General features: G+C 63.4%; 58 protein-coding genes and 1 tRNA gene (1 of these 59 cut by a window edge). 23 read left to right on the forward strand and 36 right to left on the reverse strand.

The window, feature by feature from the left end:
* The first annotated feature begins 425 nt into the window (after nucleotides 1–425).
* From DXT59_RS00860 to DXT59_RS00875, 4 genes are all read left to right on the forward strand, one after another.
* Entirely contained in the window at nucleotides 426–1,631 is a 1,206-nt protein-coding gene (locus DXT59_RS00860) for a DUF2863 family protein (RefSeq protein WP_116134984.1), read from the forward strand.
* 189 nt (nucleotides 1,632–1,820) lie between these two features.
* A complete protein-coding gene (locus DXT59_RS00865; RefSeq protein ID WP_116134986.1) occupies nucleotides 1,821–2,678 on the forward strand; it encodes a helix-turn-helix transcriptional regulator in 858 nt (285 codons plus the stop codon).
* Nucleotides 2,679–2,778: 100 nt separating this feature from the next.
* Nucleotides 2,779–3,453 carry an energy-coupling factor ABC transporter permease gene (locus tag DXT59_RS00870; RefSeq protein WP_116135111.1) on the forward strand — a complete coding sequence of 225 codons (675 nt, stop codon included), beginning with the start codon at nucleotides 2,779–2,781 and terminating at the stop codon, nucleotides 3,451–3,453.
* Nucleotides 3,454–3,648: 195 nt separating this feature from the next.
* The gene (locus DXT59_RS00875; RefSeq protein WP_116134988.1) at nucleotides 3,649–4,245 is read left to right on the forward strand and encodes a BspC domain-containing protein; all 597 of its coding nucleotides are present in this window, start codon (nucleotides 3,649–3,651) and stop codon (nucleotides 4,243–4,245) included.
* 57 nt (nucleotides 4,246–4,302) lie between these two features.
* Here DXT59_RS00875 and DXT59_RS00880 read toward each other — a convergent pair whose 3' ends face one another.
* Nucleotides 4,303–5,460 (reverse strand): M14 family metallopeptidase, encoded by a 1,158-nt coding sequence (locus DXT59_RS00880; protein ID WP_116134990.1) that lies wholly within the window; start codon nucleotides 5,458–5,460, stop codon nucleotides 4,303–4,305.
* A gap of 42 nt (nucleotides 5,461–5,502) precedes the next feature.
* On the reverse strand, nucleotides 5,503–6,285 hold the full coding sequence (yaaA, locus tag DXT59_RS00885; RefSeq protein ID WP_116134992.1) for a peroxide stress protein YaaA: 783 nt from the start codon (nucleotides 6,283–6,285) through the stop codon (nucleotides 5,503–5,505).
* Between the two features lie 70 nt (nucleotides 6,286–6,355).
* Between yaaA and DXT59_RS00890 the strand changes: the two genes are divergently transcribed.
* From DXT59_RS00890 to DXT59_RS00920, 7 genes are all read left to right on the forward strand, one after another.
* Nucleotides 6,356–6,829 (forward strand): putative toxin-antitoxin system toxin component, PIN family, encoded by a 474-nt coding sequence (locus tag DXT59_RS00890; protein ID WP_116134994.1) that lies wholly within the window; start codon nucleotides 6,356–6,358, stop codon nucleotides 6,827–6,829.
* 35 nt (nucleotides 6,830–6,864) lie between these two features.
* Complete coding sequence (locus DXT59_RS00895; RefSeq protein ID WP_116134996.1) at nucleotides 6,865–8,040, forward strand: pyridoxal phosphate-dependent aminotransferase; 1,176 nt, start codon at nucleotides 6,865–6,867, stop codon at nucleotides 8,038–8,040.
* A gap of 157 nt (nucleotides 8,041–8,197) precedes the next feature.
* Nucleotides 8,198–8,986: an oxepin-CoA hydrolase, alternative type gene (locus tag DXT59_RS00900; protein WP_116134998.1), complete on the forward strand. Its 789-nt coding sequence runs from the start codon at nucleotides 8,198–8,200 to the stop codon at nucleotides 8,984–8,986.
* A 9-nt stretch (nucleotides 8,987–8,995) separates the two neighbouring features.
* Nucleotides 8,996–9,712, forward strand: a complete 717-nt coding sequence (locus DXT59_RS00905; protein WP_116135000.1) for a histidine phosphatase family protein — start codon at nucleotides 8,996–8,998, stop codon at nucleotides 9,710–9,712.
* 78 nt (nucleotides 9,713–9,790) lie between these two features.
* Nucleotides 9,791–10,903, forward strand: coding sequence for a phosphotransferase (locus DXT59_RS00910; protein ID WP_116135002.1), 1,113 nt, complete (start codon nucleotides 9,791–9,793; stop codon nucleotides 10,901–10,903).
* A 30-nt stretch (nucleotides 10,904–10,933) separates the two neighbouring features.
* Nucleotides 10,934–12,160: an acyl-CoA dehydrogenase family protein gene (locus tag DXT59_RS00915; RefSeq protein ID WP_116135004.1), complete on the forward strand. Its 1,227-nt coding sequence runs from the start codon at nucleotides 10,934–10,936 to the stop codon at nucleotides 12,158–12,160.
* 126 nt (nucleotides 12,161–12,286) lie between these two features.
* Nucleotides 12,287–12,979, forward strand: coding sequence for a glutathione binding-like protein (locus DXT59_RS00920; protein ID WP_116135006.1), 693 nt, complete (start codon nucleotides 12,287–12,289; stop codon nucleotides 12,977–12,979).
* A gap of 24 nt (nucleotides 12,980–13,003) precedes the next feature.
* On the opposite strand, the gene DXT59_RS00925 is transcribed toward DXT59_RS00920, so the two are convergent.
* The 28 genes from DXT59_RS00925 to DXT59_RS01060 form a co-directional block, all read right to left on the reverse strand.
* Entirely contained in the window at nucleotides 13,004–13,825 is an 822-nt protein-coding gene (locus DXT59_RS00925) for an RHS repeat-associated core domain-containing protein (RefSeq protein ID WP_240324355.1), read from the reverse strand.
* A gap of 90 nt (nucleotides 13,826–13,915) precedes the next feature.
* Complete coding sequence (locus DXT59_RS00930; RefSeq protein WP_116135010.1) at nucleotides 13,916–14,383, reverse strand: MaoC family dehydratase; 468 nt, start codon at nucleotides 14,381–14,383, stop codon at nucleotides 13,916–13,918.
* Nucleotides 14,380–14,850 carry a MaoC family dehydratase gene (locus DXT59_RS00935; protein WP_116135012.1) on the reverse strand — a complete coding sequence of 157 codons (471 nt, stop codon included), beginning with the start codon at nucleotides 14,848–14,850 and terminating at the stop codon, nucleotides 14,380–14,382. Before DXT59_RS00935 ends, DXT59_RS00930 begins: the two co-directional genes overlap by 4 nt.
* An 11-nt stretch (nucleotides 14,851–14,861) precedes the next feature.
* Nucleotides 14,862–15,353 carry a DUF1178 family protein gene (locus DXT59_RS00940; protein ID WP_116135014.1) on the reverse strand — a complete coding sequence of 164 codons (492 nt, stop codon included), beginning with the start codon at nucleotides 15,351–15,353 and terminating at the stop codon, nucleotides 14,862–14,864.
* An 86-nt stretch (nucleotides 15,354–15,439) separates the two neighbouring features.
* Nucleotides 15,440–16,084: an NUDIX domain-containing protein gene (locus DXT59_RS00945; protein ID WP_116135015.1), complete on the reverse strand. Its 645-nt coding sequence runs from the start codon at nucleotides 16,082–16,084 to the stop codon at nucleotides 15,440–15,442.
* Nucleotides 16,085–16,126: 42 nt separating this feature from the next.
* Nucleotides 16,127–16,423 (reverse strand): DUF2818 family protein, encoded by a 297-nt coding sequence (locus DXT59_RS00950; protein ID WP_116135017.1) that lies wholly within the window; start codon nucleotides 16,421–16,423, stop codon nucleotides 16,127–16,129.
* Nucleotides 16,424–16,427: 4 nt separating this feature from the next.
* Nucleotides 16,428–17,906, reverse strand: a complete 1,479-nt coding sequence (gene nuoN / locus DXT59_RS00955) for an NADH-quinone oxidoreductase subunit NuoN (protein WP_116135019.1) — start codon at nucleotides 17,904–17,906, stop codon at nucleotides 16,428–16,430.
* Nucleotides 17,907–17,931: 25 nt separating this feature from the next.
* Nucleotides 17,932–19,422 carry an NADH-quinone oxidoreductase subunit M gene (locus DXT59_RS00960; RefSeq protein ID WP_116135021.1) on the reverse strand — a complete coding sequence of 497 codons (1,491 nt, stop codon included), beginning with the start codon at nucleotides 19,420–19,422 and terminating at the stop codon, nucleotides 17,932–17,934.
* A 15-nt stretch (nucleotides 19,423–19,437) separates the two neighbouring features.
* Nucleotides 19,438–21,504, reverse strand: a complete 2,067-nt coding sequence (gene nuoL, locus DXT59_RS00965; protein WP_116135023.1) for an NADH-quinone oxidoreductase subunit L — start codon at nucleotides 21,502–21,504, stop codon at nucleotides 19,438–19,440.
* Between the two features lie 17 nt (nucleotides 21,505–21,521).
* Nucleotides 21,522–21,827 carry an NADH-quinone oxidoreductase subunit NuoK gene (gene nuoK / locus DXT59_RS00970; protein ID WP_102646422.1) on the reverse strand — a complete coding sequence of 102 codons (306 nt, stop codon included), beginning with the start codon at nucleotides 21,825–21,827 and terminating at the stop codon, nucleotides 21,522–21,524.
* A 17-nt stretch (nucleotides 21,828–21,844) separates the two neighbouring features.
* Complete coding sequence (locus DXT59_RS00975; RefSeq protein WP_116135025.1) at nucleotides 21,845–22,528, reverse strand: NADH-quinone oxidoreductase subunit J; 684 nt, start codon at nucleotides 22,526–22,528, stop codon at nucleotides 21,845–21,847.
* 127 nt (nucleotides 22,529–22,655) lie between these two features.
* Nucleotides 22,656–23,144 (reverse strand): NADH-quinone oxidoreductase subunit NuoI, encoded by a 489-nt coding sequence (gene nuoI / locus DXT59_RS00980; protein WP_116135027.1) that lies wholly within the window; start codon nucleotides 23,142–23,144, stop codon nucleotides 22,656–22,658.
* A gap of 12 nt (nucleotides 23,145–23,156) precedes the next feature.
* Complete coding sequence (gene nuoH / locus DXT59_RS00985; RefSeq protein ID WP_116135029.1) at nucleotides 23,157–24,221, reverse strand: NADH-quinone oxidoreductase subunit NuoH; 1,065 nt, start codon at nucleotides 24,219–24,221, stop codon at nucleotides 23,157–23,159.
* Entirely contained in the window at nucleotides 24,222–26,552 is a 2,331-nt protein-coding gene (nuoG, locus tag DXT59_RS00990; RefSeq protein WP_116135031.1) for an NADH-quinone oxidoreductase subunit NuoG, read from the reverse strand. It lies immediately after the preceding gene.
* Between the two features lie 111 nt (nucleotides 26,553–26,663).
* Nucleotides 26,664–27,992, reverse strand: a complete 1,329-nt coding sequence (gene nuoF, locus DXT59_RS00995) for an NADH-quinone oxidoreductase subunit NuoF (RefSeq protein WP_116135032.1) — start codon at nucleotides 27,990–27,992, stop codon at nucleotides 26,664–26,666.
* Complete coding sequence (nuoE, locus tag DXT59_RS01000; protein ID WP_102646302.1) at nucleotides 27,989–28,474, reverse strand: NADH-quinone oxidoreductase subunit NuoE; 486 nt, start codon at nucleotides 28,472–28,474, stop codon at nucleotides 27,989–27,991. The genes nuoF and nuoE overlap by 4 nt, the downstream gene beginning before the upstream one ends.
* Before the next feature lie 122 nt (nucleotides 28,475–28,596).
* A complete protein-coding gene (locus DXT59_RS01005) occupies nucleotides 28,597–29,850 on the reverse strand; it encodes an NADH-quinone oxidoreductase subunit D (protein ID WP_116135034.1) in 1,254 nt (417 codons plus the stop codon).
* A gap of 9 nt (nucleotides 29,851–29,859) precedes the next feature.
* Nucleotides 29,860–30,462 (reverse strand): NADH-quinone oxidoreductase subunit C, encoded by a 603-nt coding sequence (locus tag DXT59_RS01010; protein ID WP_116135036.1) that lies wholly within the window; start codon nucleotides 30,460–30,462, stop codon nucleotides 29,860–29,862.
* A 19-nt stretch (nucleotides 30,463–30,481) separates the two neighbouring features.
* Nucleotides 30,482–30,961 carry a NuoB/complex I 20 kDa subunit family protein gene (locus DXT59_RS01015; RefSeq protein ID WP_006052903.1) on the reverse strand — a complete coding sequence of 160 codons (480 nt, stop codon included), beginning with the start codon at nucleotides 30,959–30,961 and terminating at the stop codon, nucleotides 30,482–30,484.
* A gap of 67 nt (nucleotides 30,962–31,028) precedes the next feature.
* Nucleotides 31,029–31,388 carry an NADH-quinone oxidoreductase subunit A gene (locus DXT59_RS01020; RefSeq protein WP_116135038.1) on the reverse strand — a complete coding sequence of 120 codons (360 nt, stop codon included), beginning with the start codon at nucleotides 31,386–31,388 and terminating at the stop codon, nucleotides 31,029–31,031.
* 175 nt (nucleotides 31,389–31,563) lie between these two features.
* Nucleotides 31,564–31,648, reverse strand: a tRNA-Leu gene (locus DXT59_RS01025).
* Between the two features lie 115 nt (nucleotides 31,649–31,763).
* Complete coding sequence (gene secG / locus DXT59_RS01030; RefSeq protein ID WP_116135040.1) at nucleotides 31,764–32,132, reverse strand: preprotein translocase subunit SecG; 369 nt, start codon at nucleotides 32,130–32,132, stop codon at nucleotides 31,764–31,766.
* A gap of 80 nt (nucleotides 32,133–32,212) precedes the next feature.
* Nucleotides 32,213–32,992, reverse strand: coding sequence for a triose-phosphate isomerase (tpiA, locus tag DXT59_RS01035; RefSeq protein ID WP_116135042.1), 780 nt, complete (start codon nucleotides 32,990–32,992; stop codon nucleotides 32,213–32,215).
* Nucleotides 32,993–33,130: 138 nt separating this feature from the next.
* The gene (locus tag DXT59_RS01040) at nucleotides 33,131–33,343 is read right to left on the reverse strand and encodes a DUF1059 domain-containing protein (protein WP_116135045.1); all 213 of its coding nucleotides are present in this window, start codon (nucleotides 33,341–33,343) and stop codon (nucleotides 33,131–33,133) included.
* Between the two features lie 198 nt (nucleotides 33,344–33,541).
* Nucleotides 33,542–34,561: an NAD(P)H-quinone oxidoreductase gene (locus DXT59_RS01045; protein ID WP_116135047.1), complete on the reverse strand. Its 1,020-nt coding sequence runs from the start codon at nucleotides 34,559–34,561 to the stop codon at nucleotides 33,542–33,544.
* A 117-nt stretch (nucleotides 34,562–34,678) separates the two neighbouring features.
* Complete coding sequence (pnp, locus tag DXT59_RS01050) at nucleotides 34,679–36,829, reverse strand: polyribonucleotide nucleotidyltransferase (protein ID WP_116135049.1); 2,151 nt, start codon at nucleotides 36,827–36,829, stop codon at nucleotides 34,679–34,681.
* 518 nt (nucleotides 36,830–37,347) lie between these two features.
* Nucleotides 37,348–37,617 carry a 30S ribosomal protein S15 gene (rpsO, locus tag DXT59_RS01055; protein WP_102646310.1) on the reverse strand — a complete coding sequence of 90 codons (270 nt, stop codon included), beginning with the start codon at nucleotides 37,615–37,617 and terminating at the stop codon, nucleotides 37,348–37,350.
* Between the two features lie 106 nt (nucleotides 37,618–37,723).
* Nucleotides 37,724–39,049, reverse strand: a complete 1,326-nt coding sequence (locus DXT59_RS01060; RefSeq protein ID WP_116135113.1) for a branched-chain amino acid ABC transporter substrate-binding protein — start codon at nucleotides 39,047–39,049, stop codon at nucleotides 37,724–37,726.
* Between the two features lie 157 nt (nucleotides 39,050–39,206).
* Here DXT59_RS01060 and DXT59_RS01065 point away from each other — a divergent pair, with 157 nt between their 5' ends.
* Nucleotides 39,207–39,710, forward strand: a complete 504-nt coding sequence (locus tag DXT59_RS01065; protein ID WP_116135051.1) for a hypothetical protein — start codon at nucleotides 39,207–39,209, stop codon at nucleotides 39,708–39,710.
* A gap of 98 nt (nucleotides 39,711–39,808) precedes the next feature.
* On the opposite strand, the gene DXT59_RS01070 is transcribed toward DXT59_RS01065, so the two are convergent.
* The 6 genes from DXT59_RS01070 to DXT59_RS01095 form a co-directional block, all read right to left on the reverse strand.
* A complete protein-coding gene (locus tag DXT59_RS01070; RefSeq protein ID WP_116135053.1) occupies nucleotides 39,809–41,353 on the reverse strand; it encodes a 2-isopropylmalate synthase in 1,545 nt (514 codons plus the stop codon).
* A gap of 324 nt (nucleotides 41,354–41,677) precedes the next feature.
* Nucleotides 41,678–42,565, reverse strand: coding sequence for a CDP-diacylglycerol--serine O-phosphatidyltransferase (gene pssA, locus DXT59_RS01075; RefSeq protein ID WP_116135055.1), 888 nt, complete (start codon nucleotides 42,563–42,565; stop codon nucleotides 41,678–41,680).
* Between the two features lie 20 nt (nucleotides 42,566–42,585).
* Nucleotides 42,586–43,224 carry a phosphatidylserine decarboxylase gene (locus DXT59_RS01080; protein ID WP_116135057.1) on the reverse strand — a complete coding sequence of 213 codons (639 nt, stop codon included), beginning with the start codon at nucleotides 43,222–43,224 and terminating at the stop codon, nucleotides 42,586–42,588.
* 130 nt (nucleotides 43,225–43,354) lie between these two features.
* Nucleotides 43,355–44,371, reverse strand: coding sequence for a ketol-acid reductoisomerase (gene ilvC / locus DXT59_RS01085; RefSeq protein WP_116135059.1), 1,017 nt, complete (start codon nucleotides 44,369–44,371; stop codon nucleotides 43,355–43,357).
* Nucleotides 44,372–44,451: 80 nt separating this feature from the next.
* Nucleotides 44,452–44,943 carry an acetolactate synthase small subunit gene (ilvN, locus tag DXT59_RS01090; protein ID WP_102646316.1) on the reverse strand — a complete coding sequence of 164 codons (492 nt, stop codon included), beginning with the start codon at nucleotides 44,941–44,943 and terminating at the stop codon, nucleotides 44,452–44,454.
* A gap of 126 nt (nucleotides 44,944–45,069) precedes the next feature.
* On the reverse strand, nucleotides 45,070–46,833 hold the full coding sequence (locus tag DXT59_RS01095; RefSeq protein WP_116135061.1) for an acetolactate synthase 3 catalytic subunit: 1,764 nt from the start codon (nucleotides 46,831–46,833) through the stop codon (nucleotides 45,070–45,072).
* A gap of 365 nt (nucleotides 46,834–47,198) precedes the next feature.
* Here DXT59_RS01095 and DXT59_RS01100 point away from each other — a divergent pair, with 365 nt between their 5' ends.
* The 11 genes from DXT59_RS01100 to DXT59_RS01150 all read left to right on the forward strand — a co-directional run.
* A complete protein-coding gene (locus DXT59_RS01100) occupies nucleotides 47,199–47,762 on the forward strand; it encodes an RNA polymerase sigma factor (RefSeq protein ID WP_116135063.1) in 564 nt (187 codons plus the stop codon).
* Entirely contained in the window at nucleotides 47,759–48,196 is a 438-nt protein-coding gene (locus DXT59_RS01105) for a DUF3619 family protein (protein ID WP_116135065.1), read from the forward strand. Before DXT59_RS01100 ends, DXT59_RS01105 begins: the two co-directional genes overlap by 4 nt.
* A gap of 20 nt (nucleotides 48,197–48,216) precedes the next feature.
* Nucleotides 48,217–48,975, forward strand: a complete 759-nt coding sequence (locus DXT59_RS01110) for a DUF3106 domain-containing protein (RefSeq protein WP_116135067.1) — start codon at nucleotides 48,217–48,219, stop codon at nucleotides 48,973–48,975.
* A gap of 5 nt (nucleotides 48,976–48,980) precedes the next feature.
* Nucleotides 48,981–49,514 carry an RDD family protein gene (locus tag DXT59_RS01115; protein ID WP_116135069.1) on the forward strand — a complete coding sequence of 178 codons (534 nt, stop codon included), beginning with the start codon at nucleotides 48,981–48,983 and terminating at the stop codon, nucleotides 49,512–49,514.
* Between the two features lie 113 nt (nucleotides 49,515–49,627).
* Nucleotides 49,628–50,566 carry a UDP-2,3-diacylglucosamine diphosphatase gene (locus DXT59_RS01120; protein WP_116135071.1) on the forward strand — a complete coding sequence of 313 codons (939 nt, stop codon included), beginning with the start codon at nucleotides 49,628–49,630 and terminating at the stop codon, nucleotides 50,564–50,566.
* A gap of 26 nt (nucleotides 50,567–50,592) precedes the next feature.
* Entirely contained in the window at nucleotides 50,593–51,624 is a 1,032-nt protein-coding gene (locus tag DXT59_RS01125) for a glycosyltransferase family 4 protein (protein WP_116135073.1), read from the forward strand.
* Nucleotides 51,621–52,118: a diacylglycerol kinase gene (locus DXT59_RS01130; protein ID WP_338065117.1), complete on the forward strand. Its 498-nt coding sequence runs from the start codon at nucleotides 51,621–51,623 to the stop codon at nucleotides 52,116–52,118. Before DXT59_RS01125 ends, DXT59_RS01130 begins: the two co-directional genes overlap by 4 nt.
* Before the next feature lie 148 nt (nucleotides 52,119–52,266).
* A complete protein-coding gene (locus DXT59_RS01135; RefSeq protein WP_116135075.1) occupies nucleotides 52,267–52,989 on the forward strand; it encodes a TetR/AcrR family transcriptional regulator in 723 nt (240 codons plus the stop codon).
* Nucleotides 52,986–53,570: an LOG family protein gene (locus tag DXT59_RS01140; protein WP_116135077.1), complete on the forward strand. Its 585-nt coding sequence runs from the start codon at nucleotides 52,986–52,988 to the stop codon at nucleotides 53,568–53,570. Before DXT59_RS01135 ends, DXT59_RS01140 begins: the two co-directional genes overlap by 4 nt.
* Before the next feature lie 60 nt (nucleotides 53,571–53,630).
* A complete protein-coding gene (locus DXT59_RS01145) occupies nucleotides 53,631–54,386 on the forward strand; it encodes an SDR family oxidoreductase (protein WP_116135079.1) in 756 nt (251 codons plus the stop codon).
* A 264-nt stretch (nucleotides 54,387–54,650) separates the two neighbouring features.
* On the forward strand, nucleotides 54,651–55,924 hold the 5' portion of the coding sequence (locus DXT59_RS01150; RefSeq protein ID WP_116135082.1) for an ArnT family glycosyltransferase. 688 nt of this gene lie beyond the right edge of the window; 1,274 of the gene's 1,962 nt are visible here — the first part of the coding sequence; it begins with the start codon at nucleotides 54,651–54,653; its stop codon lies off the right edge, out of view.

The following is a 55,924-nucleotide window of genomic DNA, read 5'->3' on the forward strand; positions in this document are numbered from 1 at the left end:
CGTTGCTGCGTCAGCAGCAGAGAAACGAGATTATGCAGAACCTTTTGCATCTCGTCAACAGTTTTTTTAGCGTCGCTTGCATCTGCTGGCTATCCAATCCGTTGACGATGACCTCGCGGAAAACCGCTTGCCACAAGGCCTCGCTTCTCTTCGTTCAGTCGCACTGACTGCACGAAAGGGCGCAATTCTAGGCCCCTTCCGCGCAGCGTGCAAGCGGTATTTTGAGCGTGCTTTGCGACGGCAAACGGAAGCAATGAAGGAAGCTGAGCGTGCTTTGCGACGGCAAACGGAAGCAATGAAGGAAGCAATGAACGCATCGGCGCACCGCCGGGCGGGCGCCCCTCGTACGCCACGCTCAGCTCGGCTTACTGTGTGACGGAAGCGACTAGAATGGAGGGCTCATTGAATCCGACTAAGTCAGCCCTATGCGCTCGCGAATCGCTAAACGCCTCCCCCCCGATGCCGACAAGCTCGTCGGCTTGTCCCTCGCGCTGTTCGCGTCCGGCAGCCGAATCGAAGACCGCTTCTGGGAAGCCAAGCTCGACACGCTGCTCGCGAAAATCGTCCGCAACGGCAATCAAACGACGCTCGACGCGGCGCTCGACCACCTGCAGCAGAACCACCCGGACGCCTATGGCGCGCTGGCCGATATGGCCGAGACGCACAGCGAGTCTTTCGTCATCGAACACGAGGGCACGCCCTATGAAGCGCTATTGATCGCGGCGCCCGTATTGGCTTGGACTCGCTACATGATCCCCTCGGGCCCGCTCAAGGGTGACGCCGTCGACGCCCTGCGCGCGCATCTGCAAGCGCACGTGCTCGCCGACAGCACCCGCGTCGCGCTGGCGCCGTTTCTCTACAGCATCGATCAATTGCCCCGGCATCACGTCGAGACATATCGCCTCGCCCAGCAGCTCATCCAAGCGGCGCTAAACGGCACGGCGGCCAAGATGAACTTCGGCGACCTGCCCGAGACCTCGCCCATCCTGGCCGATCCGCGTTTCTTGCTCGCCGTCGTGGCAGCCCCGGTCGGCGCGCCGCTGTTCCGCTGGCAAGAGGAGGAGAACGGCGTGCGCATCGAGCGCGGCCAATGCTTGGAGCAATGGGCGACGCAAGGCGGCGCCAATCTTTCCGGCGTGCTGCCGGGCTGCGAATTCGAGTGTCTGTTGCCCGATGCGTATTACTCCGCCTGTCGCGACGCCGACGAGCGCGTGCGGCCGCACACGGTCCGCACCGCCATTCGCTATCTGTTCGACACCATCGGCGCAACGCCGCAAGATTTGCGCGCCGTGGTCGCCGGCTTCGGAGAGCGGCGCATCGACGAATACCGCGTAGGCTTCACGCGCCGCGGCAGCAATGACGTCATCTACGGCGTCGTCTGGCCGTTATATGGCCGCGAAAACGGAGAATTGGCGATCGACGAAGAGGCCGAGGACACCGGCGGTCCGCTCGAAGAAATCATCGCGTTGCTCAAGGAAGCAGGCGTGACCGACATACGCCGTCACGCCGGCCGCTTCGAGCCCGAGTACTGCGACGATTGCGGCGTTCCGCTCTACGCGGACCCGCTCGGCGAAATCGTCCACGCCGAAATGCCCGAAGACGCGGAACCCGCGCAGCCGCACTTTCACTGATCCATCCTCAGCCCTCCTCCCCGCACCTTCCCGCGCGCTTCGATCGCGTGGAAGGTGCGTCCTATGCCGTTCGGATAGCCGCCTTACTGTAAGGAATTTGTCATGATTGCGCGACGGCGCATCGTGGCCGCCGGTCCTCGTCCGGCGCTTTCCGCTGCGCTTTCCGTACCGACTACAAGGAGGCAAAACATGCGGTTCGCAGTTCTCAGTTCGGAAGCCGAACGGCGCGACGGGCTCAAGGCGCTATTGCGGCAAATCGATCGGCAAGCACGGTTTTGCGAAGCTCGCGATTGGCTGCACGCGGGCCGCGCGATGCGTCGGGTGCCAACCGAGTTGCTCGTCGTCGATTGGCAAGATGCCATGCGTGCGAGCGCCGTTCGCACGCTGCTGGTCGAATATCCAAGGCTGCGGGTGGCCGCCTTCGTCGACGACATCGCGCCCGCGCGCGTACGCACGCTCGTGGACGCCGGCGTGCATGGCGTCATCGCCCGCTCCACGAATCCCGCCCTCATCGTCCGTTTGCTCGAACTCGTCCTGGCGGGGGGCCTTTACGCGCCGTTTCTCACGGAAGCCGATGCCCAGAACCGCGCACCGCTGCGAGGCACGCTGCCCGCGCCGTTGACCGCGCGCGAGTCGAACCCCGAGCTATCGCGGCGCAAGCGCTTCGTGCCGGCGCTTTCGCCTCGGCAAGAACAAATCATGCGCTGCGTCCATATGGGGAGCACCAACAAAATGATCGCGCGCACGCTGGGGATCAGCGAAGGCACGGTCAAAATCCATCTGGCCAGCATCTTTCAGCAATTGGGCGCGCCGAACCGGGCAGCGGCCGTGGCCATCTACAACGGCTGGCTGACCCCGCAACTCGAAGTGCTGCGCAGCGAGGCGCACAGCGCCCCGAAGCCGGTGCTCGGGCGCGGCGGCGCGGTGCCGCTCAGGCGCGCCGGCTCATTCCAATATCCGCTCTCCCGGCGCGATCTCCCGCTCGAGTTACCGCTCGCCGCCGAGCCCGACGTCCCGTTCGGCGGCCCCGTCCCGGGCGCGAGCTAAGTAACGCGGTGCGCCGCTTGCTAGGTAGTGATCGGGGGGAAAGCGAACCGCCTCACACACGCTCTCCCCGTTTCGCAGCCCAACGAGTAATATGGACGCCATGGGCTTCCTCTATACGCCGCTTCCGCTATGGGTCGCTGTCGGTGGCTGGGCCGCAGCCGCAGTCGTGCTCGCGCTCGCCCTGGCAACGCGTCCGTTCAAGCGTCTGCAAGATGGAACGCTCCAGCACGTATGGCTCGCCGTCATCGTGGCCATCTCGGTACTGTGGGCATCGAATGCCTGGCTCGACGACGGCCCGGTCATGCATCTGCTCGGCGCCACGCTGCTCGTCACGCTGTTCGACTGGGCACTGGCACTCGTAGCAATGGCGGCCGTGTCCGGTGTCGCCGCGATCATTTTCGACGCTGCTTGGCAAGGCGTCGCGCTGACCTTTCTCATCTACGGGGCCATGCCCGTCGGGGTCTCGGCACTGTTCCAGCGCGCTTGCACCGCCTGGCTGCCGCGCAACCTCTTGGCTTTCATTTGCGCGCAGGGCTTTATCTCGCCGGCCATCGCCGTCACGGTCGCGAGCGTCGCCGCGGCGGCCGCTCACATTGCGCTCGCGCATGGCTCGCCCGCCGTCGTTCCGATCGGCTACGCGTTCAGCGTATTTCTACTGGCCACCGGCGAAGCGTGGTTCACCGGCATGTCGACCGCGCTCATCGCGGTCTACCGCCCCACCTGGGTCACGACCAACGACGTCCGCCGCTATCGGCTCGGCGGTCCGCGCACTTGACCGAACCGAAGAATCGTTCGACATCCGACGCCCGCGCGGATGCGCTTCGCTCAAGTGGCCGAGCGCGACGAGTGCGCCGATCGGCCGCAGGCTTCATCCTCTCGCGACGGATTGTCAAAATTTATTCATCTCGACATTGAACTCCGTCTCCGAGTGGGGCATCTTACGTGCCTGTGTCTCAATACTGCCTACCGGATGGATAGCTCCAAGTTTTCACGCCGCCTGCGGCAGCTCGCTGGACAATTGGCAACTTCGGCCGTGCTGGCCCTGCCGATGATCGCGATTGCCCCGGCCCGCGCCGATTCCATCGATCAGCGAAACGAGTTGATCGCCCATTTCGTGAACGATATGCACGCCGATCCGCTCGTCGCCGATTGCGCCGCCCATGGCAGTTTCGTCGCGAGTACCTCGACCGTCATCGACCACGTCGATTTCCCGCCCGAGGCGTTCGATTCGGCCCACGCGGAAATCAAGCCGTGGAATCAACCGTTCGACCAAGGCAAGCAGCGCATCACGGTCGATAACATCGTGACCGTGGAAGGGCACGGCATTGCGCGCGAGACGTCGCACGAATCTTATCCGCTGACCTTTCGCTGCGGCTACGTCGGCACGCAGATGCTGGCATTCACGTGGAACGACCCCGTCCCGCCGCTGAAGGCCCACAACGAAGGCACATCGAGGAAGAAGGGCAAGCGCCGTCATGGCGGCCATGCGACGGGCCACACGAGCAGCAACGCGGTCAAACATTCGACGAAAAAGAAATCTTCAGCCAAGCCGGCCGGCAAGCACTGAGCGCGCGCCACACGGGACTCGAATAGCGACGCCGCAACGCGGCGCCGCTACCGGACGTCAACCGAACGTTTCGATCTGACGCAGCACCGCGGCCAGCATCGCCGCGCCCAGCGCCGCGCTGCGTTCGCCGTTCCAACCCACGCGCTCGTCGGGCAAGTTGGCGTTGTCCTTGAACGGCATTTCGAGCGTCAGCGACAAACAGCCGAACGTATGCCCGATGTATTTCGAGGCGAGCTTCAGTGCGTCTTCCTTGTACTTGGACGCTTCGTAGCCATGCTCGTCCTGGAAGTCCGGGCTCGCTTGCTTGAACGACTCGATGAATGCCTGCTGTTCGCGCAATTGGCGCTCGGTGAAGTTCGGCAGCATCTCGCTGCCGGCGACGAATACGTAGGGCAGTGCTTCGTCGCCGTGAATATCGAAGAACATGTCGCAGCCGTTCGCGTGAATCGCCTCGCGCACCGCGAACACCTCCGGGCTGCGCTCGGGATCGGGCTCGAGCCACTCGCGGTTGAGGTTCGCCCCCGCGGCGTTCGTACGCAGATTGCCGCGCACGCCGCCGTCCGGATTCATGTTCGGGACGATGTAGAACACAGCGTGTTCGTATAACTTTCGCGCGACGGGATCGCCCGACCAATCGCCCCACCCGGCCAGCCGTTTGACGAGCCCTTCGACGAACCACTCGGCCATCGTCTCGCCGGGATGCTGCCGCGCGACGATCCATACTTTCTTCTTCGCTCGGGCCACGTCGGCCTCCGGTGTGCCGAGTACGAGCAGCGACATCGGCCGGCCCTCCACCGTACGGCCGAGCTCGACGAGCGTGGCCTGCGGCATCTGCTGAACGGCGCCGAGAAACTCCGTGTGGCGCTCCTCGCTATACGGCTCGAAGTACGCGTAGTGAATCGCATCGAAGTCGGGCGTGTGTTCGATCGTCATCACCTTGCCGTCGTAAGACGTCGGCACGCGAAACCAATTGACGCGATCGTAGCTCGCCATCGCGCGGTAGCCGTGCCACCCCTGCGCGAATGCGCATTGCGCCGCATTTTCGAACGTCATCACGCAACGCTGGCCGCGCGCGCCCGCGAGCCGGAAATAGAACCATTGCGCGAAATCGGCGTGGCTGTCCGGGCGGATCCGCAGACGAATGTCGTCGGCGCGTTCGCAGGACACCACGTCGATGGCGCCCGCGTCGAAGTTGCTCGTGATCGATAAGGTCATGATGAAAGGTTCGGTCGTTGGGTGAACGAAGAGATGCACACGTCAGGTGCCGACGCGCCGGCGAAACACGAACGTCGCCTCGTTCGAGGCCGCCGGATCGAATGCGTAACCTTCGGCCGCGAAGTCCTTCAGCTTCTCGGGCGCATCGATGCGATTCTCGACGGCGAATCGGGCCATCAGGCCGCGCGCGCGTTTCGCATGAAAGCTGATGATCTTGTAGCGGCCGCCCTTCCAGTCTTCGAACACGGGCGTCACGATGCGCGCATCGAGCGCCGCCGGCCGGACCGATTTGAAATACTCGGTCGAAGCGCAATTCACGAGCACCCGCTCCGTGCTTTTGTTGCGCTTGAACTGCAGGTTGAGCGCCTCGGTGATGCGCTCGCCCCAGAACGCGTAGAGATCCTTGCCTCGTGCGTTCGGCAAGCGCGTACCCATCTCCAAGCGATAGGGCTGCAAAAGGTCGAGCGGACGCAGCAGACCGTACAAGCCCGACAAGACGCGTACGTGCCGCTGCGCATAGTCGAGATCGGAGGCGCTCAGCGTCTTCGCATCGAAACCTTCATAGACGTCGCCGTTGAACGCAAGCACCGCCTGCTTCGCGTTGCCCGTATGAAATTGCGGCGACCAATCGGCGTAGCGCTGAAAGTTCAGATGGGCCAGCGCGTCGGAAATATCCATCAGCGAGGCGATCCGCTGCGGCGAATACCGCCGCAATTCATCGATCAACTCGGCGGCATCGTCGACGAAGTCGGGAATCGTGTGCTCGGAGACGTGCGGGGGTGTCTCGTAGTCGAGCGACTTGGCCGGAGACAAAACAATTATCATAAGGGCTCGCCGAAAGGCTCCGCCGGCACGCCGTGCCGAACGGTGGAAACGAAAAGCCCGATTGTAGCGAATGCCCTATTCCGATGCCGAAGGCGTCAACGCCGTGCCGCGCGTGGTGCTCGACTCCAATGTCTGGATCGATATCCTCGTGTTCGACGACCCGGCCACGCGCCCCATTCTCGCCGCTCTCGAACGCGGCGATCTCGCCGCGACCATCGATGCCCGCTGCTTCGCCGAGCTGGCCCACGTGCTCGACTATCCGCAGTTCGTCGCGCGCGCCGTCGATAAGGCCGCCGCGTTGGCCGCCGTCAGGCGCCTTGCCGCCCTCATGCCCGAGCAAGCCGTGCCCGCGGAGAGCGCACCGTTGCCGAAATGTAGGGACCGCGACGATCAGAAATTTCTCGAGCTCGCGCATGCGGCGAAGGCCGACTGGCTCGTCTCGAAGGACCGCGCCCTGTTGAAGCTCAATAAGCGCACGAGCCGCGACTTCGGGTTTCGAATCGCCGAACCCGCGAAGTTCGTCCTCGACTCTGTTTCGCCTTGACCGCCTTGATATCGTCCTCGTCTGAAGAACGCGCCATGAACGCACCGCACGAATCCACGCATCCGCCCTTCGCCCTCGCTTCACGTCTGCCGAACGTCGGTACGACGATTTTCACGGTCATGAGCGCGCTCGCCGCGCAGCGGGGCGCCGTCAATCTCGGCCAGGGTTTTCCCGATTTCGATTGCGACGAGCGGATCGTGCAAGCCGTCACGCGCGCGATGCAAGACGGCCACAATCAATATCCACCAATGGCCGGTGTGCTGCCCCTGCGCGAGGCGATCGCGCGCAAGATCGAAGCGATCCATGGGCGCGCCTACGACCCGCAAACCGAAATCACCGTCACCGCCGGCGCCACGCAGGCGTTACTGACGGCGATCCTCGCCACGGTTCACCCGGGCGACGAAGTGGTCGTACTCGAACCGACCTATGACAGCTATGTCCCATCGATCGAACTGGCGGGCGGCAAACCGGTCTTCGTCGCACTCGAAGCCCCCGATTACGCGATCGACTTCGACAAGCTCGCACGCGCGATCACGCCCCGCACGCGTCTTGTGCTCATCAACACGCCGCATAATCCGACGGGCAGGGTTTGGCATGGCGACGACATGCGCCGGCTCGAGGAGATCGTGCGCGGCACCAATATCCTGATCCTGTCCGATGAGGTCTATGAGCACATGGTCTTCGACGGCGCGCAGCACGAGAGCGTCGCCCGCTATCCCGAACTCGCCCGGCGCAGCTTCGTCGTGTCGAGCTTCGGCAAGACGTTCCATGTCACGGGCTGGAAGGTCGGCTATGTCGCCGCACCGGCCGCGTTGACGGCCGAGTTTCGCAAAGTCCACCAGTTCAACGTCTTCACGGTGAACACGCCGATGCAGGTGGGTCTCGCCGCCTATCTCGCCGATCCGGCACCCTATGTCGAGTTGCCGGCGTTTTACCAGCGCAAGCGCGACTTCTTCCGCGCGGGGCTGGCGGGCACGCGCTTCAAGCTCCTGCCATGCGAGGGGACGTACTTCCAATGCGTCGACTATTCCGCGATCAGCGATTTGCCCGAGGCGGAGTTTTCGAAGTGGCTGACGACGGAAATCGGCGTGGCCGCGATTCCGGTGTCGGCGTTTTATCACGAGCCGCACGAATCGGGCGTCGTTCGATTTTGCTTCGCGAAACGCGAAGCCACGCTTGCAACCGCGCTAGAGCGGCTCGCCCGCCTCTGACCGGCAGCCATGCGCACGAATGGTAGGGGACACAAATAAAACGACCGTGCTATTCTAAATACACTCGCAGCAGTCGGAGTTCGACGAGGAACTCGCGCTTGGCATCGCGCGGCGGCACGACGAGCGCCGAACCACCCGAAACAACGAAGGAGACTTCATGAGCGCAGAGCTGCTCGCCTCGCGACCGCCGGAAAGCGAGTCGACCCTTGTCTTGACCCTGTCCAATCCGGGCGCGCGCAACGCCTTGCACCCGGATATGTATGCGGCCGGTATTCAGGCGCTCGAGACCGCGGAGCGCGACCCGTCGATCCGTGCGATCGTCCTCACGGGAGCGGACGAGTTCTTTTGCGCCGGGGGAAATCTGAACCGGCTGTTGGAGAATCGCGCCAAGGATCCCTCGGTGCAAGCGCAGAGCATCGATTTGCTCGCTCAGTGGGTGCTCGCGCTGCGTACGTCGCGCAAACCCGTCATCGCCGCGGTCGCCGGTGCGGCGGCCGGCGCCGGCTTTTCGCTCGCGCTCGCATGCGATCTCATCATCGCGGCCGACGATGCGAAGTTCGTCATGTCATACGCGCGCGTCGGTTTGACGCCGGACGGCGGCGGCTCGTGGTTCCTCGCGCAAGCGCTGCCCCGCGCGCTCGCGACGGAAATATTGCTCGAGGCCACACCCGTATCGGCCGAGCGGCTTCATGCGCTCGGCGTCGTCAATCGTCTCGTCAAAACGGCGCAGCTTCGCGACGCGGCCATCGCCTGGGCCGATGAACTGGGCCGCGGCTCACCCAATGCCCAAGCCTGCGTCAAAGCGCTCGTCGGCTCCGCGCGCGCGAACTCGCTCGCCGATCACTTGACGCAAGAGCGCGACGCGTTCGTCGCATCGCTGCATCACGCGGACGCGCTCGAAGGGATCACCGCGTTCCTCGAAAAACGCCCGGCGCGCTACCGCTGAGTACGCCACATGACCGAGTTCAACATGCCTGCGCGCCGGCGCATCTTCCTAATGCGCCACGGCGACGTCACTTACTTCGACGCGACGGGCCGCGCGATCGATCCGGAAACGGTCCCGCTCAACGCGCACGGTCTCGCTCAAGCGAGAGCCGCGGGAGAGGCATTCGCCGCCGACGGCGCCCGGTTCGACCGCGTCATCGTCAGCGGCCTGCCGCGTACCGTGCAAACGGCGCAGCAGGTGCTCGCAGCCACCGGGCAACACATCGAACTCGAGACTTGGCCGGAATGGCAGGAAATCCGCGCGGGACGCTTGGCCGATCTTCCGCCCGGCCAAGTCGAGGCCGCCTTTCTGAGCGCATTCGACGGCGTGGTGCCCGAAAGCACGCGTTTTCTGGGCGGGGAAACGATCGGCGAATTGCTCGATCGCGTCTTGCCGCCGCTTGCGCGTTTGCGTGCGGACGACGGCTGGGATACCGCGTTGCTCGTGTTGCACGGGGGAGTCAACCGCGCCCTGCTCTCGCATGCCATTACCGCAGGCGGGCGAGCCTTCTTCGGCCATCTTGCGCAAGCAACGGGCTGCATCAATGCGCTCGACGTCGGTGCGCGCCCGAGCGATTGGGTCGTACGGGCGATCAATTACGCGCCGCCCACGCCGCTCTTTCGCGACGTCCGGCACACGACGATGGAATCGCTCTACGCGCAGTACCTGCGCTACCGGCGCGAGTGAGGCGAACCTTGTCCTGAGGTTTCGGCGCTGCACCTTCGCAATTCGTTATCGAACCCAACGTCAAGCGGGAGCCATGAGATGGCAACGAACGAGTCGGCAGGACAAACCAGCAACGAGCAGGACTACTCGGCCTTCGTCGGCACGCGCGCCGTATCGGCGAGTCACAGCTTCGACGCCGCCGCCCTCGAGACATGGCTGCGCGAGCATATCGACGGCTTCGCCGGCCCCCTGAGCGTCGAGCAATTCGCCGGCGGCCAATCGAATCCCACCTACAAGCTCATCACTCCCTCGCGCGGCTACGTCATGCGCGCGAAGCCGGGGCCCGCGGCCAAGCTGCTGCCGTCCGCTCACGCGATCGATCGAGAATACCGCGTGATGGACGCGCTGTCGGAAACCGGTGTACCCGTCGCCAAGATGCTCGCGCTGTGCGAGGACGAGGCCGTCATCGGCCGCGCGTTTTACGTCATGGAGTACGTCGAGGGCCGCGTGCTGTGGGACCCCTCGCTTCCCGGAATGACGCCGGCCGCTCGCGCCGCGATCTACGATGAAATGAATCGCGTCATCGCCACGTTGCATCGCGTCGATCCGAATGCGATCGGGCTCGGCGACTATGGCAAGAGCGGCAACTACCTCGCCCGCCAAATCGCACGCTGGAGCAAGCAGTACGAAGCGTCCGAGACCGAGCCGATCGACGCCATGCGGCGGTTGATCGACTGGCTGCCGGCGCATGTGCCACCCGTCACCGGCGAGCACGTGGGTATCGTGCACGGTGACTATCGGCTCGACAATCTCATCTTTCATCCGAGCGAGCCGCGCGTGCTGGCGGTCCTCGATTGGGAACTGTCGACGCTCGGCGACCCTATCGTCGATTTCGCCTATCACTGCATGGCCTGGCACGTCGACCCGGTGCAATTTCGCGGCATCGCGGGTCTCGGTTGGGACACGCTCGGCATCCCCGACGAACGTAGCTATGTCGAGCGTTACCGCGAACGGACGGGGTTTTCGATTCCGGGCGATTGGAATTTCTATCTAGCGTTCAACATGTTCCGCATCGCCGCGATCTTGCAAGGGATCATGAAGCGCGTCACGGTCGGCACGGCATCGAGCGCGCAAGCGATCGATGCCGGCCGCCGCGCGCGCCCCATGGCCGAACTCGCTTGGTCGTACGCCTGCAGAGTGCGTGCGGCCTAACGCACGCTGCCGCATCCACGGAGAAGAGCAATGAATTTCGACTACACCCCGAAGGTTCAAGCTTTGCGCGCAAAACTCCACGCGTTCTTCGACGCGCATATCTATCCGAACGAGCGCGTTTTTCTCGATGAAGTCGCCCGCAATCGCGCGGCCGGCAATGCTTGGGTACCTACCGAGATCGTGGAGACGCTAAAGCTGCGCGCGCGGGAAGCGGGCTTGTGGAATCTCTTTCTCCCCGATTCGACGCGCGGCGCCGGACTCACCAATCTCGAATATGCGCCGCTCGCGGAGATCATGGGACGCGTGCCCTGGGCGCCAGAAGTGTTCAACTGCAATGCGCCCGACACCGGCAACATGGAAACGATCGAGCGCTACGGCTCCGAGGAGCAAAAGCGCACGTGGCTCGAGCCGCTGCTCGAAGGACGGATCCGTTCGGCGTTTCTGATGACGGAACCGGAAGTCGCGTCGTCCGATGCGACGAATATCGAAACCCGCATCGAGCGCGACGGCGACAGCTACGTCATCAACGGCCGCAAATGGTGGTCGTCCGGCGCGGGCGATCCGCGCTGCAAGGTGTATATCGTCATGGGCAAAACCGATCCGCAAGCGCCCAAGCATGCTCAACAATCGATGATTCTCGTGCCGGCCGGCGCGCCGGGCATCACGGTCCATCGTCCTCTGCACGTGTTCGGATACGACGACGCACCGCATGGGCATATGGAGATCACGCTCGAAAACGTGCGTGTGCCCGCTTCGAATATCTTGCTCGGCGAGGGACGCGGCTTCGAAATCGCACAGGGCCGCTTGGGCCCGGGCCGGATTCATCATTGCATGCGCTTGATCGGGCTAGCCGAGCGCGCGCTCGAACTCATGTGCAAGCGCACGTCTGAACGCGTCGCCTTCGGCAAACCGATCGCCGCGCAAACGGTCACCCAGGAGCGGATCGCGCAGGCGCGCTGCATGATCGAGCAGGCGCGGCTGCTCACGTTGAAGACCGCCTACATGATGGACACGGTCGGCAATAAAGGCGCGCGCGGCGAAATCGCGATGATCAAGGTCGTCGCGCCGAACATGGCCTGTGAAGTCATCGATTGGGCCATTCAGGCGCATGGCGGCGGCGGCATGTGCGACGACTTTCCGCTCGCGTATGCCTACACCTGCGCGCGCACGCTGCGCTTCGCCGACGGTCCCGACGAGGTGCATCGCAACGCGATCGCCAAACTCGAATTGGCACGCCATGCGGCCACGGCGCAGTGAATCGATCCGATGTCCCCACCGCGTTCAGGGCCTTGCGGAGCCCGCCGGCGATGCGCGCCGATCCATGCTAATTTCCGCGTGCATCGGGGCTGCTCGTCGCGGCGCCGGCGGGAATAAGGATGAGACATGATCGACGTCTATAGCTGGGCCACACCGAACGGCCATAAGGTTCACATCATGCTCGAGGAAACCGGCCTCGAGTATCGCGTCCATGCGGTCGATATCGGCGCGGGCGATCAGTTCAAACCGGAGTTTCTCGCGATCAGCCCGAACAACAAGATTCCGGCGATCGTCGATTCGGATGGCCCGGGCGGCCATCCGCTGTCGCTGTTCGAATCGGGCGCGATTCTGATCTATCTGGCCGAAAAGACCGGTCAATTTCTGCCGGCCGAGCCTGCTGCCCGCTATGCGACGTTGCAATGGGTGATGTTCCAGATGGGCGGGCTCGGGCCGATGCTCGGTCAAACGCACCATTTCCGCATCTACGCGCCGCAGCAGATCGAATATGCGGTGAACCGCTACACCAACGAGGCCAAGCGCCTGTACGGCGTCATGGACAAGCAACTCGCGAAGTCGGCGTATTTGGCCGGAGACGACTACACGATTGCCGATATCGCGGCGTTTCCTTGGACGCGCTCGTGGCAAAACCAAGGCGTCGATTTGGCCGACTATCCGAACGTGAAGCGCTGGCATGAGGCCATCGCGGCTCGGCCCGCGGTGCAACGCGGCGTCGAGGTGTTGGCGTCGGCACGGCGCGCGCTCACCGACGACAAGGCGCGGGACATTCTATTCGGCGCGACGCAGTACGCGAAACGCTGAATCGCGCGCGTCGCCCGTAGCGGATTAGGCCTTGAGAAGCCGATAGAGCCGTTTATTTTCCCTCAGCTTCATCTTGAGCTCATTTTTCAGGGGCGCTTCGCCATCGAGCGCCCTTTCTCGCTTGATCCGTTGTTCGATATCGTCCAACCGAAGGCGGTATTCACTCATCCGGTCTGCGCGCAGTGCGGTCTCCTCGGCACGTTGGACCTTTAACCGGCGCCAGTTACGCCTGTCAACGGCGAGCGCAACGAGCAATTCGAAGAGACTCGGTATTCGGGCTTCGTGCCGGGATTCTCCATATAAGCGGAGCAGTTCCTCGCCCATATCTCGATACAACATGGCGAGGTCGCCTTTGATCTGCCCGGAAATCGGCGCGACGACGGACTCATGATAGCTAGGCAATAACGAAGGGTGGTGCCAATCGAAGGGCTCATATGCGGGAGGAGGTTCCGAGGCCTCCGTCGTTTGCCGATACGCCGGCGGCCCCGGCTCCAACCGGCGAGTCGCGACAATCTCAGTGCTTGCGCCCACCGCGTGTTCGCCGGCGATCGGCACATCGAGCCCCGGCCGGCGTACCGACACGCCCACGTGCGAGGTGCCAATATCGAGCCAGTGTGTCAGCGAACTCCAACTGACATGTCCAGTCGGATCGCTATGATTGACCGGATCGTCCGCACAATAGGCGTACGGGTTAGGGCCGCCGGCGTCGAAGGGGCTGTCCTCGTCGGGCGCATTGAATCGCATCAGTCCCGGTAAATACCATCGATATCCGTTGCCTAACGGGTAGCCGGCGGTGATTGCGTCGGCGTAAGCCCCAGTGAAACGGACGGAAATCGGCTCGCTCATCTTCGATGTCTCGTCGAAAGAAGCATTGAGCGTACAGGCGGCCGCGACCATCCGTACTGGTAGATCTCATAGCACGAGATCGAGAACCGATCAGAAATAATGCCGCGTGACGAATTGCGCAACGCACGCAGGCTTGCTGCCACCCTCGATTTCGACGGTGACATCCCACGTAATCTGAAGCGCGCCGTCGGCGACATCGTCTACCTCGGCAATCGCGAAGGACGCTCTGACGCGTGCGCCGACGGGTACCGGTGCGGGAAATCGAACGCGATTGAGGCCGTAATTCACGCCCATCCGCTGTTCGATGTGTACGGTTTGCGCAAGCAGCGACGCCACGAGCGACAACGTCAAAAACCCATGCGCCACAGGGCCGCCGAACGGCGACTCGCGACGGGCGCGCGCCGGATCGACGTGAATCCATTGATGATCGCCGGTGGCGTCGGCAAATCGATCGACGCGCGGCTGATCGATTTCCACCCAGTCGCTGACGAACGGCTCTCCGCCGATGCGCGCCCGCAACGCGGCCGCACCGGCAATCGTCACCGGGGCCGCCGTCACGCCGCCGCTCCATCCGGCTGCTGCGGATGCCGCAATCCGAACAACACGTTCGCGCGCACGGTAATGACGGTATCGCCCGCTTGGTCGAGACCCTCCCACAGCGTCGTCACGATGCCGCGGTCGGGCAAGCTCTTCGACACGCGTTTGGCGAGCACCGAGTTGTACATACGCAGGCTGTCGCCGGGCCGTATGGGCTTCAGCCAACGGATTTCCTCGACGCCGGGCGAGCCAAGTGACGTGGATCCATCCAATACGTTGCGCACGAGCATGCCCATCATGACCGAACACGTGTGCCAGCCGCTCGCGATCAAGCCGCCGAACGGCGACGCCTGCGCGGCCGCTTCGTCGATATGGAACGGCTGCGGATCGAAGCGCCCGGCGAACTCGAGGATTTCCTCGACGGTGAAGGTGTGAGTACCCACTTCGGTACGCGACCCGACTTCCAAATCCTCGTAGCTGATACCCATGCGGCGCTTTCCTATTGGAGCGATTCTTTCGGCACGCAGGCGCTCGGCAGCGCCATGACGTCGATGCCCTCGTCGGCCAGCGCGCGGGCGTCCTCGGGCGTCGTGACGCCACGGATGCTGCGCGCGGGCGCCTCGTTGTAATGGATGCGGCGGGCTTCCTCGGCAAAGCGCTCGCCGACGTTCTCCGCCTTGCCCACGACCTCGCGCAACATCCGCAGTGCCATCGCCTCGAACTCGCGCACCCGCTCGGCAGCCGCCGTACGATCGGCCGCCGCGCCGCCGTTGCTCTCGCGCGTCGCCGGCGGTTGCGCGTCGTCTTGCCGCGCGCGACCCGCGCCGGACAAGTTCAAGCGCGGCGCGGACGGCATACGGCTCACCTCGGTCGCGGCGCAAATCGGACATTCGATCAATTTGCGCGACAACTGGGATTCGTAGTCATCGTCGGAGGCGAACCAGCCTTCGAAGCGATGACCGTGCGGACATTGGAGATCGAGAACCTTCATGTTGAATGAAAACGGATAGGCTGCTTGGGCCGCGACTAGTGTAGCGCAAACGGGGTGAACGCTCGTTCACCCTTATTTGGGGAAGTCTACTCGCTCGGCGCGAGCGCGGAGCCCGGCATGATCGGGAATGGCGGCTCGGTCCGGTCAGGCTGCCACGCGCCCGATAAAACCTTTTCGAGCCAAAAGTGACCGATGATCGTTTTGACATCGCTGACTTCCCCGCTGCGGATCCACTCGCCCAGTTGCGCGGCGTCGGCCGTGAACACCTCGAGGAATTCTCCCTCGTCCAATTCCGGCTCGCCCTGCGTCAAACCGCGCGCGAGGAAGATGTCGATGAATTCGGTCGAATACGAAATGATCGGATGAATGCGCGTGAGGAACGTGTATTCTCGCGCCGAGTAGCCCGTCTCCTCGCGCAGTTCGCGCTCGGCGCACGCAAGCGCGCCTTCGTTCGGATCGAGCTTGCCGGCCGGAAACTCGATCATCACCTTGCAGATCGGATAGCGGTACTGCCGCTCGAGCAAGACGCGGCCATCGTCGAACAACGGAATGACCATGACGGCGCCCGAATGCACGACGTATTCGCGCGTCGTCTCCTTGCCGTCGGGCAAGCGCACGATGTCGCGTTTGACGGTAAGGAAATTGCCGGCGTAGGCGGTATCGCCGTCGATGCGCGTTTCTATGAGCGACGCGTCGGGATGCGAATGATGGGAATCGGACGGATGGGCCATCGGCAACACTCCTGCAAGGAGCCGCCGACGGCCGCCGAGCCGTCAGCGACGTTTGACGAGATATTGAAACGTAAAGCCGGGAAATGCGAACACGACGAACATGCTGAACGTGATCGCGTAAAACTGCCAGCCTTGATCGAAGCGGTTGCCGGCGCGCGCCTCCAGCGCGAAGCCGATCATGCCGATGACGAAATACAGCACGATCAACTCGGCGATGCGAAGCCACGCGCTTTTTTTCGTCGCGCGCAACGGCACCACGGCGAACAATCGCTGATTGAAAAACGGCAAGTTGGCGCCCACGAGCGCCAACAGAACGATGAACCAGCCCGCCGCGGACATAGGGTTACAGCGCGACCGGCAGCGTGTGCGTAATGGCGTTCAGACACAGCGTCATGAGCGGACCCGGCACGATGCCGAGCACCAGCACGGCCACGCCGTTCAGCACGAGCAGCCACCGGCCCGATGCATCGCTTTCGAGCGGCGACGCATCTTGCGGCGCGTCGAAGTACATCAGCTTGACGATACGCAAGTAGTAGAACGCGCCGAACAACGACGTAATCACGGCCAGCACGGCAAGCCAGGTCAAGCCCGCATTCATCGTCGATTGCAGCACGGCGAGCTTCGCATAAAACCCGACCGTCGGCGGAATGCCCGCCAGCGAGAACATCATCGCCATCATGACGAACGCGAACACGGGGCTACGCTTGTTCAAGCCCTTGAAGTCGTCGAGCGTATCGGCTTCGAAGTCGCGGCGCGCAAGCAGCATCACGATGCCGAACGAGCCCAGCGTCGTCAGCAGATAGACGATGCTGTAGAACATCGCCGAGCTGTACGCGCCGGCCATGCCGTCGGCCTTGCCGTCGACCACGCCCGACAGCAGGCCGAGTAGCACGAAGCCCATATTCGAAATGGCCGAATACGCGAGCATCCGCTTGACGTTGCGCTGGACGATACCGGTGATATTGCCCACGATCAGCGACAGCGCGGCCAAAATCGTCAGCATCTGTTGCCAGTCGCCGGCGAGCGGCAGCACGCCCATCACGAGCAGACGCAAACCCCACGCGAACGCCGCCACCTTCGGGCCGCCGCCGACGAGCAGGGTCATGGCCGTCGGCGCGCCGTGATAGACGTCGGGCACCCACATGTGGAACGGCACGGCGCCCATCTTGAACGCGACGCCGGCCACGACGAAGATCACGCCGAACAGCAGCACGAACTTGTTGACGTGGCCCGAGGCGATCACCTTGAGCACTTCGGTCAAATCGAGCGAACCCGTCGCGCCGTAGAGCATCGACATGCCGTAGAGCAGGAAGCCCGAGGCGAGCGCGCCCAGCACGTAGTACTTCATCGCCGCTTCGTTCGACTGCGACGCATCGCGGCGCAGCGCGATCGCCGCATACAGCGAGAGCGACATCAACTCGAGACCGAGATACAGCGTGAGGAAGTTGCTGCCCGAGATCATGACGAGCTGGCCGAGCAGCGCGAACATGCCGAGCAGGAAGAAATCCCCGCGGAACAGATTGCGGTCTTCGAGGTACTTGCGCGAATAGATCATCGTCACCGCGTAGCCGATCGAGACCACCGCCTTCATCGCACTCGCGAAACCGTCGACGACGTACATGTGCGAGTAGAAGTAATGCGGCTGCGGATCGAACACGAGCGTGGCGAACCAGATACCCGACACGAGCGAGCCGAGCACCGCGATCAGGTACGTCAGGCGTTTACCGGACTCGCCGGCGAACGTTTCGTTCAGCCACGCGAGGACGGCGGCCGCCATCAGCAGCCCATCGGGCAACAGGAGAGACATAGGGGCGTTTTGCATGATCTTTTCGTTCCTCCGCTCGGCGTTACTGTGACACCGGCAGCTTCGACTGCGCGACGTGGGAGAGGAGGTTTTCCACGGAGACGTGCATCACATCGGTGAAGGGCTTCGGATACACGCCCATGAACAGCGTCAGCGCGGCCAACACGCCGAGAATCAGATATTCGCGGCAGTTGATGTCCGTCAGTTCCTTCACGTGGTCGTTCTTCACGGCGCCGAAATACACGCGCTTGTACATCCACAGCGTATAGGCGGCACCGAGAATCAGCGTAAAAGCAGCGCCGAACGCGATCCAGAAGTTGAACTGGACGGCAGCCAAAATCACCATGAACTCGCCGACGAAACCCGAGGTACCCGGCAGGCCGCAATTGGCCATCGAGAACAGCATCGCGAGCGCGGCGAACTTCGGCATGACGTTCACGACACCGCCGTAATCGGCGATCTGACGCGAGTGCATACGGTCGTAGAGCACGCCGATGCACAGGAACATCGCGCCCGAGACGAAGCCGTGCGAGATCATCTGCACGATCGCGCCTTCGACGCCGAGCTGATTGAAGATGAAAAAGCCAAGCGTGACGAAGCCCATGTGCGCGATCGACGAATACGCGACGAGCTTCTTCATGTCTGCTTGCACCATCGCCACGAGGCCGATGTAAATCACGGCGATGAGCGACAGCGTGATGATGACCGGTGCCAGCGTATGGCTCGCGTCGGGGGCGATCGGCAGCGAGAAGCGCAGGAAACCGTAGGCGCCGAGCTTCAGCATGATCGCGGCCAGGACGACCGAGCCGCCCGTCGGCGCTTCCACGTGGGCGTCAGGCAACCACGTGTGCACGGGCCACATCGGCACCTTCACGGCAAACGCCAGGAAGAACGCGATGAACAGCAGCACCTGCGGCGTCATTGCGATCTGCGCGCCTTGCCAGGTGGCCAGATCGAACGTGCCCGTTTGCACGTACAGGTAAATCAGCGCGACCAGCATCAACAGCGAGCCGGCCAGCGTGTAGAGGAAGAACTTGAACGCGGCGTAGATCCGGTTCGGGCCGCCCCACACGCCGATGATCAGGTACATCGGGATCAGCGTCGCTTCGAAGAAGACGTAGAACAGCATGCCGTCCGCGGCGCTGAACACGCCGACCATGATCCCCGAGAGAATCAGGAAGGCGGCCATGTACTGCGACACGTTCTCGGTGATCACTTCCCATCCGGCGATCACGACGATCACCGTGATCAAGGCGGTCAGCACGACGAACCACATCGAGATGCCGTCCACGCCCAGGTGATAGGTGATGTGGAAGCGTTCGATCCAGTTCGCCTGTTCGACGAACTGCAGGGCGGCGCTCGCCGAATCGAAGCCGCTAATGAGCGGCAGCGTGACGATGAGGCCGAGGATCGAGCCGATCAGCGCCAGCCAGCGCGCGGGCCCGGGGTTCTTGTCGGAACCGATGGCGAGAACGGCGAGACCGAAAACGATCGGCAGCCAGATCGCGGTACTTAGAATCGGAAAAGAGTGCATTAAGTGTCCCCCGCCTTATTTGCCGCCGAGCGTTACAAACAGGGTAAGGAGCCCCAGCATGCCGATAATCATGGCGAACGCGTAGTGGTAGATGTAACCGGATTGCAGGAAGCGGATCACGCTCGCGAACCAGCCGACGAAACGTGCGCTGCCGTTGACGACACCGTCGATGACCACGACATCGCCCTCTTTCCACAGGCCGCGGCCGATGGCCACCGCACCGCGCGCGAAGACGACTTCGTTGATCTTGTCCATGTAGTACTTGTTCTCGAGCAGCGTGTAGATCGGGCCGAACGCGCGACGAATCACGGCCGGCAGATCGGGACGCTTCAGATAGAGGAACCACGCCGTCACGACGCCCGCGATCGCAAGCCACAGCGGCAGCGACGCGACCGAGTGCAGGCCCATCTGCAGCCAGCCGTGGAATTCCTTGCTCATTTCCTCGACGGCGCCATGGTTCTCGCCGATGAAGATGACCTTGTCGAATGCAACGCCGTGCGCGAAGAAATCGCCGTAGATCATCGGGCCGATCGCGATCGCACCGATGATGACCGACGGGATCGCCAGCAAGACGAGCGGCACCCACACCACCCACGGCGTTTCGTGCGGTTCATGCGCGTGGCCATGGTCGTCGTGACCGTGACCATGGTCGTCGTGACCATTGCCGCCGTGCGCCGCCGATTCCGCGCCGTGACCGTTACCGAAATCCTGCGGATGACGGAAACGCTCTTCGCCGTGGAACACCATGAAGTACATACGGAACGAATAGAGCGCGGTGACGAACACGCTGGCGACGACCGCGAAGTAGGCGAAGCCCGAGCCCGGCAGATGCGAGAGGCCGACCGCGTCGATGATCGAATCCTTCGAATAGAAGCCGGCGAAGAACGGCGTGCCGATCAGCGCGAGCGAACCGACGAGCGAGGTGATCCACGTGATCGGCATGTACTTGCGCAGGCCGCCCATGTTGCGCATGTCTTGGTCGTGGTGCATGCCGATGATGACCGAGCCGGCGCCGAGGAACAGCAGCGCCTTGAAGAACGCGTGCGTCATCAGGTGGAACACCGAGATCGAGTATGCGGACGCGCCCAGCGCGACGGTCATGTACCCGAGCTGCGACAGCGTGGAATACGCGACGACGCGCTTGATGTCGTTTTGGACGATGCCGAGGAAGCCCATGAACAGCGCCGTGATCGCGCCGATCACCATGATGAATGAGAGCGCCGTATCGGACAGTTCGAACAGCGGCGACATACGCGACACCATGAAAATACCGGCCGTCACCATCGTCGCCGCGTGAATCAGCGCCGAGATCGGGGTCGGGCCTTCCATCGAGTCGGGCAGCCAAACGTGCAGCGGGAACTGAGCCGACTTACCCATGGCGCCGATGAACAGGCAGATACAGGCCACGGTCAGCAGACCCCATTGCGTGCCGGGGAACGTCAGCGCGGCCAGGGCCTCGCGCTTGGCGAACACCTCGCCGTAGTTCATCGAGCCGGCGTACGCGAGGATCAGGCCGATACCGAGCAGGAAGCCGAAATCGCCGACGCGGTTCACGAGGAACGCCTTCATGTTCGCGTAGATGGCGCTCTCACGCGTGAAGTAGAAGCCGATCAACAGGTACGACACGAGGCCCACCGCTTCCCAGCCGAAGAAGAGCTGCAGGAAGTTGTTGCTCATGACGAGCATCAGCATCGAGAACGTGAACAGCGAGATGTACGAGAAGAAGCGCTCGTAGCCGTCGTCCTCGGCCATGTAGCCGATCGTGTAGATGTGCACCATCAGCGAGACGAACGTGACGACGCACATCATCATCGCGGTGAGCGAATCGACGAGGAAGCCGATCTCGAACTTGAGCGAGCCGACCTTCATCCATTCGTACACGGTCGCGTTGTAGCTGCCGCCGTGCATGACGTCGGCGAATACCATCGCCGAGAGGATGAACGAAATCAGCACGCCGAGGATCGTGACCCGGTGGCTGCCTTTGCGCCCTACCACCTTCCCGCCAAGACCAGCAATCAGCGAGCCGGCCAGCGGTGCGAGCGGAACCGCCAGCAGCAGGTTTTCATTGAGTGTCGTGGACATAACCGCAGTGCCTGAATTTAACCTTTGAGCTGATCGAGATCCTCGACGTTGATCGTGTCGAGGGTACGGAACAGAGTCACGAGAATCGCGAGACCGATCGCCGCTTCCGCGGCGGCCACCGTCAGCACGAAGAACACGAAGATCTGCCCGTGGACGTCGCCAAGGTAGTGCGAGAACGCGACGAAATTCGTGTTCACCGCGAGCAAGATCAACTCGATCGCCATCAAGATGATGATGACGTTGCGACGATTCAGGAAAATGCCGACGACGCCGATCGCAAACAAGATCGCGCCGAGCACGAGGTAATGAGCCAGGGTCAACATGTTTTTCTCCTCGACGCTCAACGGTTGCTGCCGACCGCGCCCGCGCCGGCATTCGCGTTCGGCTCGCCGGGCGCGCCTTCCGCGGTGGCCGGCAGCGTCGAACGTTCGGCCGGCATCTTCACCAAGCGCACGCGATCTTGCGCACGCACCTTCACTTGCTGGGATACGTTCTGGCGCTTGCTGTCCTTGCCCTTGCGCGCCGTCAACGCGATCGCCGCGATGATCGCCACGAGCAGCACGAGGCCCGCCACTTCGAACGCGAACACGTAGTCGGTGTAGATGACCTTCCCGATCAGGTAGGTGTTCGGCATCGACGAGGCAGCCGCGGCGGCGTCGCGCACCGGCGTCGTGGTCGCGCCGTAGCCGTGCCACAGGATCAGCGCCGTCTCGACGACGATGATCGCGCCGACGACGGTCGCCACCGGCACGAAGCGCTTGAAGTCGCGGCGCAGCACGTCGAGGTTGATGTCGAGCATCATCACGACGAACAGGAACAGCACCATGACCGCGCCGACATAGAGCAGCACGAGCAAGATCGCGAGGAATTCGGCTTCGAGCAGCATCCAGATCGCCGCCGCGTTGAAAAACGCGAGCACGAGAAACAGCGCCGACCCCACCGGGTTGCGCGACGTGATCACCTTCAGGCCCGACACCGTCAGGAGCAGCGCGAAGATGTAAAACAGTACGGTCGTGAATTCCATGATTACCGGCTCATCGTTAGCTCATCGTTCAGGCGTGGTGGCAGTCGGCGCACGCCGCGCCATGCCGCGGCGGCCTAAACCGCCGCGTCACCCCAACTACGCGTAGAGCAAATGCGTCAATGCTGTTTCAACGGTACGGCGCGTCGGCCGCCTTGGACGCGGCGATCTGCGTTTCGTAGCGATCGCCCACCGCGAGCAGCATGTCTTTCGTGAAGTACAGGTCGCCGCGCTTTTCGCCGTGGTACTCGAGGATGCTCGTCTCGACGATCGAATCGACGGGGCAGCTTTCCTCGCAGAATCCGCAGAAAATACACTTGGTCAGATCGATGTCGTAGCGCGTCGTGCGGCGCGTATTGTCGGCGCGCACTTCCGATTCGATCGTGATGGCCAACGCCGGGCACACCGCTTCGCACAGCTTGCAGGCGATGCAGCGCTCTTCGCCGTTTTCATAGCGGCGCAGCGCGTGCAGACCGCGGAAACGCGGCGAGAGCGGCGTCTTTTCCTCGGGGAACTGCACCGTGAACTTGCGCCGGAACGTGTACTTACCCGTCAGCGCGAGCCCCTTGAGCAGCTCGGTCAGGAAAAACGTCTTGAAGAAATTTTGGATAGCAGTCATTTCGCTCGCCCTTTATTTCCAGATGTTCAGCGGCGACATGATCCAGAAGCCGACCACGACCACCCAGACGATGCACACGGGCAGGAACACCTTCCAACCCAAACGCATGATCTGGTCATAGCGATAGCGCGGGAACGTCGCGCGGGCCCAGATGAACACCGACAACAGCAGGAACACCTTCAGCACGAGCCAGAAGATGCCCGGGATGAACGACAGGAAGCCGAACGGCGCGCTCCAGCCGCCGAGGAACAGCGTCGCGGCCAGCGCCGAGATCACGATCATGTTGATGTACTCGGCGAGGAAGAACAGCGCGAACGCCATCCCCGAGTAATCGATCATGTGGCCCGCCACGATTTCCGACTCCCCTTCCACCACGTCGAACGGGTGACGGTTCGTTTCGGCGATGCCCGAGATGAAGTAGACGACGAACACCGGCAGAAGCGGCAGCCAGTTCCACGAGAGGAACGTAATGCCGTGATCGGCGAAGAAGCCGCGCATTTGCGAGCCGACGATCGCCGACAGGTTCAAGCTGCCCGAGGTCATCAGCACGACGACGAGCGCGAAGCCCATCGACACTTCGTACGAGACCATCTGCGCCGCGGCGCGCATCGCGCCGAGGAACGCGTACTTCGAGTTCGATGCCCAGCCCGCGAGAATCACGCCGTACACGCCGATCGACGAAATCGCGATCACGTACAGCAGGCCGGCGTTGATGTCGCCGAGCACCGCCTTCGCTTGGAACGGAATCACGGCCCAGACCGCGAATGCGGGCACGACCGTCATGATCGGCGCGATCAGGTAGAGCCAGCGGTTCGCCGCGGTCGGCTGAATCACTTCCTTGAGCAGCAGCTTCAGCACGTCGGCGATCGGCTGCAGCAAGCCGGCGGGACCCACGCGGTTAGGCCCGAGACGCACGTGCATCCAGCCGATGAGCTTACGCTCCCACAAAATCAGGTACGCCACGCACAGCAAGATGGCGACGGAGACGACGACGATGCGCACGAGCGCCCACACCGTGGGCCACGCCGCGCCGAGCGCCTGGGCGCCGCCTGCGTTGATCGTATCGAACAAGCTCATTTACGCCTTCTCCACCACGAGTTCACCGAACAAGCCGCCGAGCGCCGCGCCGAGCTGCGTGCCCGCCGATACGCGCACCGCCGTGTCCGCCAGCGCCGCATCGCGCGTCGCGCCGGCTTGCACCGTGCGCTCGCCTTGACGCACGCGCACCGTGTCGCCTTCCTTCAAACCGAGCTTGTCGAACAGCGCCGCCGGCAAGCCGATCGCGTTCGCCGCGCGCGCGGCCATCGTCAGATGCAGCGACGGCGCGCGGCGCACGAGGGCGTCGGCGTGATAAATCGCCACGTCGGCGATCCGCTCGAGCGCGCCGCTCGCTTGCGCTTGTGCGGCGCGAACAACCGCCGCGTTCGTGCGGTTGTTCAGGCGCGCAGCCTCGACTCCGGCGGGCAGCGCCGCGCGGCGCACGTCTTCCACCGTCTCGAAGTCGAAACCCGCCGCGCCGAGCAGATTGCCCAGCACGCGCAGCACCTTCCAGCCCGGGCGCGTTTCGCCGAGCGGACGCACGATACCGTTGAACGCTTGCAGCGTGCCTTCGGCATTCACGAACGCACCGGCCGTTTCCGTGTACGGCGCGATCGGCAGCAGCACGTCCGCATAGTCGAGGCCCGTCTTGAACGGCGAGAGCACGACAACCGTCTCGGCGGCAGCCAGCGCGGCCTTCGCCTGCGCCGGATTGGCCGTATCGAATTCGGCTTCGAGGTTCAGCAGCACGTAACCCTTGCGCGGCTGCTCGAATGCGGCGCGCGCATCGAGACCCTGCGCGCCGGGCAGCGCGCCGACGAGATGCGCGCCTACCGTGTTCGCGGCTTCCGTCAGGAAACCGAGCGTGGCGCCCGTTTGCTCGGCGATCCACTGCGCGAGCGCGTGGATACGCGAGAACTCCGGATGTTGAACGGCGCTGTTGCCGATCAACACGGCACGGCGCTCGCCGTTCGCAAGCGCGGCGGCGACTTCTTGCGTAGCCGCCGAGGCTTGCGCGCCCGCCACGCCTTCAGGCAGGGCCACACCGCGTGCTTGGGCAACCGCGGCGGCGATGCCGGCCAGCGCGTCGACCCATGCCGAGGGCGCCGCCACGATCGTCTTCGCGGTCGGGATAAGCGAGTTGTCGCCCGTCGCGTGCAACAGATGGAGCTTCGCGCCGCTGCGTGCCGCTTGGCGCAGACGCGAGGCCATCAGCGGATGATCGCGGCGCAGGAACGAGCCGATCACGAAGGCCGCATCGATCGTCGAGAGATCGGCGAGCGGCATGCCCAGCCACGGCGCACCTTCGCTCGCGGCCGAGAAATCGGAGTGGCGCAGACGGAAGTCGACGTTCGGCGTTCCCACCGCTTGCGCGAGTTGCTTGAGCAGGAACAGCTCCTCGACGGTGCTGTGCGCGCTGCCGAGCATCGCGATCGCGTTCGCGCCGTGATCGGCGGTGACGCCCTTCAAGCTCTTCGCGACGTATTCGAGCGCCGTTTGCCAGTCGGTTTCGATCCACTGGCCGCCTTGCTTGATCATCGGCTGCGTCAAGCGCTCTTCGCTATTCAGGCCTTCGTAAGAGAAGCGGTCCTTATCGGAGATCCAGCACTCGTTGATCGCTTCGTTCTCGAGCGGCAACACGCGCATGACGCGGTTGTTCTTGCTTTGCACGACGAGGTTCGCGCCGACGGAATCGTGCGGGCTCACCGACTTGCGGCGCGACAGCTCCCAGGTACGGGCGCTGTAGCGGAACGGCTTGCTCGTGAGCGCGCCGACCGGGCACAGATCGATCATGTTGCCCGACAGTTCCGAATCGACCGTCTTGCCGACGAACGTCGTAATTTCCGAGTGCTCGCCGCGGCCGAGCATACCCAGTTCCATCACCCCGGCCACTTCCTGACCGAACCGGACGCAGCGCGTGCAGTGGATGCAGCGCGTCATCTCTTCCATCGAGATCAGCGGGCCGACGTTCTTATGGAACACCACGCGCTTTTCTTCCGTGTAGCGCGAGGCCGACTTGCCGTAGCCCACGGCCAAGTCCTGCAACTGGCATTCGCCGCCCTGATCGCAAATCGGGCAGTCGAGCGGGTGATTGATGAGCAGGAATTCCATCACCGATTGCTGCGCCTTGACGGCCTTATCGGACGTCGTGCGCACGACCATGCCGGCCGACACCGGCGTCGCGCACGCGGGCACGGCCTTCGGCATCTTCTCGACTTCGACGAGACACATGCGGCAGTTCGCCGCGATCGAAAGCTTCTTGTGATAGCAGAAGTGAGGAATGTACGTGTCGACCTTATGCGCAGCCTGGATCACCATGCTGCCTTCAGGCACCTCGACCTTCTTCCCGTCTATTTCAAGTTCAACCATGATGGTGAATGGTCCTTAACCTATTACCGCTCAACTTTTGCTCGCTGAACCGCCCGCCGAAACGGATTCGGCGGGCGGTCTGCATGAAGCGATGGAGTCGCGTGACGCTGCTTAAGCGAGTGCCGCGTCCGCAGCGGCCGGAGCACCCGCGTGGCCACCGACGAGGCAACGCTTGTGCTCCACGTGATATTCGAATTCGTCCCAGTAGTGCTTGAGCATGCCGCGCACCGGCATCGCCGCCGCATCGCCGAGCGCGCAAATCGTGCGGCCCATGATGTTTTCGGCCACCGAGTTCAACAGGTCCAAGTCTTCCTTGCGGCCCTGGCCGTGCTCGATACGATTGACGACGCGATAGAGCCAGCCCGTGCCTTCGCGGCACGGCGTGCACTGGCCGCACGACTCTTCATAGTAGAAGTACGACAGGCGCAACAGCGAGCGCACCATGCAGCGCGTTTCGTCCATGACGATGACGGCGCCCGACCCGAGCATCGAACCGACCTTCGCGATCGAGTCGTAGTCGAGGTCCGTTTGCATCATGACGTCGCCGGGCACGACCGGCGCCGACGAACCGCCCGGAATGACGGCCTTCAACTTCTTACCGCCGCGCATCCCGCCCGCCAGTTCCATCAACGTCGCGAACGGCGTGCCGAGCGGCACTTCATAATTGCCCGGACGCTCCACGTCGCCCGACACGGAGAAGATCTTCGTGCCGCCGTTGTTCGGCTTGCCGAGTTCGAGATATTGCTGCGGCCCGATTTCGAGCAGGAACGGCACGGCCGCGAACGTCTCGGTGTTGTTGATCGTCGTCGGCTTGCCATATACGCCGAAGCTCGCCGGGAACGGCGGCTTGAAGCGCGGCTGACCCTTCTTGCCTTCGAGCGACTCGAGCAGCGCCGTCTCTTCGCCGCAGATGTACGCGCCGTAACCATGGTGCGCATGCAACTGGAACGAGAACCCGGAGCCGAGGATGTTATCGCCGAGGAAACCGGCGCGGCGAGCCTCTTCGAGCGCCTCTTCGAAGCGCTTGTAGACTTCCCAGATTTCGCCGTGGATGTAGTTGTAGCCGACGGTGATGCCCATCGCATACGCGCCGATCGCCATCCCCTCGATGAGGGCATGCGGGTTCCAGCGCAGGATGTCGCGATCCTTGAACGTGCCCGGCTCGCCTTCGTCCGAATTGCAGACGAGATACTTTTGCCCCGGGAACTGACGCGGCATGAAGCTCCACTTCAAGCCCGTCGGGAAGCCCGCGCCGCCGCGGCCGCGCAGACCCGACGCCTTGACGTCCGCAATCACTTGCTCGGGCGCGATCTTCTCTTCGAGGATGCGGCGCAGTTGCTTGTAGCCGCCGCGCGCGACGTAATCTTCGAGATGCCAGTTCTCGCCCGTAAGGCCGGCGAGAATCAGGGGTTTGATGTGACGGTCGTGCAAAGACGTCATTTCGAAAGCTCCTCGAGCAAAGCATCGATCTTCTCGGGGCTCATGAAGCTGCACATGCGATGGTTGTTCACGAGCAGCACGGGGGCGTCGCCGCACGAACCAAAGCACTCGCCTTCCTTGAGCGTGAACTTACCGTCGGGGGTCGTTTCGCCGAAATCGATGCCGAGCTTCTTTTTCAGGTACTCGGCCGTGGCCTCGGCGCCGCCGTGCGGGCCGAGCTGACACGGCAAATTCGTGCACAGCGTGATCTTGTGCTTACCGACGGGCGACGTCTCGTACATCGTGTAGAACGTCGCCACTTCCTGGACTGCGACAGCCGGCATGCCGAGGTAGTCGGCCACGAACTGCATCAGTTCGGGCGACAGCCAGCCGTGCTCTTCCTGAGCGGTGGCCAACGCCGACATCACGGCGGACTGTTTCTGATCGGCGGGATACTTCGCCACCGCGCGATCGATTTCTTTCAGGCCTTCAGCTGAGATCATTTTGAGAACACGAACTCTTTCAATTCCTACCGAACGAAAACCTGCCGCCTTATTCGTCGCGGCAGACCCGGCGCGCCGCGAGCCGCGTATCGGCAACTCGCATGCGGCGCGCCGTGCGGCGCTTACCGGTCGATTTCGCCGAACACGATGTCCTGCGTACCGATGATGGTGACGGCGTCCGCGATCATGTGGCCGCGCGCCATTTCGTCGAGCGCGGCCAAATGCGCATACCCGGGCGCGCGGATCTTGAGGCGATACGGCTTGTTCGCACCGTCCGACACCAGATAGATGCCGAATTCGCCCTTCGGATGCTCGACCGCGGCGTACGCCTCGCCTTCCGGCACGTGAAACCCTTCCGTGAAGAGCTTGAAGTGGTGAATCAGCTCTTCCATGTTCGACTTCATGCCCACGCGCGAGGGCGGCGCGACCTTGTGGTTATCGGTCATCACCGGCCCCGGATTCTTGCGCAGCCATTCGATACATTGCTTGGCGATGCGCGTCGACTGGCGCATTTCTTCCACGCGCACGAGGTAACGGTCGTAGCAATCGCCGTTGACGCCGACGGGGATATCGAAGTCGAGCTGATCGTACACCTCGTACGGCTGCTTCTTGCGCAAATCCCACTCCACGCCCGAGCCGCGCAGCATCGGACCCGTCAACCCCATCTGGAACGCACGTTCCGGGCTCACGACGCCGATGCCGACCAGGCGCTGCTTCCAGATCCGGTTGTCGGTGAGCAGGGTTTCGTACTCGTCGACGCAACCAGGGAAGCGCGTAAAGAAATCGTCGATGAAATCGAGCAGCGAGCCTTGCCGCGCTTCGTTCATCTTCTCGAGCGCCTTCGCGTTGCGGATCTTCGATGCCTTGTATTGCGGCATCGCGTCCGGCAGGTCGCGGTAGACGCCGCCGGGACGGTAGTAGGCCGCGTGCATGCGCGCGCCCGAGACCGCCTCGTAGACGTCCATCAAATCCTCGCGCTCGCGGAAGGCATAGAGGAACACGGCCATTGCGCCGACGTCGAGCGCGTGCGCGCCGATCCACATCAAGTGGTTCAAGCAGCGCGTGATCTCGTCGAACAGCACGCGGATGTACTTCGCGCGGATCGGCACGTCGATGCCGAGCAGTTTCTCGATCGCGAGCACGTAGCCATGCTCGTTCACCATCATCGACACGTAGTCGAGACGGTCCATGTACGGCACGGACTGAATATAGGTCTTGTTCTCCGCGAGCTTTTCGGTCGCGCGATGCAGCAGGCCGATATGCGGATCAGCGCGCTGGATCACTTCGCCGTCGAGCTCGAGCACGAGGCGCAGCACGCCGTGCGCCGCCGGGTGCTGCGGGCCGAAGTTGAGGGTGTAGTTTTTAATCTCTGCCATGGCGCCCTCTTAGTGTTTCAGACCGCCGTAGCGATCCTCGCGAATCACGCGTGGCGTGATTTCGCGCGGCTCGATCGTCACCGGCTGGTAGACGACGCGCTTTTCTTCCGGGTCGTAACGCATTTCGACGTAACCCGATACCGGGAAGTCCTTGCGGAACGGATGGCCGATGAAACCGTAGTCGGTCAGGATGCGGCGTAGATCCGGGTGGCCTTCGAAGACGATGCCGTACAAGTCGAACGCTTCGCGCTCGTACCAGTTGACCGAATTCCAGATCTCGACGAGGGACGGCACGATCGGCATGTCGTCGTCGGGTGCGAACACGCGCACGCGCAGGCGCCAATTGTTCGACACCGACAGCAGATGCGAGACGGCCGCGAAACGCGGGCCGTCATAGGCGCCGTCGCCATAGGATTGATAGTCGACGCCGGCCAGATCGATCAACTGCTCGAAGCCGAGCGTGCGATCGTCGCGCAGTCGCCGGGCCACTTCGAGGTAATCGTCCGCCTTGACGACGATCGTCAGCTCGCCGATCGACTCGGTGATGCTGGTCAGACGGCCGCCAAAGGCCGCCTCGAGGTTCGCTTTGAGGGTCTCGAGTTTGCTTGCCATAAAGTGGGGAAGCTTGCGCTTATTGACGGGCGATGGTGTTGGTGCGGCGAATCTTCGCCTGTAGCTGGATCACGCCGTAGACCAGCGCTTCCGCCGTCGGTGGGCAGCCCGGCACATAGACGTCGACCGGTACGATGCGATCGCAGCCGCGCACGACCGAATAGGAATAGTGGTAGTAACCGCCGCCGTTGGCGCACGAACCCATGGAGATGACCCAACGCGGTTCGGCCATTTGGTCGTAGACCTTACGCAGCGCGGGCGCCATCTTGTTGCATAGCGTGCCGGCCACGATCATGACGTCGGACTGACGCGGACTGGGACGGAACACGACCCCGAACCGGTCCAAGTCGTAACGGGCCGCGCCCGCATGCATCATCTCGACCGCACAGCAGGCGAGGCCGAACGTCATCGGCCAAAGCGAACCCGTGCGCGTCCAGTTGATCAGTTTGTCGGCCGTGGTGGTGACAAACCCTTCCTTCAAGACCCCTTCGATACTCATTTGCTTTGCACTCCAGACGGGACGGTAGGCTTTATACACCGCCCGCAAGAAACCGGCGATTAACCCATCACTCCCAATCGAGCCCGCCCTTGCGCCAGATGTAGGCGAAACCGAGCAGGAGTTCGACCAGGAAAATCATCATCGCCATGAAGCCGAGCCAGCCGATGTCGCGCAGGGCGACGCCCCACGGAAACAGGAACGCGGTCTCGAGATCGAAAATGATGAACAGGATGGCGACGAGGTAGTAGCGCACGTCGAACTTCATGCGCGCGTCTTCGAAGGCTTCGAAGCCGCACTCGTACGGCGAATTCTTTTGATTGTCGGGACGACTGGGGGCGAGGATCTTGCCGATGCTGACAAGTGCAATGCCTAAACCGGCGCCCACAAGAAGGAAGAGCAATACGGGGAAGTAGGCTGCGAGGTTCAAGACTATCCTCTTTCGGTTGGTTCTGAGTACCGCAGGGATCGGTCCCATCCCTACAGAAAATCACTTCGTTGTACTACTTGCCTTTCACACACTACACCGCATGGAAGACGTAAGCATGACTCCAGAAGTGACAATGCCAGCCGAAGCGAAGCAAGCGGCTGGCATTGGATAACTTTGGTGCCGACGGCGAGACTCGAACTCGCACAGCTTTCGCCACTACCCCCTCAAGATAGCGTGTCTACCAATTTCACCACGTCGGCACTGTCTGCAATCCGGGACACAACTTGCTGGAACCCGCGAATCGCTTCAAGACTTAAATTCTATCGCGCTTCCAACAATTGTTCAACGCACAAATGCAACATTATGCGAAATTTATTATTTCGGAACGGCGCTGCTCGACGGCGCGGGAGCGGCCACGGGCGCCGAGGCGAGCGCTGCCGACGCAGGCGCGCTCGGTGCCGCCGGAGCCGTTACCGTGCCCAGCACACCCGCCGTGGGACGGGACTTGTACGAGCCGATGTAGGTCAGCGCGAGGGTCGTGATGAAGAACACCGTCGCCAAAATCGCCGTGGTACGCGACAAGAAATTGGCGGAACCGGTGGCGCCGAAGAGGCTACCCGAGGCGCCGCTACCGAATGCCGCGCCCATATCCGCGCCCTTGCCATGCTGCAACAGCACAAGGCCGATGATGCCCAGGGCCGACAGCAGTTGCACCACGATGATCAACGTTTTCAAAAACAGCATCTGACTCACCTAATTTGAGGTTTGAGCATCCCGGCTCGATGGAACGCGCCCGGGCTGCCCTTTCGCGTTTGCGCTCCGCGTCAGCCAGCGTGGCTCGCCGCTTTCGCTTGCTCGCAAATCGCGAGGAAATCTTCACTCTTCAACGACGCGCCGCCGATCAGGCCGCCGTCGATATCCGCTTGACCGAACAACGCCAGCGCATTGTCGGGCTTCACGCTGCCGCCATACAACAAGGCCACGCGCGCGAGCGACGCATCTTTTTGCGCCAGCCGCGCCCGCAAAAACGCATGCACTTCCTGCGCCTGGTCCGCCGTCGCGCTGCGCCCCGTGCCGATCGCCCACACGGGTTCATAGGCGATGACGATACGCCGCGCTTCGTCGACCGACAGCAGATTCAGGACCGCATCGAGCTGCGCGCCGACGACCGCCTCGGTCGCGCCCGCTTCGCGCTCTTCCAGCGTTTCGCCGATACAAACGATCGGCGTGAGGCCGGCCTCGAGCGCGCGGCGAGCCTTCGCGGCCACCAATTCCGAGCTTTCCGCATGGTACGCGCGACGCTCCGAGTGACCGACGATCGCGAGCGTCGCGCCGAACTCGCCCGCCATCTCCGCGGCGACTTCACCCGTATAGGCGCCGTGGGTGTAGGTCGAAATATCCTGCACGCCCCAAGCGAGCGGTTTGCCCGACAGCAGCGCTTGCGCTTGGGCGAGATAAGGGGTGGGCACGCACACGCCGATTCGGATCGCATCGCCGATCGCGGCCGCGCCGACGGCAACGGACTGCAAAAGGGCCGCGTTTTCCGCGAGCCGCCCGTGCATCTTCCAGTTGCCGATTACCCACTTCACTCGCTGTTCCGACATGTGTCTCGCCCGTGTGTTGTCTCTGCCGTGGCTTATGCAGCATGCGCCCCGGCCCTCGTGCCATCGAAGGCGCACGCAAAACACGCAATTTTACTGTGCTTGAAGGGACCCGGTCAAACCGTACGGCGCACGGCCCGCTTACTTGGCGCGGAGCGGTTCGAGCGGCGGCGTACCGTCGTGAAACAGGGCGGAAAGCTGCGAACGCAGTTCGGGCGAATCGACGTGATGATGAACGGCAACGGCATGCTGGACCGCAGCCTCGATCAACTCGCGCTCGCTGTCCGCTGCCAGTGCCACGGTGCAGTTCATTTCGCTCGGAAATTCTCTGCAATCGATGTATTTGCGCGTCATGGCGGCCTCCTTCTGGATCGGTTTCCGATTGGGTAAACGCGATGACTCGCATGATCGAAAGCCTCATGAAAGATCGCGCCGTATCCAGTAATAGTCCGCGCGCGACCTAGGCCAAAGCTCCATTTCGAGATAATCGAGCGCGATCCTTATACGGCACGCGCGCTCAGCGTTGGCACTATCCGTGCATGAAGATGCCGCTCATGCCGGCTCGGCTTGCCAATCCAAGACGATCTTGCCGATATGCTCGCCGCTCTCCATCAACGCATGGGCCTGCGCCGCCTCCTGCGCCGGCAACACTCGATAGACGATCGGCTTGATGCGCCCCGCTTCGATGAGCGGCCAAACGCGCTCCTTGAGCCGCGCCGCGATTCGCGCCTTGAATCCGATCGAGCGCGGACGCAGCGTCGAGCCCGTGATCGTCAGGCGCCGCCGCAACACTTCGGCCAAGCTGACCTCCGCCTTCGCGCCGCCGAGCAGGGCGATGATCACGAGGCGGCCGCCGTCGGCGAGCGCGGAAAGTTCGCGCGGCACGTATCCGCCGGCCACCATGTCGAGGATCACGTCGACGCCGCGATCGTTCGTCAGCGATTTGACGACTTCGACGAAGTCCTCGGACTTATAGTTGATCGCGCGTTCGGCGCCCAGCGCCTCGCATGCCTTGCATTTCTCTGCCGTCCCAGCCGTCGCGAAAACGCGAAACCCGAGCGCGTGAGCGATCTGAATCGCCGTGACGCCGATCCCGCTCGAGCCGCCTTGCACGAGCAGCGTCTCGTTCTCGCCACCCTCGCCCGCGCCGAGCCCCGCCCGGTCGAACACGTTGCTCCAGACCGTGAAGAACGTTTCGGGCAGCGACGCGGCCTCGATATCGGTCAGCCCGCTCGGCACCGGCAAACATTGAGCGAGCGGCACGCTCGCATATTGCGCATAGCCGCCGCCGGCTAGCAGCGCGCATACGCGGTCCCCGATCTTCAGTCCGAACGGGTTGTGCTTTTCCTCGAGGTTGCCGCCGACGATTTCACCGGCGATCTCGAGCCCGGGCAGATCGGATACGCCCGGAGGGGGCGCATAGGCGCCCTTACGTTGGAATACGTCGGGCCGATTCACGCCCGATGCCGCTACCTTGACGAGTACCTCGCCGGGACCGGGAACCGGGTCGGGCCGCTCGCCGAGCACCAGTACTTCCGGCCCGCCGAACTCGGTAATTTCGATCGCTTTCACATCACCTCCGAGGCAGTCGCACAGGGAACGGGCACTATTCTGATGAAAAAACGGCCGGCGCGCTTGGAAAGCGGCCGGCCGTTCAAGGAGCGGTTCACTCCCCGAAGGAGCGACGCGTTACTGCTGGGGCGCCGGCTCCGAGGGCGCCGCACCCGAACCGCCTTCGTTCAGCAGCGCCTTGGCCGACAGGCGCACGCGGCCCTTTTCGTCCGTTTGGATAACCTTGACCTTCACTTGCTGGCCTTCGCTGAGGTAATCCTTGATGTCCTTGATACGCTCGTTGGCGATCTCGGAGATGTGCAGCAGGCCATCCTTGCCCGGCAGGATGTTGACGATCGCACCGAACTCCAGCAGCTTGAGCACGGTACCTTCGTAGACCTGCCCCACTTCCACTTCGGCCGTGATGTTCTCGATGCGGCGCTTCGCCTCGGCCATCCCTTCGCTGCTGGTGCTCGCGATCGTGACGACGCCGTCGTCGGAGATGTCGATGGTCGTGCCCGTTTCCTCGGTCAACGCGCGGATCACCGAGCCGCCCTTGCCGATCACGTCGCGGATCTTCTCGGGATTGATCTTGATCGTGATCATGCGCGGCGCGAACGCCGACAGCTCGGTGCTGGCGCCCGACACGGCGTCCTTCATCTTGCCGAGGATGTGCATGCGGCCTTCCTTCGCCTGCGCCAGCGCGACTTGCATGATCTCCTTCGTGATCCCTTGGATCTTGATGTCCATTTGCAGCGCGGTGACGCCGTCGGCCGTACCGGCCACCTTGAAGTCCATGTCGCCGAGGTGATCCTCGTCGCCGAGGATGTCGGTCAGCACCGCGAACTTGTTGCCGTCGAGAATCAGGCCCATCGCGATACCGGCGACATGCGCCTTCATCGGCACGCCGGCATCCATCAACGCGAGGCAACCGCCGCACACCGACGCCATCGACGACGAACCGTTCGATTCGGTGATTTCCGAAACGACGCGGATCGAGTAGCCGAATTCCTCGGCGCTCGGCAGGCAAGCGGCGAGCGCGCGCTTGGCCAGACGGCCGTGGCCGATTTCGCGGCGCTTGGGCGTGCCCACGCGACCCGTCTCACCCGTCGCGAACGGAGGCATGTTGTAGTGGAGCATGAAACGCTCGCGGTATTCGCCTTCGAGCGCGTCGATGATTTGTTCGTCGCCCTTGGTGCCGAGCGTCGCCACGACGAGCGCTTGCGTCTCGCCGCGCGTGAACAGCGCCGAACCGTGCGTACGCGGCAGCACGCCCGTACGGATTTCGATCGGACGCACCGTGCGCGTATCGCGGCCGTCGATACGCGGTTCGCCGTTCAGGATTTGGCTGCGAACGATCTTCGCTTCGAGATCGAACAAGATGTTGCCGACGGCGGTCTTGTCCGCGGGCGCTTCGCCCGAGGCCGCGGCCGCTTCCTCGAGCTTGGCGCTCGTGGCGGCGTATATGTCCTTCAGCTTCGTCGAACGCTGTTGCTTGTTGCGCAGTTGATAGGCGGCAACGAGTTCGTTGTACGCGATTTCGGTTACGCGCGCGATCAGCGCTTCGTCCTTCGGCGCCGGCTGCCAATCCCATTCGGGCTTACCGCCTTCGCGCACGAGTTCGTGAATGGCGTCGATCGCCGTTTGCAATTGCTCGTGACCGAACACGACCGCGCCGAGCATGACGTCTTCGGGCAATTGGTCGGCTTCCGATTCGACCATCAGCACGGCACGCTCGGTACCGGCCACGACGAGATCCAGACGCGATTCCTTTTGCTGGGCGCGCGTCGGGTTCAACACGTATTCGTTGTTGATATAGCCGACACGGGCGGCGCCCACGGGGCCGTTGAACGGCAGACCCGATACGGCGAGCGCGGCCGACGCGCCGATCAGCGCGGGGATGTCGGCCGGCACTTCCGGATTGATCGACAGCACGTGAACGACGACCTGGACTTCGTTGTAGAAGCCTTCGGGGAACAGCGGACGCAGGGGCCGGTCGATCAAGCGCGACGTGAGCGTTTCGTGTTCGGAGGGACGGCCCTCGCGGCGGAAGAAACCGCCGGGGATCTTACCGGCCGAGTAGGTCTTCTCGATGTAGTCGACCGTCAGCGGGAAAAAGTCCTGGCCGGGCTTGGCCGACTTCGCGCCGACAACCGTGGCGAGCACGACGGTGTCTTCGACATCGACGATGACGGCGCCCGATGCTTGGCGTGCGATCTCGCCGGTTTCGAGGCGAACGTTATGTTGTCCCCATTTGAATTCTTTAACGACCTTATTGAACATGGACATAAATCACTCCTTCTGTCTTCTCATCTATTTGGGATCGCCGCCGCCGTGCGCGAAGCATCGCCCGGCGGCGCCGGCAGCCGGCGCACCTGCGGGAAGAGGAGTGTTATGCCATTCCAGCGCCGCGCTCGGCAATCGCGGCCGTCTCGCCGCGCTGGAATGACACAAAGCTCTGCCCGCCTTTGCCGGCTGCTATAAATCGCCCAACGCGCGCGATCGCCGCACGCCTGGGTTTGCTACGTCCTTCGTTACGCGCACGCACGGGGCGTGCCGTTGAATACCGCCGATGCACGCGATCCGGGCCCACTAAAGCCCTGCGAAGCTTGCACTTAGTGCTGAAGCACTAAGTGCAAGCAACGGCGCTCTGTGTGAGATGGGACTAGGCGCTAAAGCGCCAACTCCCATCGACACTCTGTGCGGGGTCGAACTAGGCGCTAAAGCGCCAAGTTCGACCGACGAAAAAAACAAATGCCTGTATCAGCGCACTGACACAGGCATCTTGCATAACGCGGAGGCGCCGATTACTTGCGCAGACCGAGCTTTTCGATCAGCGAACGGTAACGGTCGGCATCCTTGCCCTTCAGGTAGTCGAGCAGCTTACGGCGACGGCTCACCATACGCAGCAAACCGCGGCGGCTGTGGTGATCCTTCGAGTGCGACTTGAAGTGCGTGGTCAACTCGTTGATACGCGACGTGAGCAGTGCAACTTGCACTTCGGGCGAACCCGTGTCGTTCGTGCCGCGGGCAAATTGCGCGACGATGTCGGACTTCTTGATATCAGCAACAGACATTTGATTTCCTTTAAAACAAACAGGCGGTCACGGAAGAAAGGCCGTGCCGTGGGTTACGACGAAGCGCGCATTGTAGCACAACCGAAAGCGGCAACACCCTCGCCCCTTACGGGCGCTTCATGCGGCAGTCGCTAGGAACCTCGGTTTGCCCGGGCGGCAAGGCGAGCACCGTACGAAAGCCGTAGCCCGAACCCTCGTTGTCGAAACGCACGCCTGGCGTCCCCGCCTTATCCATCTCGATAACATAAAGGGGCTGGATCAACTGGTGATCGTCGGCGCGCATCCACGCGCGCACGAAGCCGTTCTCGAACTTCGCCCCTTCGAGCGCCTTGGTCACGGCGAGCGCGTCGGTTCCGTGCGCCCGAGCAATCGCGTCGGCCAGCATTTCGACCATGACGTCGATGCGAGCCAGCGCGTAATCGTCGTGCGCGGCCGGGAAGCGCGCGCGAAACGCCGCGTAGTACGCATCCGAAGCCGCCGCGTTCGCGTGCGGCAGCCGCTCGTTGGCGGGCGCGGCCGTGCCGGCGTTGGGATGCCAATCCGCGACGGCCACCACGCGCTTGACGCCCGCCTCTCCGATCGCCGCCGGGGCGTCGAGGCTATTGCCGTAAAACGTATAGAACTTTCCTGCGAAGCCCTGCTCGCGCGCGGCTTTGACGAGCAGCGCGAGATCGTTCCCCCAATTACCCGTCACGACGGCATCGGCGCCGCTCGCGCGCAGCTTGGCGATGTAGGGCGTGAAATCCTTGACGCGGCCGATCGGATGGAATTCGTCGCCGACGATGGCGATGTCGGGCCGCCGGGCACCGAGTGCGGCGCGGGCGAGCGTACTGACGTCATGGCCGAAGCTGTAGTCCTGATTGAGCAGGTAGACGTGCTTGACCGATTTGTCGCGCGCGATCACATCGGCGAGCGCGTTCATGCGCATCCCGGCGTGCGCATCGAAGCGAAAATGCCAGACGCTGCAACCGGTCCCGGTCAGCGTGGGGTCATCAGCCGAATAATTCAGGAAAAGTTCGCGGTTATCGGGTTCGCGTGCGTTTTGCTTGTCGATGGCGGACACGAGCGCCGCGGCGACCGCGGAGCCGTTGCCCTGCAAGACGAACGGGATATGACGGTCGGACGCGGCGCGCAGTTGCACGAGCGCTTGTTCGACACTGCCCTGACTGTCGAGGACGACGAGTTCGAGCGGATGCGCGCCGTCAGGAAGCGCTACACCGCCGCGCGCGTTGACGCGCTCGATCGCGAAGCGCACGTTGCGCTCGACCGCCGCGCCCGCGTCGGCGAATGGGCCCGACATGCCCTCGATCAACGCGAGCCGGATCGGTGCGTTCCCGTTCCCGGCATTCGTGGCGGGCGCGGCCGTCAGAGGCGCCGTCAGGGCGGCCACGGCGCCGGCGATTGCAGCCCACTTCGTCCATTGTTTGACCATCGTTCGCATCTCGTACGCTTCGAAAGCGCGGATCATAGGCCGTCAGGGCACCCGTTCGCAAGCGCCTTCCTAACGCGCCAAGAATCTTTGCCCCTGCACTGTCCAAAGAATCGGCAGCCGTGATAAAAACCCGGTCGTGAGAGTCATCGGAGGAATCATGTTCAAGCGTCTTACCGCCGCGCTCGGCTGCGTCGCCGTCGTCGCGTTAGCCGGCTGCGCACAGCCGTGGCAAGGGTTCTCGGCCGGCCAGGATCAATCGGCGCTCGTCGCGCGCCTGGGGCCACCGCGCGAGATCTACGACTTGCCGAACGGCGGCAAGCGTCTGATGTGGCCGACTCAGCCGATGGGCGAGACGACGACAGCCGCCGACGTCGACGCGGCGGGCAAGATCGTCGCGGTGCGACAGGTGCTCCAGGTCAGCGAGTTCTACAAGGCTCAGATCGGCACTTGGACGAAGCAGGATGTCCTAGTGAACTTCGGCCGTCCCGAGGAAACCGCTTATTTCCCGCTGATGAAGCGCGAAGTCTGGACTTACCGTTACCAGGAAGACAACGTCTGGTATCAGCTCTACCACTTCTACTTCGATCCGGAAGGCATCCTGCGGTTGACGCAAAAGACGCCCGACCCGCTGCATGAGCCCGAGCGCGATCGGATGTGGTGACGTTCGGCACCCCGACGACATACAAAACATAAAACCCTCGCGGGGCTCAGCCCGGCGAGGGTTTCGAATGGGTCTGGAAGGCCAACCGGCCTACCCGCTCACACTCCCTGCGGATTCACCTTCTCGACGTTGGAATACAGCTTGTTGAGCGCCGAGATATAAGCCTTCGCCGAAGCGGCCACGATGTCGGGATCCGTGCCCACGCCGTTCACGATGCGCCCGCTCTTGGACAAGCGCACGGTCACTTCGCCCTGTGCCTGCGTGCCTGTCGTAATGGCGTTCACCGAGTAAAGCAACAGCTCGGAACCGCTGCCCACTTCGCCTTCGATCGCGTTGAGCGTCGCATCGACCGGGCCGTTTCCGCGCGCCTCGCCCACGGTCTCCTTGCCGTCCACCGAGAACACGACACGCGCGTGCGGACGCTCGCCCGTTTCGGAATGCTGCGCGAGCGAAACGAATTTGTAGTGCTCGCGCTCAGCCGCCGCCGCGGATTCCTCCGAGACGATCGCGATGATGTCTTCGTCGTAAATCTCGGCTTTGCGATCGGCCAATTCCTTGAACCGCGCGAACGCTTGATTCAGTTCGCTCTCGCTGTCGAGCGAGACGCCCAGCTCTTGCAGCCGCTGCTTGAACGCGTTGCGGCCCGACAGCTTGCCGAGCACGATCTTGTTCGCGCTCCAGCCCACGTCTTCCGCGCGCATGATTTCATACGTATCGCGCGCCTTGAGCACGCCGTCCTGGTGAATGCCCGACGCGTGCGCGAACGCATTGGCGCCGACCACGGCCTTGTTCGGCTGGACGACGAAACCCGTGATTTGCGACACGAGCTTGGACGCCGGCACGATTTGCGTCGTGTCGATGCCGACATCGAGACCGAAGTAGTCCTTGCGCGTCCTCACGGCCATCACGATTTCCTCGAGCGCCGTATTGCCCGCGCGCTCGCCCAGGCCGTTGATCGTGCATTCCACTTGGCGCGCTCCGCCGATCTTGACGCCGGCCAGCGAGTTCGCCACGGCCATGCCCAGATCGTTGTGACAGTGCACCGAGAAGACGGCCTTGTCCGAATTCGGGATCCGCTCGCGCAGCGTCTTCACCAGGTTGCCGTACAACTCGGGCACGCCGTAACCGACCGTGTCGGCGATGTTGATCGTCGTCGCACCTTCGTCGATCACGGCTTCCAGCACGCGGCAAAGAAAGTCCATATCCGAGCGGCTGCCGTCCTCGGGCGAAAATTCCACGTCGTTCGTGAATTTGCGCGCGAAGCGCACCGCCAGGCGAGCCTGCTCGTAGACCTGCTCCGGCGTCATGCGCAGCTTTTTCTCCATATGCAGCGGAGAAGTCGCAATGAACGTGTGAATGCGGAAGTGATCGGCGGGCGCGAGCGCATCGGCGGCGCGTTGGATGTCCTTGTCGTTCGCGCGGGCGAGCGAGCAAACCGTGCTGTCCTTGATCAGCGAGGCGATCGTGTTGATCGCGTCGAAGTCGCCGTTCGAGCTGGCCGCGAACCCGGCCTCGATCACGTCGACCTTCATCCGCTCTAGCTGCTTCGCGATCCGGATCTTCTCTTCCTTCGTCATCGACGCACCGGGCGACTGCTCGCCGTCACGCAACGTCGTGTCGAAAATAATCAGCTTGTCTGCCATCTCATGTCTCCAAGGGACGTTTGCTTTCGGAATACGGGGGTGGATGCGGAAAACGACAATTCGGGCGTTCGCGCCACCGCTGGCGACGCCGAACAACGAACGAGGCAGACGGGGGCGAAAACGATCAGCGCGGTAGGCGCGCTAGCGCTAGCGCGCATAGAGGCGCACCGGCGAGAAGGGATAGGCGGGGGAAGGTAAACATAGCCATGTCGCCGACTATAGCGGCATTCGCGGAATCGCGCAATCGGCCGGGGGCCGGCCGCGCCGCCAAGCCGCCCCGGGAAGCGTGCGGCCGCAACGCGCGATCGGGCCGGCACTTTGTCCTCAATGATCGTGCGGGATCGACCGGGCCGGATTGTCGCGCCCACGTACCGACATATAGGCCCAGAACACATAACCCGACAGGCCGTACAGTACGAAAAGCCCGAACAACATCAAGGGCGGATCGGACGACACGAGCACGAACGCCACGACGACGAGCAAAATCGCCGCGAATGGCACGCGATGGCGGACATCGAGCGCCTTGCCGCTGTAAAACGGCGCGTTCGACACCATCGTCACCCCCGCATAGACGGTCAAGGCAAAGGCGACCCACGGCAGCCAAACGAGCTTGAGCGGAACCCGGTTGTCGGTCGCGAGCCACACGAAACCCGCTATCAGCGCGGCCGCGGCCGGGCTGGGCAAGCCTTGAAAAAAGCGCTTGTCGACGACGCCGATATTCGTATTGAAGCGCGCGAGCCGCAGCGCGGCGCCGGAGCAGTAGACGAACGCCGCGAGCCAGCCCCAGCGGCCGAGATCCTTGAGCACCCACTCGTACATGACGAGCGCGGGCGCAACGCCGAACGAGACCATATCGGACAGACTATCGAACTGCTCCCCGAACGCGCTTTGCGTATGCGTCATGCGAGCGACGCGCCCGTCCATGCCGTCGAGCACCATCGCCACGAAAATCGCGATGGCCGCGATCTCGAAGCGCACGTTCATCGCCTGCACGACGGCGAAAAATCCGCAAAACAGCGCCGCCGTGGTGAACGCATTCGGCAACAGATAGATGCCGCGCGTCCGCAAAAACTGCTGGCGGGCGGCCCGGCGGCTTTCGGCGGGCGCCATTTCGGAACCCAGCGTTTTGTTGCGCCTGAACGGATTGCGCCTGAACGGGCGTGGCATCGGCGTCGTGCCGGAACGCGGGCGACGCGGTTTGAAAGCGGCCATCTGACTCTCCCGCCGCGGCGTTACAGTTCGGCGAGGATCGTCGACGAGGCGAAGACCTTCTCGCCGATCGACACCTTCGCGCGGCTGCCCAGCGGCAGGTACACATCGACCCGCGAGCCGAAGCGGATGAACCCGTAACGCTGACCGCGCGCGAGCGGCTCGCCGGTACGCACGTAGCACAAGATCCGCCGGGCGATCAGGCCTGCGATCTGCACGGAGGTGACCGTTTGCCCGCCGGCCGTTTGAATCACGACGGCATTACGCTCGTTCTCGGTCGAGGCCTTATCGATAGCGGCGTTCAAATAGGCGCCGGGGAAATATTCGACCTTGGTGATCGCGCCGTCCACGGGCGAGCGTTGCGAGTGAACGTTGAACACGTTCATGAACACGCTGATCTTCAGCGCCTCCCGATCGGCATAGGGATCGCGCGTGGTCTCGACGGCGACGATGCGGCCGTCGGCCGGACACAGAACGGCGTTCGCTTGTGTGGGAATGGGACGCGGCGGATCGCGAAAGAACTGCACGACGAAAATCAGGATCAGCCAGAACGGCCAGGCCAAGCCGAATCCCGCGACCGCGTGGATCAACAGCGCGACGACGGCGGCAATCGCGATGAACGGCCAGCCTTCGCGCGCGATGATCGGGTGTGGGTAATTCATGGATCGTTTCGAACTTTTTGTAAAACCACTAGGATAGCAAAAGCCGCCCGGTGCGAAACGCACGGGACGGCTTTTGTAGGTCGGACCGGCCCCGCGCGCCATCGCTGCGCGCGGGGCCTCGCCACGGCAATTAGTTCTTCGACTGATCGACGAGCTTGTTCTTCGCGATCCAGGGCATCATCGCGCGCAGCTTACCGCCGACTTGCTCGATCTGATGCTCGGCCATCAAGCGGCGGCGCGATTGCAGCGTCGGCGCACCGGCCTTGTTCTCGAGAATGAAGCTCTTCGCGTACTCGCCCGTCTGGATGTCCTTCAGAACGTCCTTCATGACCTTCTTCGTCTCTTCCGTCACGACGCGCGGGCCCGTGACGTATTCGCCGTACTCCGCGTTGTTCGAGATCGAGTAGTTCATGTTGGCGATGCCGCCTTCGTAGATCAGATCCACGATGAGCTTGAGCTCGTGCAGGCATTCGAAGTACGCCATTTCCGGCGCGTAGCCCGCTTCCACGAGCGTTTCGAAGCCGGCCTTGATGAGCTCGACCGTACCGCCGCACAGCACGGCTTGTTCGCCGAAGAGGTCGGTTTCCGTTTCTTCGCGGAAGTTCGTTTCGATGATGCCGGCACGGCCGCCGCCGTTGGCCGCCGCATACGAGAGCGCCACGTCGCGTGCCGCGCCCGACTTGTCTTGCGCCACGGCGATCAAGTGCGGCACGCCGCCGCCTTGCGAGTACGTGCCGCGCACGGTATGGCCCGGCGCCTTCGGCGCGATCATGATCACGTCGAGGTCGGCGCGCGGAATAACTTGGCCGTAGTGCACGTTGAAGCCGTGCGCGAACGCCAGCGCCGCGCCTTCCTTGATGTTCGCGTGCACTTCGTTCTTGTACACGTCGGCGATTTGCTCGTCGGGCAACAGCATCATGACGACGTCGGCGCCCTTCACGGCTTCCGCCACTTCCTTGACCGCGAGGCCCGCGCCTTCGGCCTTCTTCCACGACGCGCCGCCTTTGCGCAGGCCAACCGTCACACGCACGCCGCTGTCTTTCAGGTTCAGCGCGTGGGCATGGCCTTGTGAGCCGTAGCCGATGATCGTCACGTCCTTGCCTTTGATGAGGGACAGGTCGGCGTCTTTATCGTAGAAAACTTTCATGTCGATTCCTTCGCGTTAATCGTATTCGTGAAATTCATTAAACGCGCCCTACCTACCGGCGGGCGCGGATCGTCTTAGCGTTATACCTTCAAGATGCGTTCGCCGCGCCCGATACCCGAGCTGCCCGTGCGGACCGTCTCGAGAATCACGGCGGCGTCGAGCGCTTCGATGAAGGCGTCGAGCTTGTCGCTCGCCCCCGTCAGCTCGATCGTGTAGGTCTTTTCGGTCACGTCGATGATACGGCCGCGGAAGATATCCGCCATCCGTTTCATTTCTTCGCGTTCCTTGCCGACCGCCCGTACCTTGATCAGCATCAGCTCGCGCTCGATGTGGGCGCCTTCGGTCAAGTCGACCACCTTCACCACCTCGATCAGGCGGTTCAAGTGCTTCGTGATCTGTTCGATCACGTCGTCCGAGCCAATGGAGACGATGGTCAGGCGCGACAGCGAACGGTCTTCCGTCGGCGCCACCGTCAAGGTTTCGATGTTGTAACCGCGAGCCGAAAACAGACCGACGACGCGCGAGAGCGCACCCGGTTCGTTCTCCAGCAAGACGGAGATGATATGTCTCATGTTGCTTTCCCGTTTATCCAGATATCGATTGCCATCGGCCCCGCGCCCGCCTCGCCGCGCTTTTGTCCGCCCTTCGTGGGGACGCCTCGCGCGAGCGAGCTGTAGCGACGGGCCCGCCTGTCGTCTTTAGAGGTCTTCCGAGCCGAGCAGCATCTCGGTGATGCCCTTGCCGGCTTGAACCATCGGCCAGACGTTTTCGGTCGGATCGGTCTGGAAATCGAGAAATACGGTGCGATCCTTCAAGCGCAGCGCTTCCTTCAGCGCGGGCTCGACATCGGACGTCTTTTCGACGCGGATGCCGACGTGGCCATATGCCTCGGCCAGCTTCACGAAATCGGGCAGCGCATCCATATACGAATGGGAGTAGCGCTTGCTGTATTCGATCTGCTGCCACTGGCGCACCATGCCCAGATAGCGGTTGTTCAGCGAGATGATCTTGACCGGCGTGTCGTACTGCTTGCAGGTCGACAACTCCTGGATACACATCTGGATCGAGCCCTCGCCCGTGATGCAGACGACGTCGGAATCCGGGTGCGCCATTTTCACGCCCATCGCCGCCGGCAGGCCGAAGCCCATCGTGCCGAGCCCGCCCGAGTTGATCCAGCGGCGCGGCTTGTCGAAGCGGTAGAACTGGGCGGCCCACATCTGGTGCTGGCCGACGTCCGAGCAGACGAACGCGTTGCCGTCCGTCAATTCCCAGAGCTTCTCCACCACGTACTGCGGCTTGATGATCTCGCTCTTGCGGTCGTACTTGAGGCAATCCTTGGCGCGCCAGCCCTCGATGTCCTTCCACCACTCGGCCAGCGCCGCCGTGTCGGGACCGTGTTCGGCGTGCTGAAGCTGCTCGATCATTTCCTTGAGCACTTCCTTGACGTCGCCGACGATCGGAATATCGACCTTCACGCGCTTGCTGATCGAGGACGGGTCGATATCGATGTGAATGATCTTGCGCGGCCGCGACGAGAAATGCTGCGGATCGCCGATCACGCGGTCGTCGAACCGGGCGCCGATGGCGATCAGTACGTCGCAGTTTTGCATCGCCATATTGGCTTCGTAAGTGCCGTGCATGCCGAGCATGCCGAGGAACTTCTTATCGCTCGCGCGGTAGCCGCCGAGACCCATCAGCGTGTTCGTGACGGGATAGCCGAGCAGATCGGCGAATTGATTGAGTTCGCGCGAAGCATCGGCGAGGATGATCCCGCCGCCCGTGTAGATGTACGGGCGCTTGGCCGACAGCAGCAGCGAAACCGCCTTGCGGATCTGGCCCGAATGGCCCTTCGTGACGGGGTTGTACGAGCGCAGCGATACCGTCTTGACGGGCTCGTACTGACACGGCGTTTTCGAGATGTCTTTCGGGATATCGATCAGCACCGGGCCGGGACGCCCCGTGCGCGCGATGTAGAACGCCTTCTTGACCGTCGAGGCCAGTTCGCGCACGTCCTTCACGAGGAAATTGTGCTTCACGCACGGACGCGTGATGCCGACGGTGTCGCATTCCTGGAAGGCGTCCTGGCCGATGGCGGCCGTCGGCACCTGTCCGCTGATGATCACCATCGGGATCGAGTCCATATAGGCCGTCGCAATGCCGGTCACGGCATTGGTCACGCCCGGGCCGGACGTCACCATACAGACGCCGACCTTGCCCGTCGAACGCGAATAGGCATCGGCCGCATGAACGGCTGCCTGCTCATGGCGTACGAGCACGTGCTGGACTTTGTCCTGCTTATAGAGTTCGTCGTAGATATACAGTACCGCGCCGCCGGGATAGCCCCAGAGCACCTCGACGCCCTCGTCGGCCAACGCGCGCATGAGCACGGTGGCGCCGATCGAGCCGGCCTCGTGGGAAGGAGTGGTATCCGACGTGGAGAATTCCGCGCTGGGCATGTTCATCGTTCACCTTTCGAATTTTCGGCAAAAAATTGATCGGGTGCTCTCTACCGGGCTTGTGGCTCGGGTTCAAGCGGCGCGTCCACTTTGACAGACGAGCTTCATGGGCCCGTCCAAAAAGAGACAAATCACTTATGTTGCGAACCGGAAACCTTATCGGTTGCGCTCGCTCAGGTCAAGTAAAAGTTCTCGGTGCGCCCGCGCCCGCCTGGCCGACAGCGGCCTTTTTCGCGCCAAAATCACGCATGTTTTACTCATCGATACACGGCTCGCCCCCCGCCGCCTCGAAAGTTTGCTAGCATCCGCGAGTTTTACGACATTTTTCTATCGATTACGGCGCACGCGAAAGTTTCGCGCCGCCCCCTCGGATGGCATCAGACAAGGAACTCGCCGATTTTCTGGCGGGCGTCGAAAGGCGCGCGTTTAAGCACACCGTCTACGCCGTGCGCGATGACGATGCCGCCCTCGACATCGTCCAGGACGCGATGATCAAGCTCGCCGAAAAATACGGCGACCGGCCGGTTGCCGAGCTGCCGCTCCTATTTCAGCGTATCTTGCAAAATGTGATGCACGATTACTTTCGTCGTCAGAAAGTACGCAACACATGGGTCAGCCTGTTCTCGTCGCTCGGCGGCGGCGAGGACGACGAGTTCGATCCGCTCGAGACGCTGGAGGCCGACGACAGCGTTAGCGCGGGCCTGAGCAGCGAGCAAAAGCTCGAGCGCGATCAAGTGCTCGCCCTCATCGACGCGGAGATTCAAAAATTGCCGGCGCGTCAACGGGAGGCCTTCCTCATGCGTTACTGGGAAGATATGGATGTCGCCGAGACCGCCGCCGCGATGGGCTGCTCCGAGGGAAGCGTGAAAACGCACTGCTCGCGAGCGACGCACACGTTGGCGGTCGCGCTCAAGGCCAAAGGAATTACGCTATGAGCTCCGCTCCAGATACCAGAGAACTCGAGTTCGCGGGCAAGATTTGCCGCGCGCTCGACGAACGCACAGCCGATTTGCCCGCCGCCACGCTCGAACGCCTGGCCGGCGCGCGTCGTCTCGCGCTCGCGCGCAAGAAACCCGAACCCGTCCGCGCCCCGGCCTTCGTGCCGGTGCTCGCGCACGCCGGCGCCGATGCCGGCGCCGCATTCGCCGCTCCGCAGGCGGGCAAACGGCGCCTGTCGCCGCTCGCCCGAATTCTGCGCGTGTGGCCCGTGGTGGCGCTCGTCGGCGGGATCGCCGTCATCGCTTACTGGGAAAACCTCCAACGCTCCGCCGAGCTGGCCGATATCGACGCGGCCATGCTCAGCGATGATCTGCCCCTCAATGCTTATCTCGACCACGGGTTCAATGCGTACCTGTCGCGGGCACGGTAAGGCAGGCGGAGAATAACTGGGTGAGCTACAAGCGCGGCTTGGCGGTTGTGTTCGGATGCGCGATCGCGGCAGCGGTTGCGTTCGCGGCCACCTACCCTCGGTTCTTCGGAGAAACGTCCACGCGTCAAGCGGCGGGCGTGCAGGGCGCCGCGTCGCCCGCGGCCGCGCCCCTTGCCGTCGAATTTCCCCCGCTCGCCCAAGATACCAATCCGCTGTCTTGGTCGCATTTGAGCGATGCACAGCATGAGGCGCTCGCGCCTTTCGCGTCCGAGTGGAATACGTTCAGCGACGAACGTAAGCGAAAATGGATCAAAATCGCGGCCCGTTTCGCGAAGATGTCGCCTGAAGCGCAAAAACGGCTTCATGACCGCATGAGCGAATGGGTGCATATGACACCCGATCAGCGCCGCGTCGCACGCGAAAACTACCAAGTCTCCAAGGCGCTGCCGCCGCAGCAGCGCAGCAAGGCCTGGCAGGCCTATCAGGAGCTCTCTCCCGAGCAAAAAGCCAAGCTCGCCGCGATCGGCCGCAAGCGCCGTCCCACGGTCGTGAGCGCGCCGCCTTCCGGCGAGCGCAGCGAAATCCGCGACCTGAACCGCCTCGTGAATCCGCCGCTTGCAGCCAGCGGCGCGGCGAGCACGGCCGCGGGGGCCGGCGCGGCGTCGGGACTGCCCGCCTCGGGCGGCGGTGCCGCTTCCGGGGCCGTGAACTCGACCGTGCCGGTGCCCGCGACGCCGATGTCGCCGTCGGACGCGCCGTCCGTCTTCCGCGGCGCCTGAGCGCGATGGCCTCGCCGGCACGCGACACGCCGCCTATCGCCGACGCCGCGGCCGAGCCGGGCCCACCCACCATTCGCCGCCGCTTGGCCGCACTCGTCTACGAAAGCGTCTTGCTGTTCGGCGTGGTGTTCATCGCCGGTTATCTGTTCGGCACGCTGACGCAGCAACGCAGCGGGCTCACCCACCACAATCTGCTAACGATATGGCTCGCGCTGGTGATGGGCGCCTATTTCGTCTGGTGCTGGACGCGCGGCGGCCAGACCTTGCCCATGAAGACCTGGCGGCTCAAGCTCGTCGCCGCCGGCACCGGCCGGCCACCGAATGCCGCGCGCGCTTGCGCCCGTTATCTCGCCGCTTGGCTCTGGTTCGTGCCGCCGCTCGCGTTACACCCGTTGTTGCGGCTGTCCGTGCCAGCCACGCTGGCGATCACCGCCGCTTGGTTCGTGCTCTGGGCCGCCTGCGCCCGCCTCGATCCGGCCCGGCAGTTCCCGCACGACCGGCTCGCCGGCACGCGCATCGTTACCGCCGACCGCGCATGAGCGGCGCGGCACACTCGCCCGAGACCCCGTAATAAGAACTTCTCGTGACTGTCATGTTGCAGTCACGGACGCATGGCGCAATGAGCGCCATGTACAACTCGACGCGAGAAGCCATGGACCGCACGACGTCCGCGACTTCCCTCCTTAGGCAACTCGGCGCAAGCGTCGAAACCGTCCCCTTCGAACCGGCCCTGCCCGGCGGCAGCCCCGCGCTCCCGTCGGGCCCCGATACAGGCGACGCCTCGGGCCAGCAGCACGACGACGGCGTCGGCGAACCGCTGCGCTATCGTACGATTTGGCTCTCCGACATCCATCTCGGATCGAGCGGCTGCCAAGCGCCCTACCTGCTCGACTTCCTTCGGCACAACGAGTCGGAGTATCTCTATCTCGTCGGCGACATCATCGACGGCTGGCAACTGAAGAAGGGCTGGTACTGGCCGCAGGCGCACAACGACGTCGTTCAAAAGGTGCTGCGCAAGGCACGCAAGGGCACGCAAGTCATCTACATCCCCGGCAACCACGACGAAGGCGCACGCCAGTTTTGCGACCTCGCGTTCGGCGACATCCACGTGCGCGGCGAGGCGTTTCACACGACGCTCACAGGCAAGCGCCTGTGGATCGTCCACGGCGACTTGTTCGACGGCGTGATTCAGCACGCGAAGTGGCTCGCGTATCTCGGCGACACCGCCTACACGGCGATTCTCGTGCTCAATCGCTGGTTCAACCGCGTGCGCAGCCGCTTCGGCCTGCACTACTGGTCGCTCTCGCAGTACCTGAAGCATCAGGTGAAGAACGCAGTCAATTTCATCTCTTCGTTCGAGCACGTGATGGTCGAGGAAGCCCGGCGCCGCGGTTGCGACGGCGTAGTCTGCGGCCACATCCACAAAGCCGAAATCCGCGACGTCGACGGCTTGCTCTACTGCAACGACGGCGATTGGGTCGAGAGTCTGTCGGCGCTCGTCGAAACGATGGAGGGCGAATTGAAGGTGGTCTATTGGACCGTCATGCGCTCGCCCGCCGCGCAACCGCGCAAATCCAAGGCCACGGCCTAAACGCTTCGCGAACCGGATCCGACCGCATGAAAATCATGATCGTCACCGACGCCTGGGAACCGCAGGTCAACGGCGTCGTGCGCACCTTGAAGAACACCACGCGCGAATTGACGGCGCTCGGCCACCGCGTCGAATTGATGACGCCGCTCGAATTTCACACGATCCCTTGCCCGACCTACCCGGAAATCCGGCTCTCGCTCCTGCCGCGCCGGCGCGTGCGCGAGCGCATCAGCGAATTCGCGCCCGACGCGCTGCACATCGCAACGGAAGGCCCGCTCGGGCTCGCCGCGCGCGCCTACGCGCTGCGTCACGGTCTACCGTTCACGACGGCCTACCACACGCGCTTTCCGGAATACGTGCAAGCGCGGTTCGGCATCCCGACTTCGGCGACCTACCGGTTCCTGCGTTGGTTTCATCGCCCCTCGCTCGCCGTCATGGCGCCGACGCCCGTCGTGAAAAGCGATCTCGAAGCGCACGGCTTCGATAACGTCGTGCTTTGGACGCGCGGCGTCGATCTCGAGATTTTCCATCCGATGGATTCTAAGGTGCTCAATACGGCACGGCCGATCTTCTTGTACGTCGGCCGCGTCGCCATCGAAAAGAACGTCGAAGCGTTTCTGAAGCTCGATTTGCCCGGCTCGAAATGGGTGGCCGGCGAAGGTCCCGCGCTCGCCGAACTCAAATCGCGCTATCCCGAAGCCAACTATCTCGGCGTGCTGAGTCAATCGGAATTGGCGAAGGTCTATGCGGCCGCCGACGTCTTCGTGTTCCCGAGCCGCACCGACACCTTCGGGCTCGTGCTGCTCGAGGCGCTCGCCTGCGGCACGCCCGTGGCCGCCTACCCCGTCACCGGCCCGATCGACGTGCTCGGCGGCGGCAATGCCGGCGCGATGAACGAGGACCTGCGCGAAGCTTGCCTCGATGCCCTGAAGATCGACCGCGCCGATGCGCGCGCCTGGGCCGAGCGCTTTTCGTGGCAGGCGGCGTCGATGCAATTCGCCGCCCACCTAAAGCCGCTCACGCGCGCCGGCGTGCAAGAGGAAAACGCGGCCGCATGAAACGCGACGAGCATAACGAACCGCAAGCGTTGACCGACCCGCGCGACAGCGAGCCGCACGAGCCGCTTTCGCCCGACGATCCGCTCGCCCCGTTGCCGTTCAATCCGTACAAGGGCAACCGCGGCTTCACGCGCGCCTGGCATGCGCTGAAGAATTCGATCGCGGGTTTTCGCGTCGCCGTCGAAGAGGAGAGCGCGTTTCGCCAAGAACTGACGCTGGCCGCGATCCTCGTGCCGTGCGGCGCGCTCGTGCCGGTGGATGCGGTATCGCACGTGCTGCTCGTCGGCTCGGTCCTGCTCGTGCTCATCGTCGAGCTCTTGAATTCCAGCGTGGAGGCCGCGATCGATCGTATCTCGCTAGAGCGGCACGAATTGTCGCGCCGCGCGAAGGATCTCGGCAGCGCGGCCGTCACCGTCGCGCTCGCCACGTGCGTGCTCACCTGGGGCCTCATCGTCGGCCCACTATTCGCTCGCTGGTTCGGTCATTTGAACTAGCCGCCATCGAAAACCTATCCCAAAGTTCGGGGAACAGAACGCCCGGTTTATAATCGCCCGACGCAGTGCCACATACCAACCGAGCCGGGCGTACCAACGCAGCGTCGCGCGAGCGCCGCGCGTGCCCGGCAGCACAGGGCCGGACGACATGGAAGCGAAAACTCCCCGCCGCACCCGCGAACGGATTCTCGAGTTATCGTTGAAGCTATTCAACGAGATCGGCGAGCCGAACGTCACCACGACGACGATCGCGGAGGAAATGGAGATCAGCCCAGGCAATCTCTATTACCATTTCCGCAACAAAGACGACATCATCAACAGCATCTTCGCGCAATTCGAGCAGGCGATCGAGAAGCGGCTGCGGTTTCCCGAAGATCACCGCCCGACGATCGACGAGACATGGTCGTACCTGCAGTACATGGCCGACTTCATGTGGACCTATCGGTTCCTGTACCGCGACCTGAACGATCTGCTCGCGCGCAACCGTACGCTCGAGACGCACTTCAAGCAGATCATCAGCCACAAGGTGCGCTTCGCGAAGGAGATGTGCGAACTGCTCGTGGCCGACGAGGAAATGCTCGCCACGCCCGAGGAAATCCAGGTCATCGCGACGAACATGGGCGTCATCGCCACGTACTGGCTGTCGTATCAGTTCGTCATGCACCCGCGCAAGTACAACGACCAGGAAGCGATCCGCGACGAACTGCACCAGGTCAGCGTGCACGTGATTTCGATGATGGCGCCGTACCTGCGCGGACGCTCGCGTCAGTTGTTCGACGATCTCGTCTCCGGCAAGCTGCCCAAGCGCCAATTCCAGGACTATCTGCCCCCGCGCGACGCGCTCGGCCGCGCCAAGGACAATCAAACATGAAATCGGTTTGCGTCTATTGCGGTTCGTCGATCGGAGCCAAACCCATCTATGCGCAAGCGGCGCAAATGTTCGCGCGCTCGCTCGTCAAGACCGGCTGTTCGCTCGTCTACGGCGGCGGACGCGTGGGCCTGATGGGCGTCATCGCCGACGAAGTGCTGGCGGCCGGCGGGCGCGCCATCGGCGTGATTCCCGAGTTGCTCGTGGATAAGGAAGTCGGTCATAACGGCTTGACCGAGCTGCATGTGGTGCCCGACATGCATCAGCGCAAACGCAAGATGGCCGACCTCGCCGACGCGTTCGTCGCCTTGCCGGGAGGCGCGGGCACGCTAGAGGAACTATTCGAGGTCTATACGTGGGCGCAGCTCGGCTACCACAGCAAAGCCATCGGCCTTTACGACATCGGCGGCTACTACGCGCCGCTCGTCGGCATGCTCCAGCACACGGTACGCGAAGGTTTCATGCAGCAAAGCTATCTGAACGTGCTGCAAATCGACTCCGATGCCGATGCGCTGCTCGAGAAGCTGCGCCGGTACCGGCCGCCAGGCCGCGACAAGTGGGCCACGCAGCGCGAAGTCGTCTAAACGCGGCGGCGAGCGCCGTCGTCCCCTTCGTCGTGATGCCTCTTTAACGAAAACCAGCCGATGACCGCCAAACGCCGCGTCGTTCTGATCACCGGAGCCAGCCGCGGTATCGGCCGTGCCGCCGCACGCCTGCTCGGCGAGCAAGGTGCCGCCGTCGGCGTGAACTACGTGCGCGATCTTTCCGCCGCTCAAGAAACGGCCGACGAGGTCGAGCGCGCGGGCGGCCGTGCGTTGCTGTTGCCCGGCGACGTGGCGGACGAAACCGCGGTCGTCGCCATGTTCGACGAACTCGAAACGGCCTTCGGCGGCGTCGATGCGCTCGTGAACAACGCCGGCATCGTCGGGCCCTCGCTCCCGCTGGCCGACATGGACATCGCACGGCTCAAGCGCATCTTCGACGTCAACGTACTCGGCGCCTATCTATGCGCGCGCGAGGCGGCGCGGCGCATGTCGACCGATCGCGGCGGCCGCGGCGGCGTCATCGTGAATCTCTCGTCGGCGGCATCGCGGCTCGGATCGCCGAACGAATACGTCGATTACGCCGGCGCGAAAGGCGCGGTCGATACGATGACGATCGGCTTGGCCAAGGAACTCGGCCCGCGCGGCGTGCGCGTCAATGCCGTGCGTCCGGGCCTCATCGAAACCGAAATCCACGCAAGCGGCGGCCAGCCGCAACGCGCCGCCACGCTCGGCGCGCAAACCCCGCTCAAACGCCCCGGCAGTGCCGATGAGGTCGCGCAAGCGATCGTATGGCTGCTCAGCGATGCGGCGTCTTACGTGACGGGCGCCTTGCTGGACGTGGCCGGCGGCCGTTGATCCGGCGCTTCCCAGGTTTTTTTCAGCCGGCACCGGCACCGCTTGTTCGCGCCACGTCCCGGCGCGACAAAACTTCACAAATCGAGACGTTTTTCGCCAGACACGGCCAAGCGGCCCCTCTACGATGATGCGCACTGGCTAGCAAAAGCCGCGCACCCCGAGCCGATTGCGGTTCGACTCGAGTCCACGGTTGCCGGCCAGCCTCGAGAGTAGCCCTCCTAGGCCGCACCCCACGTAGGGTGCGGCCACTCCAATCGTGCAACCATGCCGGAAATCTCCGATCCCGCGCGCAGGCTCGCGTCCGCGCGCGACGTCCTTGCCGTGCCCGTGGCCGCTCGCACAGCCGGCACGTCTTTGTCCCGCGGCGCTTCGACGGGCCGGCCGGGCGATGCCCTCGCTCCGGTTTCGCTACAAAGCAAGATGCCGCCGATCGCACCGGCCAGTGCCGGCGCCTACGCGCCTAGCCGCCGCGCATTGCAACCGCTGCTCGCGCTCATCGCCGTTTTCGCCGCGTATGTGCTGATCGGCACGCTCGGACACGATCCGTGGAAGCAAGACGAAACGTACACGTTCGGCATCATCCAGCACATGCTCGAAACGGGCGATTTCGTGGTGCCGACGAATGCGGGTCAGCCGTTCGTCGAAAAACCCCCGCTCTACGACTGGGTCGCGGCAAGTCTGGCCTGGCTCGGGCGCGGCTGGCTCCCGCTGCACGACGCGGCGCGCCTCGCGAGTGCGCTGTTCACGGCCCTCGCGCTCGGTTGCGTCGCGCATCTGGCGCGTCGTATCCATGGCGCGCGCCACGTATTCGATCCGCGCGTGCTTGGCACGCTCGCGCTGTTCGGCACGACCCTGCTCGTCATCAAGCACACGCACGACATGATGACGGACGTCGCCCTGATGGCCGGTAGCGCGCTTGGCCTCGCCGGCCTCTACGAACTCGTGGCGGCGCTCAGCGCGGGGCCTCGCGACATGGAAGGCCGCGCCTCGCGAACCGCGGGGGATCGGGCCGCCTTGGCTTTCGGCGCCGGCGCCGGCATCGCCTTCATGACGAAGGGGTTGTTCTTGCCGCTCGTGTTCGGCGCGGCGCTTTGCACGCTGCCCGTGCTCTATCCCGCCTGCCGCGGGCGCGCGTTCGCGCGGGCGCTCGGCATCGCCGCCCTCGCCTTCTCACCGTTCGCGCTCATCTGGCCGATCGCCTTCTACTGTCGCTCGCCGGAGTTGTTCAAGGTTTGGTTCTGGGACAACAATGTGGGGCGCTTCTTCGGGTTCTCGGTCCCCACGCTGGGCTCGGAAAACGATAAACCGCTATTCATCGTCCGCGCGCTGCTGACCGCCGCGTTTCCCGCCGGACCGCTCGCGCTGGCGGCGCTTGCCACCGGCGCGTGGCGGCGCTGGCGGGCGCCGGCGGTGGCGATCCCCGCCGTGTTCGCGGCGGTCGGCATCGCCGTATTGCAAATGTCCGCGACGGCCCGCGAGCTGTATCTGCTGCCCTTCGTGGCGCCGCTCGCCCTGATCGCCGGGCAAGAACTCGAGCG

This window comes from Trinickia diaoshuihuensis (genome assembly GCF_003390925.1).
GTDB classification, from domain to species: domain Bacteria; phylum Pseudomonadota; class Gammaproteobacteria; order Burkholderiales; family Burkholderiaceae; genus Trinickia; species Trinickia diaoshuihuensis.

Coding starts and splice junctions, on each gene's coding strand:
- DXT59_RS00860 (WP_116134984.1), top strand. CDS start 426: ATGCGCTCGCGAATCGCTAAACGCCTCCCCCCCGATGCCGACAAGCTC.
- DXT59_RS00865 (WP_116134986.1), top strand. CDS start 1,821: ATGCGGTTCGCAGTTCTCAGTTCGGAAGCCGAACGGCGCGACGGGCTC.
- DXT59_RS00870 (WP_116135111.1), top strand. CDS start 2,779: ATGGGCTTCCTCTATACGCCGCTTCCGCTATGGGTCGCTGTCGGTGGC.
- DXT59_RS00875 (WP_116134988.1), top strand. CDS start 3,649: ATGGATAGCTCCAAGTTTTCACGCCGCCTGCGGCAGCTCGCTGGACAA.
- DXT59_RS00880 (WP_116134990.1), bottom strand. CDS start 5,460: ATGACCTTATCGATCACGAGCAACTTCGACGCGGGCGCCATCGACGTG.
- yaaA (WP_116134992.1), bottom strand. CDS start 6,285: ATGATAATTGTTTTGTCTCCGGCCAAGTCGCTCGACTACGAGACACCC.
- DXT59_RS00890 (WP_116134994.1), top strand. CDS start 6,356: ATGCCCTATTCCGATGCCGAAGGCGTCAACGCCGTGCCGCGCGTGGTG.
- DXT59_RS00895 (WP_116134996.1), top strand. CDS start 6,865: ATGAACGCACCGCACGAATCCACGCATCCGCCCTTCGCCCTCGCTTCA.
- DXT59_RS00900 (WP_116134998.1), top strand. CDS start 8,198: ATGAGCGCAGAGCTGCTCGCCTCGCGACCGCCGGAAAGCGAGTCGACC.
- DXT59_RS00905 (WP_116135000.1), top strand. CDS start 8,996: ATGACCGAGTTCAACATGCCTGCGCGCCGGCGCATCTTCCTAATGCGC.
- DXT59_RS00910 (WP_116135002.1), top strand. CDS start 9,791: ATGGCAACGAACGAGTCGGCAGGACAAACCAGCAACGAGCAGGACTAC.
- DXT59_RS00915 (WP_116135004.1), top strand. CDS start 10,934: ATGAATTTCGACTACACCCCGAAGGTTCAAGCTTTGCGCGCAAAACTC.
- DXT59_RS00920 (WP_116135006.1), top strand. CDS start 12,287: ATGATCGACGTCTATAGCTGGGCCACACCGAACGGCCATAAGGTTCAC.
- DXT59_RS00925 (WP_240324355.1), bottom strand. CDS start 13,825: ATGAGCGAGCCGATTTCCGTCCGTTTCACTGGGGCTTACGCCGACGCA.
- DXT59_RS00935 (WP_116135012.1), bottom strand. CDS start 14,850: ATGGGTATCAGCTACGAGGATTTGGAAGTCGGGTCGCGTACCGAAGTG.
- DXT59_RS00940 (WP_116135014.1), bottom strand. CDS start 15,353: ATGAAGGTTCTCGATCTCCAATGTCCGCACGGTCATCGCTTCGAAGGC.
- DXT59_RS00945 (WP_116135015.1), bottom strand. CDS start 16,084: ATGGCCCATCCGTCCGATTCCCATCATTCGCATCCCGACGCGTCGCTC.
- DXT59_RS00950 (WP_116135017.1), bottom strand. CDS start 16,423: ATGTCCGCGGCGGGCTGGTTCATCGTTCTGTTGGCGCTCGTGGGCGCC.
- nuoN (WP_116135019.1), bottom strand. CDS start 17,906: ATGCAAAACGCCCCTATGTCTCTCCTGTTGCCCGATGGGCTGCTGATG.
- DXT59_RS00960 (WP_116135021.1), bottom strand. CDS start 19,422: ATGCACTCTTTTCCGATTCTAAGTACCGCGATCTGGCTGCCGATCGTT.
- nuoL (WP_116135023.1), bottom strand. CDS start 21,504: ATGTCCACGACACTCAATGAAAACCTGCTGCTGGCGGTTCCGCTCGCA.
- nuoK (WP_102646422.1), bottom strand. CDS start 21,827: ATGTTGACCCTGGCTCATTACCTCGTGCTCGGCGCGATCTTGTTTGCG.
- DXT59_RS00975 (WP_116135025.1), bottom strand. CDS start 22,528: ATGGAATTCACGACCGTACTGTTTTACATCTTCGCGCTGCTCCTGACG.
- nuoI (WP_116135027.1), bottom strand. CDS start 23,144: ATGACTGCTATCCAAAATTTCTTCAAGACGTTTTTCCTGACCGAGCTG.
- nuoH (WP_116135029.1), bottom strand. CDS start 24,221: ATGAGCTTGTTCGATACGATCAACGCAGGCGGCGCCCAGGCGCTCGGC.
- nuoG (WP_116135031.1), bottom strand. CDS start 26,552: ATGGTTGAACTTGAAATAGACGGGAAGAAGGTCGAGGTGCCTGAAGGC.
- nuoF (WP_116135032.1), bottom strand. CDS start 27,992: ATGACGTCTTTGCACGACCGTCACATCAAACCCCTGATTCTCGCCGGC.
- nuoE (WP_102646302.1), bottom strand. CDS start 28,474: ATGATCTCAGCTGAAGGCCTGAAAGAAATCGATCGCGCGGTGGCGAAG.
- DXT59_RS01005 (WP_116135034.1), bottom strand. CDS start 29,850: ATGGCAGAGATTAAAAACTACACCCTCAACTTCGGCCCGCAGCACCCG.
- DXT59_RS01010 (WP_116135036.1), bottom strand. CDS start 30,462: ATGGCAAGCAAACTCGAGACCCTCAAAGCGAACCTCGAGGCGGCCTTT.
- DXT59_RS01015 (WP_006052903.1), bottom strand. CDS start 30,961: ATGAGTATCGAAGGGGTCTTGAAGGAAGGGTTTGTCACCACCACGGCC.
- secG (WP_116135040.1), bottom strand. CDS start 32,132: ATGCTGTTTTTGAAAACGTTGATCATCGTGGTGCAACTGCTGTCGGCC.
- tpiA (WP_116135042.1), bottom strand. CDS start 32,992: ATGTCGGAACAGCGAGTGAAGTGGGTAATCGGCAACTGGAAGATGCAC.
- DXT59_RS01040 (WP_116135045.1), bottom strand. CDS start 33,343: ATGACGCGCAAATACATCGATTGCAGAGAATTTCCGAGCGAAATGAAC.
- pnp (WP_116135049.1), bottom strand. CDS start 36,829: ATGTCCATGTTCAATAAGGTCGTTAAAGAATTCAAATGGGGACAACAT.
- rpsO (WP_102646310.1), bottom strand. CDS start 37,617: ATGTCTGTTGCTGATATCAAGAAGTCCGACATCGTCGCGCAATTTGCC.
- DXT59_RS01060 (WP_116135113.1), bottom strand. CDS start 39,049: ATGGTCAAACAATGGACGAAGTGGGCTGCAATCGCCGGCGCCGTGGCC.
- DXT59_RS01065 (WP_116135051.1), top strand. CDS start 39,207: ATGTTCAAGCGTCTTACCGCCGCGCTCGGCTGCGTCGCCGTCGTCGCG.
- DXT59_RS01070 (WP_116135053.1), bottom strand. CDS start 41,353: ATGGCAGACAAGCTGATTATTTTCGACACGACGTTGCGTGACGGCGAG.
- pssA (WP_116135055.1), bottom strand. CDS start 42,565: ATGGCCGCTTTCAAACCGCGTCGCCCGCGTTCCGGCACGACGCCGATG.
- DXT59_RS01080 (WP_116135057.1), bottom strand. CDS start 43,224: ATGAATTACCCACACCCGATCATCGCGCGCGAAGGCTGGCCGTTCATC.
- ilvC (WP_116135059.1), bottom strand. CDS start 44,371: ATGAAAGTTTTCTACGATAAAGACGCCGACCTGTCCCTCATCAAAGGC.
- ilvN (WP_102646316.1), bottom strand. CDS start 44,943: ATGAGACATATCATCTCCGTCTTGCTGGAGAACGAACCGGGTGCGCTC.
- DXT59_RS01095 (WP_116135061.1), bottom strand. CDS start 46,833: ATGAACATGCCCAGCGCGGAATTCTCCACGTCGGATACCACTCCTTCC.
- DXT59_RS01100 (WP_116135063.1), top strand. CDS start 47,199: ATGGCATCAGACAAGGAACTCGCCGATTTTCTGGCGGGCGTCGAAAGG.
- DXT59_RS01105 (WP_116135065.1), top strand. CDS start 47,759: ATGAGCTCCGCTCCAGATACCAGAGAACTCGAGTTCGCGGGCAAGATT.
- DXT59_RS01115 (WP_116135069.1), top strand. CDS start 48,981: ATGGCCTCGCCGGCACGCGACACGCCGCCTATCGCCGACGCCGCGGCC.
- DXT59_RS01120 (WP_116135071.1), top strand. CDS start 49,628: ATGGACCGCACGACGTCCGCGACTTCCCTCCTTAGGCAACTCGGCGCA.
- DXT59_RS01125 (WP_116135073.1), top strand. CDS start 50,593: ATGAAAATCATGATCGTCACCGACGCCTGGGAACCGCAGGTCAACGGC.
- DXT59_RS01130 (WP_338065117.1), top strand. CDS start 51,621: ATGAAACGCGACGAGCATAACGAACCGCAAGCGTTGACCGACCCGCGC.
- DXT59_RS01135 (WP_116135075.1), top strand. CDS start 52,267: ATGGAAGCGAAAACTCCCCGCCGCACCCGCGAACGGATTCTCGAGTTA.
- DXT59_RS01140 (WP_116135077.1), top strand. CDS start 52,986: ATGAAATCGGTTTGCGTCTATTGCGGTTCGTCGATCGGAGCCAAACCC.
- DXT59_RS01145 (WP_116135079.1), top strand. CDS start 53,631: ATGACCGCCAAACGCCGCGTCGTTCTGATCACCGGAGCCAGCCGCGGT.